This is a genomic window from bacterium (assembly GCA_026416715.1).
Classification (GTDB): domain Bacteria; phylum UBP4; class UBA4092; order JAOAEQ01; family JAOAEQ01; genus JAOAEQ01.
In genome coordinates this window covers 1-56,678 of sequence record JAOAEQ010000023.1, presented here as the reverse complement: position 1 = coordinate 56,678, position 56,678 = coordinate 1, and the positions used below count along the sequence as shown (strand labels likewise).

At 41.9% G+C, this 56,678-nt stretch carries 43 protein-coding genes and 2 pseudogenes; 15 read left to right on the top strand and 30 right to left on the bottom strand.

All coding sequences use genetic code 11. The features are described 5' to 3' along the window. The first annotated feature begins 423 nt into the window (after positions 1-423). The 5 genes from N3A72_10100 (at position 424) to N3A72_10080 (ending at position 7,756) form a co-directional block, all read left to right on the top strand. Positions 424-960: a hypothetical protein gene (locus N3A72_10100; protein ID MCX7919933.1), complete on the top strand. Its 537-nt coding sequence runs from the start codon at positions 424-426 to the stop codon at positions 958-960. Positions 961-1,205: 245 nt separating this feature from the next. Continuing rightward, the gene (gene secD / locus N3A72_10095; GenBank protein ID MCX7919932.1) at positions 1,206-2,852 is read left to right on the top strand and encodes a protein translocase subunit SecD; all 1,647 of its coding nucleotides are present in this window, start codon (positions 1,206-1,208) and stop codon (positions 2,850-2,852) included. A gap of 88 nt (positions 2,853-2,940) precedes the next feature. Next, entirely contained in the window at positions 2,941-3,849 is a 909-nt protein-coding gene (secF, locus tag N3A72_10090; GenBank protein MCX7919931.1) for a protein translocase subunit SecF, read from the top strand. 187 nt (positions 3,850-4,036) lie between these two features. Further along, the gene (gene fusA, locus N3A72_10085; protein ID MCX7919930.1) at positions 4,037-6,130 is read left to right on the top strand and encodes an elongation factor G; all 2,094 of its coding nucleotides are present in this window, start codon (positions 4,037-4,039) and stop codon (positions 6,128-6,130) included. 213 nt (positions 6,131-6,343) lie between these two features. Further along, complete coding sequence (locus tag N3A72_10080; protein ID MCX7919929.1) at positions 6,344-7,756, top strand: cation-efflux pump; 1,413 nt, start codon at positions 6,344-6,346, stop codon at positions 7,754-7,756. Positions 7,757-7,819: 63 nt separating this feature from the next. Here N3A72_10080 and N3A72_10075 read toward each other — a convergent pair whose 3' ends face one another. The 15 genes and pseudogenes from N3A72_10075 to N3A72_10005 all read right to left on the bottom strand — a co-directional run bounded on the left by N3A72_10075 (position 7,820) and on the right by N3A72_10005 (position 31,806). Then, on the bottom strand, positions 7,820-8,230 hold the full coding sequence (locus tag N3A72_10075) for a tetratricopeptide repeat protein (protein ID MCX7919928.1): 411 nt from the start codon (positions 8,228-8,230) through the stop codon (positions 7,820-7,822). A gap of 541 nt (positions 8,231-8,771) precedes the next feature. Beyond that, the gene (locus N3A72_10070; protein MCX7919927.1) at positions 8,772-9,371 is read right to left on the bottom strand and encodes an L-2-amino-thiazoline-4-carboxylic acid hydrolase; all 600 of its coding nucleotides are present in this window, start codon (positions 9,369-9,371) and stop codon (positions 8,772-8,774) included. 1,044 nt (positions 9,372-10,415) lie between these two features. Further along, positions 10,416-10,553 (bottom strand): annotated as a pseudogene (locus N3A72_10065) (prepilin-type N-terminal cleavage/methylation domain-containing protein). 76 nt (positions 10,554-10,629) lie between these two features. Beyond that, positions 10,630-13,260 carry a hypothetical protein gene (locus tag N3A72_10060; protein ID MCX7919926.1) on the bottom strand — a complete coding sequence of 877 codons (2,631 nt, stop codon included), beginning with the start codon at positions 13,258-13,260 and terminating at the stop codon, positions 10,630-10,632. Between the two features lie 268 nt (positions 13,261-13,528). Further along, a complete protein-coding gene (locus N3A72_10055) occupies positions 13,529-16,120 on the bottom strand; it encodes a glycosyl transferase family 36 (protein ID MCX7919925.1) in 2,592 nt (863 codons plus the stop codon). A 91-nt stretch (positions 16,121-16,211) separates the two neighbouring features. After that, positions 16,212-17,612 (bottom strand): phosphoglucomutase/phosphomannomutase family protein, encoded by a 1,401-nt coding sequence (locus N3A72_10050; GenBank protein MCX7919924.1) that lies wholly within the window; start codon positions 17,610-17,612, stop codon positions 16,212-16,214. A gap of 131 nt (positions 17,613-17,743) precedes the next feature. Next, complete coding sequence (locus N3A72_10045) at positions 17,744-19,417, bottom strand: glycosyl hydrolase (GenBank protein MCX7919923.1); 1,674 nt, start codon at positions 19,415-19,417, stop codon at positions 17,744-17,746. Positions 19,418-19,427: 10 nt separating this feature from the next. Beyond that, the gene (locus N3A72_10040; GenBank protein ID MCX7919922.1) at positions 19,428-22,163 is read right to left on the bottom strand and encodes a hypothetical protein; all 2,736 of its coding nucleotides are present in this window, start codon (positions 22,161-22,163) and stop codon (positions 19,428-19,430) included. 128 nt (positions 22,164-22,291) lie between these two features. Then, positions 22,292-24,445 (bottom strand): hydantoinase/oxoprolinase family protein, encoded by a 2,154-nt coding sequence (locus tag N3A72_10035; protein MCX7919921.1) that lies wholly within the window; start codon positions 24,443-24,445, stop codon positions 22,292-22,294. Positions 24,446-24,528: 83 nt separating this feature from the next. After that, positions 24,529-25,410, bottom strand: a complete 882-nt coding sequence (locus tag N3A72_10030) for a phosphodiester glycosidase family protein (GenBank protein MCX7919920.1) — start codon at positions 25,408-25,410, stop codon at positions 24,529-24,531. A gap of 2 nt (positions 25,411-25,412) precedes the next feature. Further along, a complete protein-coding gene (locus tag N3A72_10025) occupies positions 25,413-27,602 on the bottom strand; it encodes a polysaccharide deacetylase family protein (GenBank protein MCX7919919.1) in 2,190 nt (729 codons plus the stop codon). Between the two features lie 250 nt (positions 27,603-27,852). Beyond that, a complete protein-coding gene (locus N3A72_10020) occupies positions 27,853-28,350 on the bottom strand; it encodes a type II secretion system protein GspG (protein MCX7919918.1) in 498 nt (165 codons plus the stop codon). Continuing rightward, a pseudogene (locus N3A72_10015) lies at positions 28,339-28,431 on the bottom strand (prepilin-type N-terminal cleavage/methylation domain-containing protein). Before N3A72_10015 ends, N3A72_10020 begins: the two are co-directional and overlap by 12 nt. 346 nt (positions 28,432-28,777) lie before the next feature. Then, positions 28,778-29,647 carry a serine protease gene (locus N3A72_10010; GenBank protein ID MCX7919917.1) on the bottom strand — a complete coding sequence of 290 codons (870 nt, stop codon included), beginning with the start codon at positions 29,645-29,647 and terminating at the stop codon, positions 28,778-28,780. 104 nt (positions 29,648-29,751) lie between these two features. Further along, entirely contained in the window at positions 29,752-31,806 is a 2,055-nt protein-coding gene (locus N3A72_10005) for a PDZ domain-containing protein (GenBank protein MCX7919916.1), read from the bottom strand. Positions 31,807-32,108: 302 nt separating this feature from the next. Between N3A72_10005 and N3A72_10000 the strand changes: the two genes are divergently transcribed. Next, positions 32,109-33,194, top strand: a complete 1,086-nt coding sequence (locus N3A72_10000) for a hypothetical protein (protein MCX7919915.1) — start codon at positions 32,109-32,111, stop codon at positions 33,192-33,194. 60 nt (positions 33,195-33,254) lie between these two features. Here the strand turns inward: N3A72_10000 and N3A72_09995 are convergent, their stop codons facing one another. Together N3A72_09995 and N3A72_09990 are read right to left on the bottom strand one after the other, a co-directional pair. Continuing rightward, positions 33,255-34,106 (bottom strand): Gfo/Idh/MocA family oxidoreductase, encoded by an 852-nt coding sequence (locus N3A72_09995; protein MCX7919914.1) that lies wholly within the window; start codon positions 34,104-34,106, stop codon positions 33,255-33,257. A 135-nt stretch (positions 34,107-34,241) separates the two neighbouring features. Continuing rightward, positions 34,242-34,631, bottom strand: a complete 390-nt coding sequence (locus N3A72_09990; GenBank protein ID MCX7919913.1) for a c-type cytochrome — start codon at positions 34,629-34,631, stop codon at positions 34,242-34,244. Between the two features lie 276 nt (positions 34,632-34,907). Here N3A72_09990 and N3A72_09985 point away from each other — a divergent pair, with 276 nt between their 5' ends. Beyond that, positions 34,908-35,165, top strand: a complete 258-nt coding sequence (locus tag N3A72_09985; GenBank protein ID MCX7919912.1) for a hypothetical protein — start codon at positions 34,908-34,910, stop codon at positions 35,163-35,165. A gap of 64 nt (positions 35,166-35,229) precedes the next feature. On the opposite strand, the gene N3A72_09980 is transcribed toward N3A72_09985, so the two are convergent. After that, positions 35,230-36,555, bottom strand: a complete 1,326-nt coding sequence (locus N3A72_09980; GenBank protein MCX7919911.1) for a hemolysin family protein — start codon at positions 36,553-36,555, stop codon at positions 35,230-35,232. 172 nt (positions 36,556-36,727) lie between these two features. On the opposite strand from N3A72_09980, the gene N3A72_09975 reads away from it, so the two are divergent. Further along, positions 36,728-38,083, top strand: a complete 1,356-nt coding sequence (locus N3A72_09975) for a sodium:alanine symporter family protein (GenBank protein ID MCX7919910.1) — start codon at positions 36,728-36,730, stop codon at positions 38,081-38,083. Between the two features lie 116 nt (positions 38,084-38,199). On the opposite strand, the gene N3A72_09970 is transcribed toward N3A72_09975, so the two are convergent. The 7 genes from N3A72_09970 to N3A72_09940 form a co-directional block, all read right to left on the bottom strand. After that, positions 38,200-38,739, bottom strand: coding sequence for a hypothetical protein (locus N3A72_09970; GenBank protein MCX7919909.1), 540 nt, complete (start codon positions 38,737-38,739; stop codon positions 38,200-38,202). Positions 38,740-38,879: 140 nt separating this feature from the next. Continuing rightward, entirely contained in the window at positions 38,880-39,803 is a 924-nt protein-coding gene (locus tag N3A72_09965) for a hypothetical protein (protein MCX7919908.1), read from the bottom strand. A 98-nt stretch (positions 39,804-39,901) separates the two neighbouring features. Continuing rightward, the gene (locus tag N3A72_09960; protein ID MCX7919907.1) at positions 39,902-40,510 is read right to left on the bottom strand and encodes a methylated-DNA--[protein]-cysteine S-methyltransferase; all 609 of its coding nucleotides are present in this window, start codon (positions 40,508-40,510) and stop codon (positions 39,902-39,904) included. 247 nt (positions 40,511-40,757) lie between these two features. After that, positions 40,758-41,354 carry an orotate phosphoribosyltransferase gene (pyrE, locus tag N3A72_09955; GenBank protein ID MCX7919906.1) on the bottom strand — a complete coding sequence of 199 codons (597 nt, stop codon included), beginning with the start codon at positions 41,352-41,354 and terminating at the stop codon, positions 40,758-40,760. A 232-nt stretch (positions 41,355-41,586) separates the two neighbouring features. Next, positions 41,587-42,294: an orotidine-5'-phosphate decarboxylase gene (gene pyrF / locus N3A72_09950; protein ID MCX7919905.1), complete on the bottom strand. Its 708-nt coding sequence runs from the start codon at positions 42,292-42,294 to the stop codon at positions 41,587-41,589. An 83-nt stretch (positions 42,295-42,377) separates the two neighbouring features. After that, on the bottom strand, positions 42,378-43,250 hold the full coding sequence (locus N3A72_09945) for a dihydroorotate dehydrogenase (protein MCX7919904.1): 873 nt from the start codon (positions 43,248-43,250) through the stop codon (positions 42,378-42,380). A gap of 77 nt (positions 43,251-43,327) precedes the next feature. Continuing rightward, on the bottom strand, positions 43,328-44,116 hold the full coding sequence (locus tag N3A72_09940) for a dihydroorotate dehydrogenase electron transfer subunit (protein ID MCX7919903.1): 789 nt from the start codon (positions 44,114-44,116) through the stop codon (positions 43,328-43,330). Positions 44,117-44,241: 125 nt separating this feature from the next. On the opposite strand from N3A72_09940, the gene N3A72_09935 reads away from it, so the two are divergent. Both N3A72_09935 and N3A72_09930 read left to right on the top strand, forming a co-directional pair. Beyond that, positions 44,242-46,443 carry a PQQ-binding-like beta-propeller repeat protein gene (locus N3A72_09935; GenBank protein MCX7919902.1) on the top strand — a complete coding sequence of 734 codons (2,202 nt, stop codon included), beginning with the start codon at positions 44,242-44,244 and terminating at the stop codon, positions 46,441-46,443. Positions 46,444-46,615: 172 nt separating this feature from the next. After that, positions 46,616-46,867, top strand: coding sequence for a hypothetical protein (locus tag N3A72_09930; protein ID MCX7919901.1), 252 nt, complete (start codon positions 46,616-46,618; stop codon positions 46,865-46,867). A gap of 71 nt (positions 46,868-46,938) precedes the next feature. On the opposite strand, the gene cas4 is transcribed toward N3A72_09930, so the two are convergent. Then, complete coding sequence (gene cas4, locus N3A72_09925; GenBank protein ID MCX7919900.1) at positions 46,939-47,544, bottom strand: CRISPR-associated protein Cas4; 606 nt, start codon at positions 47,542-47,544, stop codon at positions 46,939-46,941. Between the two features lie 385 nt (positions 47,545-47,929). Here cas4 and N3A72_09920 point away from each other — a divergent pair, with 385 nt between their 5' ends. The 4 genes from N3A72_09920 (at position 47,930) to N3A72_09905 (ending at position 51,809) form a co-directional block, all read left to right on the top strand. After that, positions 47,930-49,096 (top strand): Gfo/Idh/MocA family oxidoreductase, encoded by a 1,167-nt coding sequence (locus tag N3A72_09920; protein MCX7919899.1) that lies wholly within the window; start codon positions 47,930-47,932, stop codon positions 49,094-49,096. Positions 49,097-49,118: 22 nt separating this feature from the next. Beyond that, the gene (locus tag N3A72_09915; GenBank protein ID MCX7919898.1) at positions 49,119-50,018 is read left to right on the top strand and encodes a sugar phosphate isomerase/epimerase; all 900 of its coding nucleotides are present in this window, start codon (positions 49,119-49,121) and stop codon (positions 50,016-50,018) included. Positions 50,019-50,088: 70 nt separating this feature from the next. After that, a complete protein-coding gene (locus N3A72_09910; GenBank protein ID MCX7919897.1) occupies positions 50,089-50,280 on the top strand; it encodes a hypothetical protein in 192 nt (63 codons plus the stop codon). Between the two features lie 146 nt (positions 50,281-50,426). Then, positions 50,427-51,809: a sigma-54 dependent transcriptional regulator gene (locus N3A72_09905; GenBank protein MCX7919896.1), complete on the top strand. Its 1,383-nt coding sequence runs from the start codon at positions 50,427-50,429 to the stop codon at positions 51,807-51,809. 74 nt (positions 51,810-51,883) lie between these two features. Here the strand turns inward: N3A72_09905 and mutL are convergent, their stop codons facing one another. Continuing rightward, complete coding sequence (gene mutL / locus N3A72_09900; GenBank protein ID MCX7919895.1) at positions 51,884-53,737, bottom strand: DNA mismatch repair endonuclease MutL; 1,854 nt, start codon at positions 53,735-53,737, stop codon at positions 51,884-51,886. A gap of 222 nt (positions 53,738-53,959) precedes the next feature. Here mutL and N3A72_09895 point away from each other — a divergent pair, with 222 nt between their 5' ends. Beyond that, a complete protein-coding gene (locus N3A72_09895; protein MCX7919894.1) occupies positions 53,960-54,622 on the top strand; it encodes a helix-hairpin-helix domain-containing protein in 663 nt (220 codons plus the stop codon). Positions 54,623-54,695: 73 nt separating this feature from the next. On the opposite strand, the gene N3A72_09890 is transcribed toward N3A72_09895, so the two are convergent. From N3A72_09890 to N3A72_09880, 3 genes are all read right to left on the bottom strand, one after another. After that, positions 54,696-55,493: a hypothetical protein gene (locus tag N3A72_09890; GenBank protein MCX7919893.1), complete on the bottom strand. Its 798-nt coding sequence runs from the start codon at positions 55,491-55,493 to the stop codon at positions 54,696-54,698. A 79-nt stretch (positions 55,494-55,572) separates the two neighbouring features. Then, positions 55,573-56,277 carry a class I SAM-dependent methyltransferase gene (locus tag N3A72_09885; GenBank protein MCX7919892.1) on the bottom strand — a complete coding sequence of 235 codons (705 nt, stop codon included), beginning with the start codon at positions 56,275-56,277 and terminating at the stop codon, positions 55,573-55,575. Between the two features lie 34 nt (positions 56,278-56,311). Continuing rightward, positions 56,312-56,678, bottom strand: a 367-nt coding sequence (locus tag N3A72_09880) for an N-acetylmuramoyl-L-alanine amidase (GenBank protein ID MCX7919891.1), incomplete at its 5' end; no start/stop codon positions are given.

Genomic DNA, 56,678 nt, shown 5'->3' with positions numbered 1-56,678 from the left:
CGATTATCGGGAATTGGTGCACGAATAATAGCGGTGCTGGACTGTTGAGTGACGGAGCATATATAAATTATTTCGAGCAGAATAAACTTTCCGGGAATACGCCGGATGAAAGTTTAGGTTCGTCGGTAGAAGGAAGCGGTGTATTAGCGAACGTGATTTTTTAGCTTGTTTTTGAATGAGCGCAAAGTTTACCCCGATATCTATTGGGGTAAACTTTGCGAAAACCGCATCAGAGGTATCTCCGGCTATACAGTTATGCGGTAGTATTTCTTATCCTCTATAGACTACCAGCCTGCATTATTCATTATTCCCCAAAATTTATAGGATTAAAGTCTCTGCTCTTTATTTTCCTCTTGACATCATCCAGATTTTATAATACTATTTATTTTTATGGTAACTAAATATTAAAATAGGTGGTATCGTATGAAAAATCAATATCCAACGTTTATTTATATAACTAAAAAGTTTAATTTTGTTTTAGACGATTTCTCAAAACAATTATTCAACGCGTTAACCGAATCTATCCCTACGTCGGAACCAGAACTACGAAAGTTAATCACTCAAATACTTGAATCGATTCTATTTCCTGCAGAATTATCTACCGCAACTATAAGATATCTCGAACCGAAACTGCAACTTACCAAATCCGGTCCGCTCGGAAAAAATTCCTATGTAAGAACGAACGCGCGACAGGATTATGCTCGCCGATTACCGGAAAAACCTTATCAACCCACCCCTGCTCGGATACAACAGCAAACCCGCATGAAATTAGCAGTTGCCGCATGGCAATCTACTGGTGACTCTATCCGTAACCAATGGAATAAAGCCGCAACCGAATTCCAATTGGCTGGTGTTCATCTCTACCGTGGAGTATATATTTGCTTGCTCATCGATAACCTCCCTATCCCAGACCCATTTATCCCAACGCCGGAGTTGTTGCAATATTACCGCTCCCGATAATCGAGTCCTTTCCTAGTTAAACCTAGTTTTATTGTCCGGTAAGGATGAACGAGCTCGAGCTCGTTCATCCTTACCCGTCCAAGAAACCGTAATGAAAAAACATACACTTTTTTTTGACAGAATGGGTCTAAATTAAGTATAATATTTACTCTGTTTATAAACCACGATTCAATCGGCAGGAATCCGCTGTAGGCGGAGCATTAGCGTTGGCATCCGTTTGAATCGTATTTTTTTGAGGAGAACCTATGGGACGGTTAGGGAAATGGAAACTTATTTTAATTGCTGTGGTGTTAATCGCTTCAGCGTGGTATATTTATCCGACGATTCGTTGGTATTCATTATCCAAAGAGCAGCAATCGAAATTAAGCAAATCGGAATATGAATTCTTAAATAAACGGAAACTGAAACTCGGGCTGGATTTGCAAGGTGGCGTCCATATGTTGCTTAAGGTGGATATGGATAAAGTTAAAGAGATGGAGGTTGCGAAAGAAATTGAACGGCTTAATCTCGATTTCGCTAACGCCCGGCTTGATGCAAAAGCTATCTACGGCGGTGGTACCGTAGCGAACATCATTCAATATACCAATAAAGCAAATGAACCCGCAATTAAAGCTATTCTTGATAAATCTCTGCTCCTAAAAATAGATAGTGCTGCGCCGGTTAAAGAGAATCAAATCGCGCTAACCGTTGATGACCGAATTATCCATGAGAAAACCACGGATATTATGGATCGCGCCCGGAAAGTTATCGAGACCCGGGTTAATCAACTCGGACTATCTGAAACGAACGTTGCATTCCAAGGAACTGACCGTATTGTCGTTCAGCTTCCTGGAGAAGAAGATCCGGTTCGTGCTTCTCAAATTATCCAGAAACAAGCGTTCTTAGAATTTAAAATTGTTGCCGACCCGGAATTAGTTGACCAGATTATTGATTATCAAACGATGCAACTGAAACCCGGTGCCGTAATTCCGGAAGGATATGAACTGAAATATCTCCGTGAAACGAAAGATGGTCAACCGGTAACCGAACCGATTCTGCTCCGGACGAAAGCAGAATTAACCGGAGAACATATTGCGCAAGCGTCAGTAAAATTCAATACGATGAAATTCGGTGCGCCGTATGTCGAGCTGAAACTCGATCGGCAAGGAGCGCTGATTTTCGAACGGGTGACTGCGGCGAATGTAAAAAAACGGTTAGCGATTGTGCTCGACGGCGAAGTGAAAAGTGCGCCAGTAATTCGAGAACGTATCAGTGGCGGAAGTGCGATGATTGAAGGACGATTCACGATGGAAGAAGCGAAAGATTTAGCGATCGTGCTAAAAGCCGGAGCGTTACCAGCGCCGCTATTGGTTGAAGAAAGTCGGGCGATTGGACCGAGCCTTGGACTCGATTCGATTCAGAAAGGAATTTTTTCCGCGATACTTGGCGGATTGCTCGTTGCCGGGTTTATGTTTTTCTACTATCGCGGGTCGGGACTCATTGCGGATATTGCGTTAGTGTTAAATCTCATCATATTAATTGCAGCGTTATCTGCGTTGGATGCGGTGTTAACCGTTCCCGGTATTGCTGGGATTGTATTAACCATTGGTATGGCAGTAGATGCGAACGTGCTGATTTTCGAACGGATTCGAGAAGAGCTACGCGCCGGAAAAACTGTTCGGTCAGCAATCGATGCGGGATACAACCGTGCGTTTAATGCGATTCTCGATTCCAATGTTACTACGATTATTGCGGCAGTAATGTTATTCCAATTCGGAACCGGACCGGTTCGCGGATTTGCGGTTACGTTAAGTATCGGGTTGGTTATCAGTATGTTTACGGCAATTTTAGTTACTCGGGTTATTTTCGATTGGCTAACCTTACGCCGTAGTTTTACGAAACTTAGTATTTAAATGAAGGGCTAATGCAAACCGATTTAAACAGATACAAATCGCATGTTCAGTTTATATCTGCGAATATCCGTTTGCATTGGAATACAGAATGATTCAATTTATAAAACAACCGAATATTGATTTTATCGGAAAACGGTATTATGCGTATGGCATAACCGCATTTTTTGTTCTTATTGGGATCATTTCCTTAAGCGTTTGGGGACTGCGTGGAAATATTGATTTTGAAGGTGGAACTCTAGTCGAAGTCAAATTTAGCCAACCAATTCAAACCGATGCCATTCGAGCTGCCCTAGCCAAAATTCGGCTCGGCGAAAGTACTATCCAAGAAGTAGGATTTACAGGAACGGATTATATTATCCGGGCAGGTACCGCTGAAAAAGCTACTGAACAGACCGCAAATATCATTGTCGAAACATTAACCACGAGTTTTCCCGAGCAGAAAATAGAAGTGCTTCGTCGGGAAACCGTCGGGGCGAGCGTAAGTCGCGATTTCGTTCGGAGCGCATTTCTTGCGGTGCTTTGGGCATCGGGTGGAATGATTGTCTATATGGCGTGGCGGTTCCAATTCAAATATGCAGTTGCTGGGATTTTCGCCATGCTCCATGATGTTATCATCGTTGTTGGTATGCTTTCTCTATTCCATAAAGAAATCTCATTAGTAGTTATTGCAGCGATTCTAACCATTATGGGATATTCGATTAATGATACGATTATCATCTACGACCGGATTCGAGAGAATTTGCGGCTCCATCGCAAACTGTCGTTCGCTGAAATTATCAATTTAAGCACCAATCAGACATTGAGTCGAACTATTTTAACGGTCTTGACCGTATTTATCGTCGTTCTCTGTCTCTTTTTCTTTGGCGGGCAAGTTATTCACGATTTTGCGTTCACGATGATTATTGGCGTTATTTCCGGAACCTTCTCATCAATCTATGTTGCCAGTCCGATAGTTCTTGAATGGGTTAATTGGGAACGAAGACACTTAAAAAGATAAATACCCAATGTCAAAATTCTGAAGTCAAATCAATGCCGCATACCTTAATGTTGAAGCATACATTACTTCAGTGCGCTTCTCATGCGACACTTGGAAGAGGACATATGTAGAGTTTACATGAATAAAACTAACAACTTTTATCAAACTCAATAAAAAACTTTATTTGGTCTAATACAGGAGTTTTAGAATGAATGTAAAAGAATATGCTACGGAACAGATACGTAATATCGTTGTTGTTGGACATAACGGGACAGGTAAAACTTCGCTTACGGAAGCAATGCTGTTCGTTTCTGGTGCGATAACCCGCTTGGGTAAAGTTGATGAAGGAACCACCACGACCGATTTCGACCCGGATGAAATTAAACGGAAAATAACCATTAATGCGACGTTAGCGCCGTGTGATTGGAAAAAAACCAAAATAAATATTATTGATACTCCGGGATATGCGGATTTTATTGGCGAGGTGAAAGGCAGTATGCGGGTCGCGGATACTGCGCTCGTGGTGATCAATGCATCGTCCGGAGTTGAAGTTGAGACGGAAAAAGTTTGGGCGTATGCGGATGAATATGCGATTCCACGAATAGCGTTTATCACGAAAATGGACCGCGAACGCGCAGATTTTTTCAGTGCAATTCATTCGATTAGTGAAACGTTTAAAATGAACACGGTGCCGATCTCTTTGCCAATCGGAAAAGAACAAGGGTTCCGTGGTGTAATAAATTTGCTGAAAATGAAAGCGGAGTTGAACGAGAATGGAAAAATAAAAGAAGCAGAGATTCCCGCTGACCTGATGGTACAAGCGCAAGAATATAAAGAGAAGTTAATCGAAGCAGCAGCGGAAGCTGATGATGAGTTAACTATGAAATATCTTGATGGACAAGCACTAACGCCAGAAGAAATTCAAAAAGGATTGGTTATCGGGATTCGACAACGGAAATTCATTCCAGTCTTATGTGGTGCTGCGGTGCAGACAACGGGCGTCGCTACCCTATTAGATTTTATTGTTGATTATCTTCCTTCACCGGCGGAAATGCCGCCAGTAAAAGGAATTAACCCCGAGAGTAAAAAAGAAGAGGAACGACCTTGCAAATCCGACGCGCCGTTATGTGCGTTTGTCTATAAAACCATCGTTGACCCTTTTGCTGGGCGGTTAAGTTTTATTCGAGTATATTCCGGTATCTTGAAATCAGATTCAATCGTGTATAATGTTAATAAAGGAAAAGATGAGAAAATAGCGAATTTATTCTGGGTTATGGGGAAGCAGCATGCGGTGGTGCATAAAGTGGTTGCCGGTGATATTGCTGCCTGTTCGAAACTTGCCGTAACGACAACTTCGGATACGTTCGCTGACCGGGAACATCCGATAATGTTGCCAGCAACGAAGTTTCCAGACCCGGTAATTATGATGGCCATTGAAGCGAAAACGCAGGGCGATGAAGAGAAAATCAGCAATGCGATTCATCGGTTGACGGAAGAAGACCAGACCTTATCAGTTCGGCGAGATACGGAAACCCGACAGACGATTATTTCTGGCATGGGCGATTTACATTTAAATATTGTTCTAGACCGAATGAAAACAAAGTTTGGCGTTGATGCAGAATTAACTCCGCCAAAAATTGCATATCGAGAAACGATTCGGACTAAAGCAGAAGCGCAAGGGAAATATAAACGGCAATCCGGCGGTCGCGGTCAATATGGCGATGTCTGGCTACGGCTTGAACCGCTCCCACGTGGTAAAGGATACGAGTTCGTGAACGAGATTTTCGGCGGTGTCGTCCCGTCAAAATATATTCCGAGCGTGGAAAAAGGATTGCAAGAAGCTCTCCAGAAAGGTGTTCTTTCTGGTTCTCCGGTAACCGACTTGAGAATTACGCTCTACGATGGTTCTTATCACGAAGTTGATTCTTCGGATATGGCGTTCAAAATTGCAGCGTCAATCGGGTTTAAAAAAGCAATGGAATTAGCTAAACCGGTCATTCTCGAGCCGATTGTCGAAGTTGAAGTGACGGTACCTGAACAATATATGGGGGATATTATAGGCGATATCAATGCGAAACGTGGGCAGATTATGGGTGTAGATTCGAAAAATGGGAAACAGGTGATAAAAGCGTTGGTACCGCTAGCGGAAATGTCACGCTATGCGATTGATTTACGGTCAATTGCTCGGGGTCGTGGCAGTTATACAATGAAATTTTCCCATTATCAGGAAACTCCACCGGAAGTGAGTCAGAAGATTATTGCCGCTCGGAAACCTGAAGCGGCGGAAGAAGAAGAAACATAATCTATCAAAAAGCCGTTAAATGAGTTAAATAGGTTAAATGGTTATATAAGATTGCGATCAATCGGTAGAGGTTTCGGCTTTGTGTCGTCTGGGTTAGCGTTTTGGAGATTCATTTATCACGCTTACAATTTCGATACCCGATACCTTACCAGACCATGAATTTTAACGCTATAGATTTAACTTATTTAACTTATTTAACCTATTTAACCTATTTTGGCTCACCAGCATAACAATCTACATCAGGATCTTAATTCCGATAGCCGAGAGAAGGCGCAGGTTGCTTTATCTTCCGTTTGGGCAGCAGGATTTCTCACAATTCTTAAAATAGTTATCGGGATTATCACCGGCAGTTTAGGTATCATCTCTGAAGCGGCACATTCTGCGCTTGACCTTGGTGCAGCACTGATCACCTATTTTGCGGTTCGCTTCTCCGATAAACCTGCTGACCGTCGACATCTTTATGGCCATCATAAAATCGAAAGTTTCTCCGCATTAATCGAAACCGCACTCTTGCTTATCACCTGCTTCTGGATTATTTCTGAAGCTATCCAGCGGTTGATTAAACCGACGCAGATTGATGTAGGTTGGGTCGCGTTAAGTACGATGCTGGTTTCTTTAGCAATAACAATATCACGGGCGGTAGCATTATCTCGTGCAGCGAAAAAATATGATAGTCAAGCATTGGAAGCAGACGCATTGCATTTCCTAAGTGATATTTGGAGTACGGTGGTAGTTATCGTCGGTCTCATATTCGTTTTTGCTTTCGATTGGCACTGGGCTGACCCAATAGCAGCACTTATCGTTGCTCTCTGGGTGTTGATTGTTAGTGTCCGCCTAGGAAAACGGACGATTGACGTTCTCCTCGATACCGCACCAGGTGAAGCGACGATGTTACAGATAGAAGATGTGATTCGGTCGGTTTCCGGCGTGGAGTCGTTCAGTGATTTGCGAGTTCGGAAAGCTGGCGCACAAACGTTTATCGATATGCGGCTAGCAATTAATCGCACAGTTCCGTTCGAACAGGCGCATACTGTGGTTAATGAAGTTGAACAGAAACTCGCGAAACTCATTCCGAATGCGGATATCGTTATCCACGCTGATCCGCAAGCTACCAGCCAGGAACAAACCATAGATAAAATCCGATTGATTGCGAATTCCCTATCATTGACTATCCATAATGTTCAAATAAGCGAAATCGGACGGAAGTTATCGATTAACCTCCATTTAGAATTAGCGCCAGAAACTAAATTTGAGCATGCCCACGAGTTATCTCATCAGCTTGAAGATAGAATTAAACAGGAGATACCGAATGTTGCACAGGTTACGACACATCTTGAAATCGCAAACCATAATTCTGTCCCGGCAAAAGATGTTACCGGTCAAACCCAACGGTTAGTAGGAAAGATAAAAGCTACTGCAGAAATGATCCCTGGTGTGCTTGATTGCCATGAAGTCAATGTTCAGACTTCTGAAGGGAAGTATAAGGTATCGCTGCATTGTTGCTTGCAACCGGAACTATCCTTACCCGAAGTCCATGATATTTCAACCGCTATCGAACAGAGGATAAAATCTGAGTTCCCTCAAATAGCACAGATTACCGTCCATACCGAACCGGCAGATAGATAATTATGTATCAGATTATTCGAACGCCATAAACTGAAATTCCGGCATTACCATTTTATCATTCTCTTACTGCTTGAGTTCTTTTTCTAAATCTGCGATATGCTGTTTCGCTCGGTCGAGGATAAACGGATTCTGTTTAGCTCCGAATTCAATTGCTTTTTTATATCCTTCAATTGCATCTAACGTTCGGCCAGCTTTCTCGCAGGTTAGCGCTTTATTATAATACGTTTCGCCTAACCGCGGATTGATTTCTAGCGCTTTGTTAAAATCTGCAATTGCGCGGTCATATTCATTCTTTTGCGCATATGCTAACCCGCGATTGTTATACGCATCGGTATATCCCGCATCAAGTGCTATCGCTTCATTGCACATACTAATCGCTTCATCGAACCTACCCTTTTGAATCAATTTAATTGCTTGTTTATTATAGTATTTAGCAGTTTTAGGTTTGCCGAATAGCGTATTCCAAAAACTCATAATGTTCCCTCCTGAAATTAAAAAAGTAAGAATTTAGTGCATCACCTGCTAATAAAAGGTGTTTATAAAAAACGAATTGGAGCTGTTGATTTCAGAATGTAAAATGAAAGACAGAAAAACGGATGAACAAATTAGGAAGGTCTTGTCTCTTAAAAATTCTCGAGTAAGTGGTCGGTTATTTTTCGCACCCATTATACATCCGTCCTTTGCTATTCAACCTACTCCGATAGAATTAGATATATATGGGATGGCGGCCCGACCATCCGAACGTTCAACCTATCCGGTTATTTACCACCAGACACCCTTAACTATTGATAGAATTTGGAAATAATTGCTGATAGGAGTTTACTCTATTATAAAGGTAACAAAATGGAGTGTCAAGCTTTTGTCGGGGCTGAATATAGAGGAAACGCAATGTTTTTATCCATGCGATTTCTCATCCCCACGTTCTATGCGATCGTGCCTAGTTTGGTTTGCGTAGCGCGAATTCTCCTTGTTTTATACCGTGCCGATGAGCCAACCGGTTCTGTGGATGGTTATTTTAATTGAGTTCTTCTTCTTTCCACAGAAACGTTTCATGACAACAAGCGTCACCGCTTCCAATCATTTTATCTTTTAGATATTTTATATTCGGATGATATGATTGGAAATAGGTGAATGCGAACTGACAGAGATGTGGAATCAAATCACCCATTCCTAGATCTTTCATCGCTTCATATATCAGGCACCGACGAACGATAACGTCGAGTTTGGTATCTGTTTCTTCAATAACGTCGAACACCAGATTATGGCTTTCGAAATCTTTATAGATTTTCGCAAACGCTGGGAATTTATCGTCGGGTCCGATTGGCTTGAATCCTTGAAAGAATTCAGTAGCGACTTTAACTAAGACTTTCCCCATAATATCATCTGCAACTTGCTTTCCATACTTTTTCTGCAGACGAGGATATATCTGCGCTACCAGTTTAAACGCATTTTTTAATGCGGTTTTATTCTGCTCCGCTTGGTCAGCATCTGCTGATACGCAGAAGTTCAGTTTGTTCGCCGCTATCGTTGCTGGAATACCGATCATATACGCTGAAACTAATCCTATTTCATCTTTTAATAATTCCACCGCTTCCATAAAATAAATTCGATCCATTTTTATGAAATATCAAGGGCTATTAATCGTTCCTAAAAAAATCGGTTTCCCTTGTATCCATTATGCATCCGTTCTTTACCGAATAACTTAATCCGGGAAAATTAGATATATACGGAATGGCGATTTAACCATCTGAACGTTCAGCCTATCCAGTTATTTACCACCAGACACCCTTAACTATTGACAGAGTTGGAAATAATTGCTAATAGGAGTTTACTCTATTATAAAGGTAACAAAACGGAGTGTCAAGCTTTTATTCGGGTCGGTGACTTAATTGAAAAATCCAAATGCTGATTACGTTTTAGAAGATTTAGAAAAATCACGAAGGCTTTCAAGATTAAACCAAAAAAGAAACGCCAACATATTATGACTACGGTTAGTTGCGTCCTATATGTGACCCTATAAAAACCATTTTTCCTATAATTGTTTTTGTGTTCCTGCGCGTAATTAACATTTGCCGCACAGTATAGTGTTGTTCTGATAGTATCATCCCGAAAGCCTTCGGGGGTAAACATTAATGAGTGTATAACCGCTTATTTTTATCCATCATTTTGATGCACGCCAGATATCACCGAAACTCATCAAACCATTCGTAGGGTCATAGTTATAACTCCCGCCTTGATACCGCCACCAAGTCGGTGCTGGTAACGGAACTAGATTCGGGTTATTTAAATCATTTTCTAATTGATATCTGTCCCGATATGCTGGTATCTGGTGTACTAAATCTGGCGCAATTGACCAAATCGTATATGCACTAGGTTCTTTTTTCGGGTCAGTACTAACTCCGTTCGTATATGCCCAATACCATCCTTCACTACCGCCCATACCACTATACCAAGAACCACGCCATTTAAATTCATCATTAGGTATTTTGGTAATATACGCTATCGGAGTAGTTAATTTAGCCCAACCGATAATGTGCCACCGAGTATTATCATAGATTGGATAAGCGTTATAATCGGTAGCGTAAGCTTCTAATGCGGTTGATAATGTTTGCATTTCTTTTTTGACCCGACTTATTTTCGCTCGGGTTTGCGCTGCTAGATAGTTTGGAATAGCAATAGCAGCTAAAATGGCGATAATTGCAACGACAATAAGCAATTCTATAAGCGTAAATCCTTTATTTGTCTTGTTATACAATATACAATCACCTTCTTTCCTGAAAAAATGAAATATTAACATATTTGTTAATATATCGATAATAAAAAATAGGGGTTGATTTTTCAAATTCAACCCCTATGAATGCTACATAATCTTATTAATCAATAACCGATTCAAACCGCGATAGTTCTACCGGTACAAACCATCCATCGAGATACCAGTAAGTGATAAATTGCGGAGTAGCAGTTGTGCTCGACCAGTTGACCGAGTATACCCGTTTTCGGTCAGCAGTAATCGCTGCGCCACGCGGACCGATACCGGTTCCCGTAGCTTGCGGTGAAACTAAATCCTGCACTAGTACACCTCGTGCACCGGGTTCATCAACGAATACTTTTACCGGTCCTTTAGCATCTCGACCAACAGGAGCGCTAACATATACTGCAGCCGAATACGATTTCAACCCTTTTGGTAACGGAACAACATCGACATCAATCGCTGCACCGTTGGTATCATCTAATCCACGGGCGTTTGAGAAGTAGAACGGTTCAGGGTCTTGTTTATAACTAGTTACATCACTACCGGTCCGTGTAAATTTCCATACTCGACCGAATTGACTCGCAACATATATATCACCATTCTCCGGATTTACGCCTATTCCACGAACTACGCCGGATAGTTCTCCGAAAATATAATATTGGGCTTTCAGATTCCAGCTTGAATCATATACATACAACCGCCGAGCGACTTTATCTGCCATAAACGCATTGCCAAGATTATCGAACTCTAATGCACCGGGACCAGATAGAACTCGGTTATGTTTTGTTCCTGGTCCGAAACGGTTATAAGCAGAATCACCGCCATGCGCTAATATCGTAACGTAAACAGTATCGCCCATATATATATTCTTACTTCCTGCAACTAGAGACGATGCACCGTAGAGATAGTTTCTCGGTAAAATGGTGATTGCATTGGTAACCGGGTCAATCCAACCTGTAATGATACCTACATACGCTGTTGATGTTCCTACCGGTAATGGATGTGCTAAGTTAAGGATACCGCTGGTATCAAGATCCCACCATGAACCAGGAGTAAATGCTTGTCCAGGATGTGACCAGAATAGTACGAGAACGGAATCGCCAGCTACCGTAGTATCAACTGGTACTGTGAGATAAATGGTTGGAGAATCTACGCTGACATTATACCACCCTGTTCCGGTGCTATTATTCGCGTGACCTGTTCTTGCCAACGATGGACTTGAAGTAAAGAAATTCATTCCGTTGGTAGTTTGTGCTAATGTCGGGAATGCAGTATATACACCTTGGACAGAATATATCGGTCCTTTCGGAACATTATATACTCTATCTGATAACGCTGAACCGAGCCAGAGCGAGGTATCAATAGCGATTTTCGTTGGGTCGGTTATCTTATACCAGTCAAACCAATAGTTTCCGGAAGCATTCCCCTGCGGATAGAAGTTTAATCCAAGACCGGAAGCATTTGTCCATACACCGGTGATATCATAATATGGTTTTCCACCTAAAACACTGCTGATGTTAACTTGGTTTAAACTACTCACCGCTACAGCCGTAGTTACTCTTACCGGATTCCAAACCGGAATACTATCACCTTCAACATCCCAACTACGGGTTATCTGAAGAATACCACCCATACTAACAACGCCGGGGAACGGTTTTGCTGGTGTAATGACGCAGGTGGTACAGCTACTACCGGCATAGCTATCTAGGAACGTTGAGGAAACAACAAATGGGAAGTTATCTATTGCACGTCCGACAACATCAATACCGGGTTGTGCAGGGAAATATGTTCCAGTCCAAGCTGCATATGAACCTAACGGACCTACTGGCGAATTCGCGTCATAGACAAGTACACCTCGTCCAGCACCTGGCATCCTTCCCAACCATTGGACAAACACCGGTTTTGTCGTATCAGGTAACGGTGTGGTTAAGTATATTGTTCCATCATACGGTTTTAATTTCCCTTGAGTCCACGTTACCCAAACAGTGGTTGGGAACGAGCTTGCAGGATAGGGAATACCAGTTGTGTCACATAGGAATAGCAATCCACGCGATTGCGAATATCCACGACCTTGAGAAGCGGACCAGAAATTACGGCCAAGACCATTAGCGTTTGTATACACTCCGGTGATAGTATTCACGGCTCCATCAGGTAAAACGATATCTGTAGAATTCAGAGCAATCGCCGCTTCAGTCGACCTAGTTAACGTCGCAAAAAAGTTAGTTCCGATTCCGGATGATTGAGCTGCATTTGCATCCGTATAGACACCACCTACTTGCAGGATGAAATTGGTCGAGCTAATTCCGGGAATAACTATCGTTGTATCATTCGATGGCATAACCCAGATTGACCCAGCTCGAGTATAAGTGCCGCCATCTATTGTAATATAGAATTTTCCATTGTTATATGCTGCACCTGATGCTGCCCAAAGTCCGTAAAATTTATTACCTGCCCCGTCAATTCGGTCACGGATGAATCCACCGACACTAGCAGTACTAAATAGCGGGTCGCTTGGATCTGCTGGAAATACGTAACTTAAATTGCCATAAGTTGCAGCGTAATAATAATTTGCTAACAACCGATTATTCACCGAATCTAATGCGATTCCATATCCAGCACTCAAATATGGACCAGAAGCCGTAACAAACGCATAGGTCGTTGATATATACCAAGCAAACGATATGCTGGTACTAAGAAACATTATTACTACAACGAAAAAGCACAACCGGAACAAATTCATTTTTTTAGCCATAAAATTTTCTCCCTCCTTTCGTATCAAAGATGTTTTACCCAAATTTGTTAATTTCTTCAAAAACATCCCTCCTATCTTTAACAAAAATTTAATGCACACGCTACACTAAGTGTTATATAATATATCACATTATTTAAATTTGTCAAGTATTTCTGGTGTTTAATACGGGTCTTAAAATAAGAGGAATTTTAAAAAGAACGCAATAACAATCAATACTTGTCATGAACAAATAGCAATTTAGATTTTAATGAATTATCCCTAACCTATACTAGCCAAGGATTACGGTGATATAATGCGATTCGCCCTTTGGAAAAATAGGTAGCAGATTCGATACAATTTTTTTACCGTCAATCCAGATTTCTTTCACCCCGCAATTAATCCCGCTAGGGTTTTTTACCGTAATATGATAAGTTGCGTCGCGATATTTTCGGGTGACCGAGTATTCTTTCCAATGTTTCGGTATACACGGGTCAACCAGTAGACCATTATAAGTCGGCTTAACACCAAGAATATGGTCAAGACCATCACGAAGCATCCACGCAGCGGTGCCAGTTAACCAAGAATGTGATGCTTGTCCAAAGGTCGGATGTTCCGGGCTGGTAACATATTCCGCATAAACATACGGTTCGACTTCGTAGATATCCTCATCAGCCGGGTCATAAATAATTTCAGATTGTAGCTTGGAGATTTTCGATTGAGGAAATAATGGTTTAACTTTAACCTTAATCTTTTTTGAGGTCTGAAATGCTGGTGGTAACGCTTTTTTATAATATTCATACGCTATATCTCCGCGCCCGAGTAAACATTCCGCATAAATTGCCCAAGTTACCGGATGATTGAATACCGCACCATTTTCTTTTTTGCCCGGAACGCACCGGGTTGCTAGCCCGATCCGCGGATTGACTTCAGTATATGCTGGCGCAACGAGTTGAGGTCCTTTCGGGGTATCAAGATATTTTCTAACCGAATCGAGTGCTTTAATTGCGCGGTTTTTTGGGGCAATTCCGCTGATTACCGCCCAGGTCTGCGTATTGATAAATATTTTCCCTTCTTTACATTTCTTCGAGCCGATAATTTCACCCCAATCATTCGTTCCGCGGATATACCAATTTCCATCCCAACAAAGGCGGTTGATGGTATTAGCAAGTTTAAAATATGCTTGTTCATACTTTTGACGTAACGAACGTATCGAGCGAGTTTGATACATCAGCCCCTTACTCTGTAGTTTTTTTTCCGATTCTAAATATTTCAGCAATTGCACAGTTTCCTTAATTGCAAGCGCTAGACACATCGCTACCCAAACGCTTTCCCCTTTGCCCTGCCGCCCGAGATAATCGAGTGTATCGTTCCAATCGCCAGGACCAAATTTCGGTAACCCACGGTTCGTCGTATCGTTTAAGACATAATTGATATTATTGAGTAGATGCTGTAAAATAGTTCCCTTTCCCCCATCAAGATATTCAACGGATTGTTCAAGAATCGCAAAATCACCGGTCTCTTTCAGATAATTAGTTACCGCTAGTGGAAACCAAAGCGGGGTATCCGAATGTCCGGTTCGTTCACCACCACCGGTTATCGGAAAATAACAATGCATAACCGATCCATTTTTAAATTGATTCTGCGCCATTTCAAGAATCCGCTGTTTAACCGCATCTGGTTCAACCATAACCGGACCGAGTGCATCCTGACAGGCATCGCGGTATCCCCTACCGAAAAGAAGTCCGCCATGGTAATACGACGCATTCCGTGAAAACAAAAACGTAATTTTGTTCTGATATTGATTCCAGATATTCAGGGCAAGGTTCATTTGTGGGTCTGGGGTTGCGACCTGCGCATGGCTTAAATACCAATCCCAATATTTCCGGAGTTGATTAAATTCTTTATCTATGTTCAAAGAATCAGCGTATTTTTTTATGAACGGTTTAGCTAATTTCCGTGCTGGTTCAACTGGGGTGCGTAAACCGCGATCGTGCGGTTTATCAACCACGCCTAAGATAATTGTAAACTCAAGCTCTTCTTTTGGAGCGAGTGAAATATTGTTCTGAAGCGCAGCAACCGCATCTCCTGCAGTAATCATGGTATTCGAACATTTACCTTGTTCAATAGCGAGCGGATTCGATTCGCTACGCCATGGTCCGATAAACTTATTTCTGCTTCCATCGAAACCAATTACCGGTAGACTGCTCGAAAAATAAACCCATTTATTCCATGCCTGGTTTGCCTGCTTAACTGTCGGTCCGGAATAGGTTACCCAGTATCGTTTCGTTGCATAAATCGCATTATCTTCCTGCACAAATCGGACATCATTAAAATGCTGGTCGTTTGGCTGGTTGATGAGATCAACGAGTGCATGACCCAAACAGAGTTCAACAAAAGAAAAGATACTTAAATTGCGAGGTTTATTTCCGCGATTAATCAAACGAATATGCCAGACCTCTAATTCATCTTCCAGTGGAACAAAATAGCAAACAGTTGAGCGGATATGTGCATATTCCTGCTCGATAATAGTGTATCCCAATCCATGCCGACATTGATAGAACACGGGCGGTTTGCAGACCGGCTGCCAGGATAATGACCAATATTCTCCGTTCTCATTATCGCGAAGATAAACATATTTCCCTGGTCGATCCCAAGGAAGAGCGTTATATCGCCATCGGGTGATTCGACTATCTTTCGGTGAAATATAGAAACTATATCCCCCGCCAACATGCGTGATTAATACGTGATAGGTTTTATTGGTTAAATAGTTTACCCACGGTGCCGGAGTATCCGGCCGGATGATAATAAACTCTTTTCCATCTTTTGAAAAATGACCATATTTGCCCATACCTAATAGTTCTCCATCAAACCTTTCAAACAAAAGACGCAACGATAATCCTGTTTACCCTGCCAGGATAAAATAAAGATTTCTTTGCGTCCTTGCTAAATATAGTGTCCTATACGACTCTCTTTTATTTAATTCCGCAGAGTATCTTTCCTGCATTAAGGATACTTGCGGTTTTTCGTTCTGAATCTGAACCGACATAGATGCGAACGACCGGTTCAGTATCCGACGCCCGAATTAATAGCCAACTTCCATCAACCAGATAGAATTTAATTCCATCGAAACTGCTGATGTTATCTACGGTAATATTCGCGATTTTATCCGGCGGCTGCGATTTCAGCCGATTGATTAACCCGATTCTTATTTCATCCGGACAATGCGCATCAATCCGGTCGTAAACGAGCTTCCCAAATCGGCTTTCTAAATCAGCTACCAAATTACTCGGTTTTTTTCCCGTTGTTACTAAACATTCTAATGTAAGAAGTCCGAGCAATAGTCCGTCGCGTTCCGGAATATGATTTTTAATCCCGATTCCGCCGCTTTCTTCGCCGCCAATGAGGATATCCTTCTGCACCATCAACTCAGCAACGTTCTTGAATCCGACCGGCACTTCTGTCACAGTCGCGCCATATTCTGCAGCGAGTTTATCTATTATTGATGCCATAGAAATGGTGCGAACGACATCGCCAGACCATTTCCTAGTCTTTTTTAGATGCTCAAATAATATCGGTGCTAAATGATGTGGGGTGACAAACCGTCCTTGTTCATCAACAACTCCGATACGGTCACTATCTCCATCAGTAGCTAGGCCAACGGTTGCACCGAATCGTTGGACTTCTTCAAACAGCATCCCCAGATTTTTTGGTATTGGTTCCGGAAGAATTCCGCCGAATAGCGCGTCTCGATTCCCGCGTATCGTTTTAACCTGAATTTTCCCCCCTTGCAGGAGTTGTTCTAGATAATTTTTGCCGACCCCATGCATCGAATCCGCAACAACCTTGATAGGATACTCTATTATTTTTTCTAACACAACAAATGATTGTAATTGGGTTAAATACGGTGTAACCAAATCCGTTTTCTGAATATACCTTTGCGCAATTTTAGGTTCACGTCTTGGAAGTGTTTGATATAGTTTTTTTTCAATCGCTTGGGTAATCTCTTTAGTTGCGGAACCGCCATACGGCGCTTTAAACTTTATCCCATTATATAATGGTGGATTATGCGATGCGGTTATCATAATTCCGCCAGCGCATTGCCGTTGTTTGGTTGCTAGCGAAAGTGCCGGGGTCGGCAACGCGGTATCGCTCAAATATACCGGAATATGATTACTTGCGACGACTTCAGCTACCCGTAGAGCGTAGTTTTCTGAATGAAAACGGTAGTCATACCCGATAACAATACCACGAGATGCGTTTCCGGTTGAAAAAATATAATCGGCCAACGCCTGCGCGATAATTTCAACATTCGCAAAAGTAAATTCATCGGCGATAATCGCTCGCCATCCATCAGTTCCGAATCGTATTTGCATATTCTTAATTAAATGAGTTAAATGGGTTAAATCAGTTAAATTATTGAGGGTTCAAAACCGTGTCTTATGAACCCCAAACACTCATAACACGTTTAACTATTAACCTATTTATCCTTATTAGCTGATTTATGTTATTCGTATAATATCCATTTATCTTTTTCAAGAGCAGTAGAACTATTCGCATTCTTCATGAACCGTACGGCATCAGCGATAACAATATCATTCGCATCATCGGAAAGCGTTACCGTTCCCGTTGTCCCAGCGGAAAAGTAAAATTTACCTAAAAGATTCCACTGCCCGCCATTAACCTCTTGATTGACCCTGATAGTGGTTATCCCACCGAAATAATTTATGGTATATGGTGCATTCGTTGCGCGATTAGAATGAATACTCCACCACGCATAGACATCATAGAATCCGGGATTCGGGATAGTCGGTCGCCAGATAGCTTTTGCGGTTCCCGACCCTGGATTATGACAATAATAATTTGCGCCGTATCGGTCTCCTTGGGAACTCGATAACCACCAGCCACCTCCGGTAGTAGTAAACCCTGGTGAATTATTATCCAAAATTAAATTCACGTAATCCCCGCTCTTATCAAGAACCACATCAATTTGGTCATAGTCATAACTACTATTCGCTGCATAAACCTGCACCTTCAGTTGATACTCTCCATCTATAAAGGGTTCGGTAGACCAATAATATTGATAGGGAGTTGTAGTTAATCGCGAAACCTGCGTGGTATTAATCCAAAAAACAATCGAATTTATCGATACCGGAAACGAAGTGGTTGCGGTAATATATCTGTTTCCAGAAATAACCTGATTTGCAGTTATATTGCTAAAATGTATCTGGACTAGCGCCGTATCGAGCGAAATACTAGTTAAATAATATTGACTTGAAATCGCGCGGCGATAATTGGTTAACACCGCATAATTATTAGTTAACGAAAAATCTGCATTGTTGATAGACCGGGTATCCCAATCGAACCAGGTGACTAATTTCAGATTTGGGAATTCCGCTTGGAGATGGTCATAAATCAGATTCATTTTCTCAATTCCATACGCGGTGCAATCATAAGCGATAGAATCCTTAGAATAAGCATGGCAGGCAGCCCATTCAGGCAGCATAATCGGTTTACGATGCGAGGTTGCAAAATTATAAACATACTGGATTTTGGTTCTTGGGTCAGTTTGGTCAGTCGTCCCCGTACCTAATCCCATATACATATCTACTCCTATCCAGTCAACATATTCATCTCCAGGATAATATCCGGGGATATTGCTTGTCGGTGACCAGTTCGGCGCCCAAACCATAGCGATATTCGGCGCTTCCTCTTTAAAAATGTTATAGAGCAACCGCCATTTATTGACATATTTTGCGGTATCACCCGACCAATTAAATTCGCTTAAATTCATTTCTGACGCCCAGCGAACAAAAACTGGCATCCGTAACGTATGCGCAGCTTGCGCCCATTTCCGGATATACGGGCCATCAACCACCGAGTCCAACCCAAAATTATTCGGCGCAAATGCTATCTGCACCGCTGCACCGTATATTTTTGCATTCTGCGCCCATGCGGTTGGGAACCCTGAACCCCAACCGGCATAAATCATATAACAAGCATGTTTTTTTTGCGTTGCGGTTTCGAATGCATAAATGTTACCCGGAGCGACCGGATCCGCCTCAATATATGCACCGAGATAACAACCAGAACTCGGTTCGTATTTTGCTAATCCGAATACAATTGTTGATATAGATAAAGAGATTATTACTAATAAAAATAATCTAAAATAAATCTGCATTCGAAAAAAATTATTTCATACCAGTTAATTCAATATATTTTGCGAACCCAGGATAAATAAACGTTCGGTCAACCTTTTGCGGGTCATCTGGTTCAACGGCATCATGGAATCGAATCAACCGCAGTCGGTCAGACCGTGAGTTGATGGTAAACTGGATATTCGGAGTATCACAGTAAAGATAATATCGGTCTTGCGCTAAATCGCAGAGCAGTTCCCAAGTACCGTTCTGCATACATACCTCGACCAATTGTTTGCCATTCAACCTGATTTTCGTTGGCGTTTCTATCGGTTGTCCAAGGGTTACTATCGGACTTCTCCCAGCTGATAATAATGGATAAAATTTTCCTTCCTTAACCACGTGAGGGATAGAACTGAGTTTCTGACCAGTATTTTCCGCTACTGTAACCATTTTAACTAGTATCCGTTTACTTACAGTAATCGGCTGGGTATCAAGCGATGTAGCAATTATCACCGCAAACGGAGATTGCGATACAATCTCCATTTTTGTCGTCGTATATGGTTGGTTGGAATTAAACGCTCCCGCAATTACCTGCGTGTTCTCAGTATCAACATATAAAATACCAGCGTTCGTATCCCTGATAATTTCACCCGTTTCGGAAGGGAAAATGCCGGACGTTAAGGTATGATGGGTTATCGGCAGGTGATACCATCGTGCCATTAAATCAACGGCAAATTTGGGTATATCACGATATTTCGCTTCTGCAATTAGCAGGTTTTCCCGTTTCGGGTCGTAAAAACCATACGCATATTTGCGGGTTATATCTATCCCCATCGGTTGATAACCAAGTAGAATCGCATTTTCGGTAGTAAAAGCGGTTTGGGTATCCAGTTTTGTTGCTTGCACACTTTCAAATCCTATCCCTGCAAAACTGAATTCCATCGGTGATATCGGAACGCGAGATACCCGATACTTGGATAGCGCATAAATCGTTTCTTCGTTACCAACAAATTTATTCTGTGCCGCATTTGCAAACTCGGTATTTGCATAAATGATACTTTTGCTGCCAGGATATTTTGCCGCATGACTTCGTCCGGAGGCAATAACCAAATCCGCTTTTCCATCATATTCTCGGTCAATAAATCGATTTTGTATTCGATAGAACCAAGCGAGTACGTGCAGTTCGTTTAGATAGTTTGCATAGGTACACATATCTTCCAAAGAGTATCCGATATCAATCATTCGTTGTGTCGGTCGAATTTCTCGAGCTAAAAACAATTTCGCACCAAGCCCGAATAACCCCCATCGGGTCGGGTCGGATTGCATTCCATATGAAGTTAACGTCGCAATGTCGTCTGTGGTATGATACGCTGAAAATAATACGGCATCGATATCCTGCAACCCACAATATACGGCGGTTTCTACCATACTTCCTGCGCGATAATGATTTGGCCAACAAGTAGCGGTTTTCCGAAGCACGAGCGGTTTCCCAGCCCATTTCGCGCGAGTTACCCACGGCATCAACGACCATTCATCAGTTGATTTTAGTTCATTTTTATTCTCATATCCAAATTCAGCGAGCGTTTCTTGTGGTAAATACGCAATCAATTTTCCAACAGGCATTTTCTGTTCTTCCGGATTATCTACCACCATATTGGTTACGGTGAAATCTAACTCTTGAATAACTGACCAGGTGTCTGGAATAACCGCGCAGTTCACCGATGCGGTCAGAGGGATTTTCAACCCTTTTTCGCGCAGAAAATCACGTAGTTCAGCGAAATATTGCCGTTGGAGTTCAACAAGAAATCGAACTGCATCCGCACGTCGTCCAGGCGATTTCATCGGGTCTGTAGTTTCGCCTTTAATTACAGATTCGAAATGATCCAGCGTCATATTCGGTATTAATACTGTTTGTTGTTCGAGATTTTCTTGCTTAGTTAATCCGCTTAAGGCGAACTGCCGACGAGTTGCTACCGTCCAAGCACGGTTAAGGTTAGCAGTGGTTCCATATTTCTTTAAAAGCCATTGATTCCATTTCTGCTGTAACTCGGTTTTATATGGTTCAACTAGCATATTTAATCGTTCCGGACGCGTAAAGAAACTATCTTCAGCAACCAACTCAAGCATCGCTACTGCTGGATCCGCCGCAAATGATAACCCCGTATATGGATTAATATACGAGCATAAAAATTTTTCTGCGTATTGGTTTTGTAGCTCAATCAGTTTCTGGTTGAAATATGCATATGGTCGGGCTCCAGCTCCGAGCTGATCAGCGTTAACCACCGAATCGCCAGGTTTAAAAACTCTTTCTGCGCGCAAAGTTAAATAGGTATAAATTCCACGCTGTTTCAGTTTATATATCCAATATGCTAACCGGTCACGATAATTCCGGTCGAAATAACGAGTTTCAGCGTTTCGTGGATATGATTCATCAAAAATATTCCGTCGAATAATTCCGCCAGGTCTATCCAGTGAATCAAACCGAACCAGATTAACGCCGGCGCGCGCGAGTGTTTCTACTACTCGGTCAATCCGTTCTTTCGGGATATCAACATGTTCTTGGGGAATGACTACGCCCCAGAATCGTGCTCGGGTTCCATCAGCGAAATAGAAATGACCATCAGGTCTTACCGAGAGAAAACCATGTTTACCGGCTGGTGCATCAAGGAGAACGCTAAAATCATATAACGAAGACTCCGGAAAAAAATCAAAATTCGGATTTAATGTTCGAAGATTAATCGGTTCACTCTCAACAGCAAAACAAACTGGTTGGATTAAACAAACCACAATGTTGAGAATTATAAAAATATAAATGAAATTCGAGTACATACCATCTACTTTACCGATTCAGTTTTAAAATGAACAACGTTAGGATTTGGTATAACTTTTTCATTGAGAATAAATTATAGCTCGAATTATCTTAAGTTAACCAAACAAACTACCGGTTCATTCGAATCCATCGTTGCTAATTCCGCATTTGCTAACGAGATAATTTGTGATATCTCAAGCAAACCAGATAAATCTAAGATTCTACTACGATATAAAATGAAGGTATCAGGAAGTGTTCTTCCCGCATCGCCGTAACTAGTATGTTCCTGAATGAACTTTTCTAATGTTTCCGTTAAGTTTCCTTTAGTTGTTTGAGCTATAGCACTATCATTGAATTGAAGACGAATGATTCCTTCTTTATCCAGGATACGGACCGGGTGAAGCGCTTGCCGATAGAGTCCGAAAAGCCGTTTTTTCAATACTGTTGCCATATAGATATCTAAATATGGTGTCCCCCCGAGATGTTTAACTTGTTCGGGTTCCACCTGAAGCGATTGCGCTGCAATTTGTTTCCGTGCTTCTTCCGATACCATTCGATCACGCAAATCCCGAGTGCGAAGTTCTGTTGTGCCGGTAGCCGTTGCCCGCAGAATATTTTTTTGTGCGTCAACTTCAACCTGGATTTCGATACTTTCCGCTGCTGCGCCCATTGCTAATACCGCAGATTCAACTTCTTGCCGTATTTTAAGAATATCGTTACTCGTTGGATTGATAACCGTTCGTTCAATCGTATCCCGTACCATCGCTAGTGCTACACCAATAGCGGAAATCACGGCTGCATTTTTCGCTATTTGATACCGCATTTGCATCTGCTTAGCTAAATAGGGAACAATCGCTGCAGCACCGCCACCGCCGCCAATTAATGAAACCAACTGTTTATCTAACTTATAATCCTGTAATAATTGTCCAACAACACGGAGACATTTGGTAGCGGATTTGCTTAAAATATCTTCCGCGACCTGCGTTTCGTTTATTTTTAATTCCTTTGCAAGCAGAGAAATTGCCTGTTTTATCGCCGAAAGGTTTCCTGCAGCATAGTCTCCCGAAGGAACATATCCAGCAAAATTTGCCGCACACGTCGGGGTAATTGCTACTTTCGCCCCGCAAGTTGATTCAATATAAACATAATCTGCTGGATCGCCCGGTTTCGGCTGGATATATTTCAACGTTGCATTCGCGAGCAGTTCCGGCTGAGTAAATGCCGCGTATCCCAGCCCAGCAATATGCGCACTCCGCGGTCCAACATCCGCAATTCGATTATGTTTGACTCGACACATTGACCCGCCAGCAATCCCGAGCGTTCGAACATCAAGCGTTCGAAGATATACCCGGTGTCCGCCAACCTCAGCAGTTTTAACGAGCGCCCGGCCGTTTCTAATAGCGGAGATATCGGTACTAGTTCCGCCAACTTCCAGAAAAATACCGTCGGAGATTTTCGCATACATCAGCGCTGCAGCTACTCCCGCAGCCGGTCCGGATAACATGGTTAAAATCGGCCGTTTCCGCATCTGGACGATATCCATCACTCCGCCATCAGACCGCATAATCATCAACGGTGCGGTTATACCAGCTTTCCGTACACTCGATTCCGTCATGTTCGCAGTTTCGAGCATTTTCGGCAACATACTCGCATTAATCACCGCAGTCCGAGTCCGAATTTTTAATCCATAAAGTTGTGAAATTTCAAATGATGCGGTTGCAGGGAGCCCTAACTCTGCGGCTACTTCAAGAACGAGCTCTTCGTTCGTTGTATCATCAACACTAAATGCTTCTGCGGCAACGATAACCTTCGCACCTTCGGTAAGAAGTTCGTAAATTAGATTTTTTATGGTCTCTCGGCTAGGAGCTTCCGTAGTATCTAGGAACCGATGATAGGTTTTCAGCAATCTACCCGGTGCTAACGTAATATCACCAATCTGCGTTTCTGATTTTGCCCGCAGTTTTTCCATTCCTTTTCCCATACCGAGTATACCTACCGGCGCTACATCTCCTTCGAGTAACGCATTCGTCGCTTGGGTCGTACTATGGGCAATAAACGCTACTTCTTCAGGGGCGATCTGCGATTCAGCTAGTAGCTGATGCAAAGATTCAATGATACCTTTAGCGACACCTTCCTCCGCAGTATGAGTCGTCGGAACTTTCGCCTGGCCGATTAATTCGAATGTGGCAGAATCTATCGCAACCGCGTGAGTGAATGTCCCCCCAACGTCGATACCGATTCTAATCCTACGTTTATCCATAAATTACACAAAACCAAAATTCGATTGTCAAATATCAGATTAAAGTACTGTGTCGAACCTAGGTTTTAGATTTAGAAATATTTTTATGGCTCGGATTTCGGATTTGATTGTATAACGATTCCATTTGCTACAGCTCGTTCGCGACCAGGATTACCAGCACTATCTTTATCTGACGGAAAATTCACAATCGTATCGTAGATGACCATAGTTGTTGACCCGCCACCGTCAAGGTTCATAGCATCAGTTGCTCCGAGCGAAATCATTAGGTTGGCTAAAGAATCAAGACTAATCCCGTTACTTACCTCAGGTTGTCGACCGTCAACAGTTACCAGAAGCAGCTTATTTTCTTTCGTGATACCGACCGCAGTGCGCGGATGAGTGGTCGTGCTGAAACCAATATTGCTACCTTCTTCTAAAACCGTTACATACGGTTGACCGTTTCGTACCAACATCGAGACCCCACCTAACGCTTCTGTTACTTCTGACCAATCAGTGGTATTAATACTGTATAATTTTCCGTCTTTATACCCAACCCGGTCGAATATCGCCTTTCGGGTTGAAGTTATCCCGACTGCTGCCCGTGCAGGTTTATCCGATAATGGTGGCGCAACTAATTGCCCATTAGTCATAACCAATCCTACCGGGACTTTTGGATTAAAACTAAAAAATCCGCCGTTAATCCCGGCTATCGCTTGATTCCGTTTAACGATTGAAGTCATTCGTTCAAGTCCATTATACGCTGTCGCAACCGTAACAGTTATATTCGGATTATTTAAGTCAATAGTGAGGACGCTAATATTTAGCAACATACCACTGGTATCTGTTTGCAGATGATAATATTCGACCCCATGAGTTATAGGAAACGAAACTTCTTGATGGATGGCAAACACGACAGAACATAAAATTAAACATAAAAAAATGCTAAGATAGAATTTATCTACATAATATAAATAGGTGCGTTTCATAATTATTTTTTGAGTTTGTTATCCTTGCTGGTGTCCGTAGTTTGAAGGTCACCAACTAGGACAACAAATTCGCTTAATTCTACCGGAATAACAGAATCATGGATAAATTTTATCGCATCGGCAATAACTACGCCGTTAGCGGTATCAGTTAACCGGACATATCCAGTCGTCCCAGCAGAAAATGGATAGGTACCTAACAACCGCCATTGGAATCCGATTTGCCGTTGGTCGACGTAAACGGTGGTCGTACCACCGGCATACCCTATTGTATACGGCGCATTACTCGCCCGATTTATATCAGCAGTACTCGTATCCCACCACGCATACACGCGATATAACCCTGGAATAAGCAAATTCGGAGTCCACATTGCGGTTCGGCCGGCGCCTGGATTTGAATAGTAATAGTTACTTCCGTATGCGCCATAAAATCCTGCACCAGCAGTCTCCGCACTAAACCAACTGCCAGTACTGGTGAAGGTTCCGCGACTATTTGACGCAGAATTATCAATAATATATGGGTCAGTTGAATCCCAGCTACCCGTGAACCCGATTTTATTTATGAAATTATCTAACGTGTCATTATATGCCATTGCTATACGATTTAAGCAGTACATGCATTGAGTTCGATTAGTGCTTCCCGTACCAAAGGTATTGCCAACATAATTAAACGCAGCGATATATCCGGCTTCGTGAACTAATCCAAGAATAGATACAGAATCGAGCGAATAGGCAAACGTGGTATATCCCCCATACGGATACGCGAGATATTTGCATTTCTTAGGTAAATAAGCATTGATCGAATCGCGAGAAACGCCAAGTTCAATTCGAATTGAGTTTGCAGATAGAGTATGAAGATTAGGATGGTTAATGGTATGCGATTGCGTATCGAAATACCCGCTTAATTGTGCAACGCTGTGGTCAGCGAAACTCGGTCGATATCCAACCCAGCCGGATGAAGAACCCATTCTTCCAGTAGTGGTAAAAATTAAACCGTGGTATTGTCGTGTAGTCAGATAGCTTACTCCACGGATCAGTTCTCCTTCATAATTATCATCGAACGTTATCACAATCGGATTCGATGGGAGCGGAGTGCCAAAACGGAGATATGATACGACGGTATCTAAACTAACCGCAGTATAACCATGATTTTTTAGAAAATCAATCTGGTCTCTAAAATTGTCCTGTATCGTCATAACATTTGACCAATATTGTCCACCAGGGAGAATTTCGTGATATCCAACTATTGGAATATTAACCGTTGGTGGAATAACCCATTTCTGCAATGACCGTGCATTTATCCCTTGAGCGATATATACCGTCTGAATGTTCGGGTGGAACCCGACTCCAGTAGGTGCAGTTAATCCGGAGCCGAATATCGTATCAATGGCAACACCAGCTGAATTGAAAATCACCACGCGATTTGCTCCGGAATCGGATACGTAAACGTTGCCAAAATTATCTACTTCGCAGGCATACGGAGCAGTCCAAGAACCAGATAATGAACCGGATAAACTGTAACTAGCAGTGGTTCCAGTAATTGTTCCGGTGAACTTCCATACCTTCTGATTCGTTACATCAGCAATATAAACTGTTTTTCCATCTCTTGTCACTCCTATCCCCGGATGGAGGTTGCCAGTCGTATTGATGGTAATTGGGCTGCCAGTAAGGTTCTGCCCGCTGGTAGTCATAACATAAAACCGTACCGCTGTCAGATTCACTTTTTCAACGATAAACACATGGTTGCTGGTATCAATATCGATATCACCGAGCCGAAACGATGGCTCGAATCCGTTCAGCATAGTTCCGTCAATCGCCCGATATTTGAATACGTTCTGTTTGGTTGTAGTTCCGCCATCGCAAGTTACATAGATGATACCGTTGGTATCAATAGCGATTCCGGATGGATTGTACATCGCTACGGTAGTACCGGTTGAACTTTTGCCATTGCGAATCGGAGAATAGAAGGCTTTTGCTCCATTATACGGATGCCAGATATGCACGCTATTATCGCCATACCCGCAAGTCCAAATCTGTCCACCAAAATCAAGCTGAATAAATTGCGCTTGATTCATATTCGTCCCGAAATTGGAAACATAAGTATATCCGGCAAAACTCAAGGAAGTTGAAATGAAAACCAATAGAACCTGTAAACCCCATACTGGACGCAATAGACGAAAAGAACTTGGTTTCATTTGTATATCAAAAAATAAGATAAAAATAGACCGAAAATATAATAAATAATTTTGGGTGAGCCAAACAACTCAAGCTCACCCAAAAGATAGCCGAATATCAACGTTCATCTCAACCTATTTTATTTGGCTTATGTAACACTTCGGTGTTAACAAGGGCTACTTATATTTCGAAGTCGCTCAGCTAGCACCACTTGCCGAAATTGATATCCCTGCATAGATACATCGCAAAATATCGCAACACAATCGTTTTCTACGGTCCCCAACGCATAATATCGCCGTTCGAAACCGTGCCATTTGTTGGGTCATATAGTTGTACTTGGTATGGTGGTACTGCAGCTTCAAAATTCTGGTCGGGTCCGTATGACATCAGCATCCAGGTTTTCATCCGCGAATAGACCCGATCATAGAGTTCAGGTACTAGAACAAATCGGGTGTTCGGAGTTCCAGAACCATCTGTTGGATTCAACCCACCTAAACTCCATACATACGGCGGATCCCAGAATGGATATATCTTATTTATCGGAATATCGTTTGAAGCGTTGAATGCATCTATCGGCAACGAAGATAAATAAGCGACCGGAGTGGTGATAGCTTTCAGTCGGTCAAGTCGGCTATATAATCCCAAATTTGTCCACGGATAAGCGTTCTGGTCAACGTAGTAGCTTTCGATACCGGTAGCGATTGCCCGCATATCTGATTTCGTTCGAGATACTTTCGATCGGGTTTGTGCGGCGAGAAAGTTCGGAATCGCTATTGCTGCGAGTATCGCAATAATCGCAACTACGATGAGCAATTCGATTAGCGTAAACCCTTTTGGTGATTTAAGCATAATACTAATCCCTCCTTTGCTAGGAAATCCTGTGCAACATGCACACGTTAATCTCGCTTATAATGTAGCCCAATTTGAGCTAATTTGTCAAGTAATTATACAAGTTTATACTAAATTCATTCTGAGGAGTAAGCGGTGGAGAATGAGAATTGAACGGTTCAATTCTCATTCTCTACCCAACAGGGCAAAAAAGAATGGTTTGAAGTAGAAAGCAAAAAAAGATTGGTTGAATGATCGGTAAAGAAAATAATTGCAATGTTAATAGTCTAGGGTAAGTTTACATATCGTTTTGTTATAACTTTAACGGAAGTAGGGGCTGAACCTATTCAGCCCCTATCGGAGACAACTATTTTGGTGTTTCAGTTGGTTTTTTCTCTTCGGTTTTCTTCTCTTCTGCGGGAACGGTTGCTGGGACCTGGTTAACAACTTCAAGAATATCTGATGCCGGAAGGATAACCGGCAGCATCCCGAGTCCGCTCATACCGCCAAATACCGAGCGACTACTCCGTTCGAGCGGAATCGAACGGAGTAACACTATGCCGACAACTTTCCCATTTAGCGCAAACACTGGCGAACCGAAATCGCCAGCTTCAGATTTCGCTCCAGGGATAAAAAACGTTCGCGGTTTTTCAATCACCGCTTGTATCATATCGATTGAAATTGATGGAACTCGATTCGCTACTTTTCCCAACCGACTTAAGATGATTATCGAATCTAATACTCCAACCGTAGTATTGTTAGTTAAATCTATTGCCGTGAACGGTTTCGCTGGTTTCTGGGTTGGCCGAACGAACGCTAAATCTAAATCTTTATCGCGTAGCACGATTTTCGCTGGGATTTCCGTTGCGTCTGGCATGAGGATTTTAACGTCGGTTATTTCTGTTTCCCGCTTGAACTGGGATTCGATATCGCCGGAATCGCTGAGCATTTCGAACATCCGCGCGTTCGGGTCAGTAGCAAAAAGTGACATCACAATAAGTCCGCTCGGGTCAATAACCGTTCCGGTTGCTTCCGATTTCGATTCGTCTCCGCTTGATTCCCGACCGCCATAAGAAATCCGTTGTTTACTCACGATTTGCAGGGTCACTACCGCTTTTTGCCATTTCGTAAGAATCTCTTTTCCGGCAGCGACTTCTTCCGTAGCCGCAGAAACCGGAACCCCGTGTATGATGATAAATACTACAAACAAAACCACCAACCAGCTTAATTTCTTCATATATTGCTCCTTTCTAGCATATTTTTACCGCAGAACACGCAGAGACACCGCTAAGATAAAACAGTAATCTCTACACCCTCCGCATTCTCTACGGTGTAGATTATTTATTTACTTGGCCAACTCGGTTTCAGTTCAACAAACATTGTACTTATCCCACGTTGTACCTGCAGAACCACACTTTTCGGTTTCTTCTCCGCAACTTCTTTCATCAACCGTTCGACATCTGCGATATCATTAATTGTTTGTCCATCTATCTTCAGGAGTAAATCTGATACGGCAAGATGCGATAACGCTGCCCAACCTCCTTCCCCAACACTTTCTACTAATACACCGGTTTGTTGTTCACCCCATTTTTCTTTCGCTCTGTCGAGGAATCCGATTTCGCGCACCGTGAAATCGAAAATATCATCGCGATACTTTTTCATCTCCCGTGGCAATTTTGGCGATGCCGCAAGGGTAATCGGAATCGTTATTTCTTTTTTATTTCGGATAACAGTCAATTCAGCGGTTGCCCCAATCTTATATTGCCGAACCATAGTCGGGAAGACTTCGAAATCCTCCGGTTGTGATGCCGCGATTTTCTCACCATCGATAGCGATAATGATATCGCCAACTTTCAATCCTGCTTGTTCTGCGGTCGTATTCGGATAAACCTGCGTGATACGAACGCCGGTTTTCCCTTCGAGTCCCAATCCTTCAGCTAAATCTTTAGTCAACACCTGAGTTGCTACCGGCACCCAGGCTTTTCGCACTTCTAGTCCTGGGTCTTCCAGTTTTTTGATTCCAACTTTTACCACGGTTAGATACCGTTCTGTCTTCCGGTCAAATGCAACTACCACTGGGACCGGCTCTTGTTTCCCTTCAATAATTTTTTCAGTTATCGCCATTAATTCTTGCACAGTATTAACCGGCTGGTCATTCACTGCAACAATAACATCCTGTTCGTTCAGTTTTGGTTTCGCTTCATCGCAAGGACCGCCAGCACGAAGCGAGGTGATACATACCCCATTGCGCGAATCCCGTTTGAGTTGTTTTTGCATCAAGAGCGATATATTCCGAACCGTTATGCCCCATTCTTTCAATTCTTGTTGTTTCGGTTGAGCTGCTTCTCGCTCTTGAGTGGTCACTTGTACCACTTGCTCTTTCCCATCACGTAGAATAAGTATTTCTGCATCTTTTCCCACGGGTAAGCTCGCTATAAACTGATTGAATATCGGTATTTCTTCCGCAAACCGAACCGTTACCGGTTGGCCATTAACTTTCAGAATAATATCACCGGATTTCAATCCAGCTTTTTCTGCCGGAGAACCTTCGATAGTTCCGCTAACCAAAACTCCGCGTTTATATTCTGAAAATTTTAGCAATGGTTGAATCCCGATTCCAATCCAAGAGCGGGAAATCTTTTTATTTTTAATCAATTCTTCTGCGACCGATTTTGCTAAATTCCCAGGAATAGCGCTCCCTATGCCCATTTTCATTTCATTAACCCCGATAACTTCGCCATTAAGGTTAACTAAGGGCCCGCCGGAATTCCCACCGAATATCGGTGCATCATGACCTATCCAACGAACGATAGCACCGATATCTTCGCCATCCATCGTGAACTTCTCCGACCAGTATAAATCCGGCATAACTAATGCAGTGTTACTAACAATCCCCATCGTTACCGATTGCGATAACGCATACGGACTTCCCATGGCGAGCACATAGTCTCCGACCCGAACTTTATCAGAGTCACCGAACTGGACGTATGGAAATCGCCGTTTCCCATCCGATTTCAGTTTAATTACCGCAATATCCGCAAGCGCATCGGTTCCAACTAATTCCGCATCGAGTTCTTCTTTATTTGCCAGCGTACACATAATCTGTTTCGTTTTTCCGGCAACGTGATGGTTCGTGATAACATACCCTTCCGGTGAAATAATAAACCCACTACCCGCAGATTCATATTTCTGCTCTTTTCCCGACCAATAATCTACTTCAACGACATGAATACGTACCAGTGCCGGATAAACTTTTTTCACTGCTCGGTCAACCGCTTTTCTAACATCATTGACAGTAACAGAGTTACTCCAACTCGGGAAAAATAACATGAACGTAACGATTACTAAAATTGAATCTACCGTTATTTTACGAAATAGATGGTTTTGAGCTATCATAGTGTTCTCCTAATTTACCAAAATTATAATTAGTTACATCGTGAATGTCGCGAATTGAAAACAGGAAAACTTAGATTCATTCTAATGGAATTCGATACCTAGCCGATTGAATAATGTAAATAAGTATAAATCCAATTGTAACTTTATGCAAGGTGGATTATTCTTTCGTTTCCGATTCACGCAGAAGCATTATTTTTCGCAGATAATAAAAAATAGATGAGTATCCCTGAGTTTAAACCCGAAATATAGTTATGGGCTAAATCCCGTGTAAATCAATCGAATATGTTTTCCTCTCTTAGATTATGACACCAAAAGAACGACTCAAAAGAATTCTCGCCCATCAGATAGCTGACCGACTGCCATGGGATTACTGGGCAGACCCGACAGTAACCGACCGGCTTGTATCGCATTTCGGATTCAGTGATACCGAACAATTACTCCGCTATTTCGACGTTGATTTCCGGTATCTTGCAGGACCGAGTTATGCAGGGCAGAAATTAAAAAAATATGACGACGGGTCAGTAGCTGACCTTTGGGGAGTTCGTCGGAAAACTATAACCGTTGAACAGGGAACATTCAGATGGAGTTATCAACACGTGGTAGAATCGCCGTTAGCTTCTGCAACGAGTGTTCAGGAAATCGAGCAGTATCCGAACTGGCCTAAAGCAGATTGGTGGGATTATTCAACGCTCGTTCATGATTGTGCAAAATATCGGGAGCATGTCATCGTTAACGCTGGCGACCGACTAGACCGCACGGCGCAACTTAAACCGCTCTTCTATCTGCGCGGAATGGAACAGAGTTATATCGATTTGGTTCAGAATCCTAAAATCGCAGAAGCGATTATCGCGCATATTCGCGAGTATTTTTTAGATTATAACCGTCGCGTATTCGAATCTGCCCAAGGGAAACTTGATATTTTCATGATGGGAGATGATTTCGGGACTCAGACCGGATTGATGTTTGATATCACTACCTGGCGGAGATTTTTTAAACCGGGATTTAAAGCATATATTGAACTTGCACATCAGTTCGGGTTGAAAGTTATGCATCATACCTGCGGTGCGGTGCGCGAGCTAATCCCAGAGTTTATCGACTGCGGATTAGATATCCTGCAATCAATTCAGCCGCAAGCGAAAGGAATGGATTTAGCGGAGTTAAAAAAAGAGTTCGGTCACGACCTTTGTTTCCATGGCGGAATTGATATCCAGCATACGGTTCCGCACGGCACACCGGATGAAATCCGGCAGGAAGTTAAACAGCGCTGCGAAATCGGAAAAGAAAACGGCGGATATATTATATGCACCGCACATAATATCCCGCCCGATACGCCGACCCAAAATATTCTAGCTTTATTTACCGCCTACCAGGAATTTGGGAAATACTAAAATACTATCTTAAATTTACATTTAGCATTATACATTTTACATTTTGAAATGGAAAAAGGTTTACCGGTTCACCCATACTCCGCCGTGCTGCTGCGATCGAACAGCGAGTTCCAATACTGCGACGGTACCGAGTGCTGCGTCAATTGAATATTCTGGTTCAGCTCCTTTAAAAAAAGCTACTACATATTTCATCAGGTTCAGATAAAATCCGTCATAATTTTTAATCGTTCCACAGACGAACTTTTTCCCTACCCGGAATCCGAACTGCCAGGGACAAGCATCATGCTGATTTTCTGCTTCTCGAACTTCGACCGTCGCTCGTTTCCCCGAACCGTAATCAAGCGTAACGAAATGACTTAAAGCGGTTCCGGTATCAATCAGTCGTTGGAACTGGCCGCCGAGAATCCGCATTGCCATTGCAATCGTATGGACACCATATCCTTCCCATTTTCCGAACCCGCGAACAAAAACTTCGGTTATCCCTTCTTTAAATATCGGCAGATGCTGTTCTAATTCGACGGAGAACGCTAGCGCTGAACTCGACATAATCCGCGTTCCCGATTGTCTGGCTAGGTCAACGATAAACTGTGCATCCGCGAGATTCGGTGCCAGGAATTTATCGATAAACGTCGGTTTCCCAAATGGCAAGACGGATTCGCAGAATCGACGGTGGAACTCGATATCATCCGGTGCCATAACCATAACCGCATCGACCTGACGGGCGACTTCTTCAGCTGATGCGACCCGAAGTACGCCGTTTTTCGAACACCAATCCGCTTCGCCTTTTGGATGCGATTCCCAAGCAGCAACAATCCGGCATTCTTCAGCTGCTAGCGGTCCGTGGAGCAACTGCAGGAATTTATCGCTATGATAATTATTTAAATGATGGTCAACAAGTCCTATTTTAAACATATCTTTTCCTCATAATGTTGGATAATTAAGATAAAATATATTCCTAAATAGACGAATCGCGAAATCTTAACCGTTAGTCATCCCATGTCGTATTTAACGCATAATGGGAGCTTTTAACTTCTTACTATTTATTGTTTATCTTCTCCGGTTGTTTTCTTCCGCAGCAGATGTTGCCGGTTTTTTTTGTCCCCGATGGCACATATAGCAGGTAGCTTGTTTAATCTTTTTCCCAGGAACGGTTAGATATTTTTTATTCACCTCTTGCACCATGGTTAACATTATCCGTGAAATAACCTTTTCCCTTTTCGCATCAGATGAGAAATCTTTGGTATCATGGCAGAACGTGCAGTTAACCCCTAATCCCGGATTAATATCCGATGCCATATATTTCGTCACCTCAGCATACGATTTATATTTCAACACCTGGACATTTTTTAGCTGTTGGCTTGACTGCTGTGCGATAGCTAGGTAAACGATACTCCCGGCAATAATTATTGCAAGGACTACTCCTAAAACTTTTTTCATAGACGTCACCTCTCTTGATTAAAATAAGTCGATTTCTTAATACCAGCATAGCATTATATCCATTATTGAGCAAGTAAATGTTTATTTGATTCTCCCGAATCAGCTTGGATTCAAAACGGAGAAAGAATGGAGAGAAACCCGAATTGATCGGATCAATTCGGGTTTTTCTCTTCTCTCTCATCTCTCATAGATGCTATAGACACTTCTAAAAGAATCATTTGCGGTACGCTAGATGTATTAAAGTAACTTCAATAAATTTTATTTCAGGAGGGCGCTATGCCAAATCTATCTATCTCACAAATTAACGTTGGGAACCGGATACGATTCGAGGTTGGGAACATTGAAGAGCTGGCGGAAGATATCCGCCAGTATGGATTATTACATCCGCTGGTAGTCACTGCAGAACTGGTTATTTTCGTTCAACAGCTAGGAGTGATTATATCCTATTATCAGGAATTAGCGCTGCAACTAAACCAAACACAGGAAAGTGAAATGAACGAGTTGGCTATGGAAGGAAATGGTTGTCTTGCCTAGCCGGCGAGACAACCTGATGTAGCGAACCCAGAAATAGGCAAAAAGGATTCACCACGATTTAGGTTTATCCGTTCTCTTCTGACTTCAGGCGAGTATATTTCACGCGAATAATCCGCCGTCCTTCAACTTTAGTTACGGTGAACAGTTGGTTTTCGTAGGTTACCGTTTCTCCGCCGACTGGGATACGGGCAAGTTCATCAAGAATAAATCCGGCTAACGTATCATACGGCATATTTTCCGGTAACCGGATGTTGTAATCTTCCCGCAAATCATGTATCGTCATGGTCGCATCTAACGATAACGACCCGTCTTTTAATTTAATCACGCGTTCTTCTTCAGTATCGTATTCATCTTGGATTTCGCCAACAATCTCTTCAATTAAATCTTCGAGAGTAACTAAACCAGTAACTGCACCATATTCATCGACGACAATCGCCATATGTATTTTCTGTTTCTGCAACTCGCGCAATAGTTCACTGATCAACTTAGTTTCTGGAACGAAATATGCCGGACGTAGTAGGTCAGAGAGAATAATTAAATCCCGGTTTTCTTCCAGTGCAAGGACGTCTTTAATATAGACGATGCCGACGATATGGTCTAAATCAGACTTATATACTGGCATACGGGAGTAACCGGTATCAACTGCTGCGCGAATAATCTGAGTCGCTGAGGTATTAATTTCTAACCCAACAATGTTCGTTCGCGGAACCATAACTTCTTTCACTTGCCGGTGGGTAAACGTGAGAACATTTTCCATAATCTGCTTGCCGGTAGCAGAAAGTTTCCCTACCCGATGTGATTCCGCAAAAACTAATCGGAGTTCTTCTTCGGTATGAGCAAGTTCTGTTTCGCTAATAGCTCTAATTCCAAATAATTTCAACAATTGGTTAGCAGATTCGTTAAGTAACCATATCGCTGGATAAAAAACTTTATAAAACCATTTCAATGGATAAGCTATCCATAACGAAGTCGTCTCTTCCCGCTGGATAGCTAACTGTTTCGGGGCAAGTTCACCTAAAACAATATGCAGAAAAGTGATAAAAATGAACGCTAACGGGGTGGCAATAACATGTGATACTGTTTCCGAAGATGTTATTCCCCAGAAGGTAAATACCGGGGCGATCAGGCGAGCGACAAATGGTTCACCTATCCAACCAAGTCCAAGACTAGCGATTGTTATTCCGAGCTGGCATGCGGATAAATATGCGTTTAAATGCTGAATGATGTGTCGGACGACTTTTGCCGGAGCAATCCCTTTTTCAACTAGGGTTTCTATTCTCGTAGCTCGGACTTTAACAATTGCAAATTCAGCTGCAACAAAAAAACCATTTAGGAAAACTAAAAAGAATACCGCTCCGAGTTTGAATATAATATCGTAGATAAATTCCATGGTAATATAGAAACCTAAATTGTATCAAGTATTGATAAATCCACTAGGGTTATGTTAGCAAAAAACGGGAGAGTGGGCAAACTCGGTTTATTAAATTCGCCGAGATGCGATATGATTCCTTTTTAAGGTTATGCTATAATTTTCGTCAAATTTTTAGGCAGGAGGAAACGATATGCTTGAATTCATCAACCAACTTAATTCCTCTTTGAATAATTTTATTTGGGGGCCGCCAGCATTAGTGCTATTAGTGTTAACCGGGATATTCTTAACCCTACGAACGAAATTTATTCAATTCACAGCATTTCGTCGAATGATAAAAGAAACCGTAGGGAAAATAACGGAAAAAACTGACCATCGGGAAGGCGATATTTCTCCGTTTCAAGCGATATCAGTAGCGATGGGCGGAACGGTAGGTGTCGGCAATATTGCTGGCGTCGCAACGGCAATCGCGCTCGGTGGACCGGGTGCCGTGTTCTGGATGTGGGTTTCCGGTGTATTAGGAATGTGTACCAAATTCTGTGAAGTGGTATTAGCGGTGCATTTTCGGAAGAAAGAAGCAGATGGACCATATATCGGCGGGCCGATGATGTATATGACAGAAGGATTGGGTAAGAACTTTAAAATATTAGCCATATTATTTTCTATATTTGGTGCGTTCGCCGCGTTCGGAATTGGAAATATGGTGCAAGCGAATTCAGTTGCGCTCGGCGCGCAACAATTCGGCATTTCACCATGGATAACTGGGATAGTGTTATTGTTTGCGGTAGGAATTGTTACCATCGGTGGACTTAAATGGATTGCAAATGTTGCAGTTATCGTAGCGCCGTTTATGTGTATCCTTTATTTTCTTGGTGCAGCAGTTGTTATCCTGTTTAATATCACGCAACTCCCAGCGGTAATCGGGTTGATATTCCAATCCGCATTCAGTTCATCTGCAGTCGCTGGCGGTGCGGTAGGCACTTCGGTTTGGCTCGCTATGCGGTACGGTCTTGCGCGAGGAGTATTCAGTAACGAAGCTGGACTTGGCAGTGCGCCGATAGCTCACGCAACCGCGAGAACTGACCATCCCGTTCGGCAGGGGATGTGGGGGATTTTTGAAGTGTTCGTTGATACGCTTGTTATTTGTAGCGCAACCGCGTTTGCAATCCTGATGACAGGGGTGTGGAGTTCGGGGAAAACCGGGTCGGAACTAACCATGCTCGCATTCGATACGTTCTATGGAAAAACTATCGGCGGGCCGCTGGTGGTTCTCTCAATGATATTAACCGCTTACGATACTAACCTGGCTTGGTGTTTTTATGGAGAAACCTGCGCTGCATATTTATTTACTAATAAAGCGAGGATAGTATACCGAATTATCTGGTTACCGCTAATCGTAGTGGGTGCAGTCGGCGGATTAGAAATGGTATGGAGTTATGCCGATACGTTCAATGGATTAATGATGATTCCAAACATTATTGCGTTGATTGCTCTTTCCGGAGTTGTGGTTAAATTGGTTAAAGAGTTTTTTATCAAATTTCCAAAATAATAACCAGGGCTGGAACTCAATGATAAAAAAACCGCAGAAACACTTTACGGTACCATGCTATTCTTCAAAGTTCTTTGCGTTCGCTGCGGTTAAAAGATTTGTTAGGCATTTATTGTTTATCGCCGTTTTCGCGGTCGACCCCGTGGTCGTCTTTTCTTCGGGCGCCCCCGTTTCCGTTTTAGCACTGGTTCAGCAGGTTCTGCTGGTCCAGTTACCCCAAGTACAGGAGCGGTCGGTATAGTACGTTTCCGTTTAATTGCATATTTTGCATTCATTTTTTCTAACCATTCGGTATAATCAGCGACCACCGATTCTAACGTCTGCAAATAACTCGGCCGTATTTCCATTCGCGCACCCTCAATCCACGGTTTTACCTTCTCCCAGACCTGTAACATTTCAGCGTTGTTCTGAAAAAACAATTGTTGATCAATCGCTCCAGCGCGAACGATACTCGCGGCCATATTCCAATAACTAGTTACCATCCGAATCATTCGTTCCTCTTCACTACCGGGCAGATATTTCCGTTGATACTCTTCCCAGTTATATGCGCTGAACTGGGTTAAAAACCATTGCCGTGCCCGACGAAGTAACGCTTCGCGACGTAAATCGTATAACTGCAACAGTAATCGTGCGTCTTCGTATTTCGCTTTAGCCATACGTTTTGTAAACCTCCTATATTTATTTTTTTAATGCAAACCTATACTGCTAACACTGTTGAGCTTGTGAGCTTGCTGAGATACTAACAATAATAATTTTGTTTCCTAAGCAGTTTTAAGGGCTAAACGATAATTGATTATTAATAATTAATTAGCGTTTTTCTGATTTCGCTGATATTTGCCGGTGGTGTATTCGTTGGAATCGCACAGCCAGGTCCAAGAATCACCCCTTTCTTCCCGAGGTCTTTGATCGTCTGAAATACCTGTTCTCTAATTTCGGGCGGGCGGACTGAATCCGTATTTAATTCATCTATTCCACCAAGGATACAACCAGAATATTTGTTCCGCGCTTCTTTCAGGCTCGGAGCAGTATGTCGATGCGACCAGTTCAATGCATGAACCGGGTATTCTTTCACTAAGTCGAACATAATATTCTTTCCATGAATATGAAGCACATTGAACGGTGCGGAACTTGCAGCATTTAATACTTCTAAATCATACGGTTTACCGAAGACACAGTATTCCTTTTCAGACATCAGGTCGAAACTTGCTCCACCAATTGATAAAAATATCCCGCTTAAACCACTGTTGATTGCAACAGAAATATAATTATAAAAACTTTCCGTAATAACTTCTAATCCGTATTTAAGTTTTTTCGGGGCGGTCCGCTGGTGCTCGAATATCCGGTCACGTGCTAACTTCCGTGCAGTACTCCACGGACTGAATATGGTATCGATATAATAGGCTTCGCCGTTTAATTGTTTTCCGATAAGTTTTAACGCAACCAATTGCTGTTTAAACCCACCTTGGTTAATATTTACCGGTTTCAGTTTCAACCAGTCATTTGGTTGCTTAATTTCCTGCATTCCTTCCGGTAATGGATAGGGATAGTCGTGCATGACCTTGATAAAATCTAAATTGAATTTCCGATAAAAGGTTAATTCCGCTTCTGCAAGTGCTTGTCCCGGTAGATACTGCAGTCCAAAATGATACCAAACACTATACGGAATTCGGTCAACTGTTTTCCCATTAATAGCCTTATGTATTCGTTCAATTTTGTTCATATCATTAGCGTTAAATGCTCAGGGTCAAATGTCTCGCATCACTATTCTCGGTCAGAACTCAAATGTCATAATTAACTTCAAAGATTTAATAATGACCTTTATTTACCATTAAGATTTTGACATTTGGCATTAAGGGATATCCCTTCAATTTCTAACAATTTTCTTTTAATATTTATTCCGCCACTATAACCACCGAGGGTTCCATTTTTATTAATTACCCGATGACAAGGGACTAATATTGGTATCGGATTTTTTCCTGTTGCTTGGCCAACAGCACGAGCTGCATTCGGATTGTTGATTTGTTCAGCGATCCATTGATACGACCTCAGTTGACCATAAGGTATCTGACATAAAATTTTCCAGATCGATTGTTGCAACGGTGTACCTAAACTAAAATCAAAAGATAATCGCGATATATTAATTTTTTTACCAGAAAAATATTGATTTAATAATTGTATGATTTTACGAAACGGAACTGAATTTTCTTCTATTGAACAAGAGGGGTATAAAGCATATAACTCTTTCAAAAATAAAGACTTATCATTATTTTTTCCAATTCTTATCCGAGCCAACCCCCGTTCTGTTGCTGCAAGATATAGTTTACCAATGGTAGAGCTGATAGCAGTATAGTAGATTATATTTTTAGTTTTTTTACGAGCTACATAACAACTGCTATGTTTTTGAGCGGGAATTGTTGAAATAACCATTTTGCCCTTATATACTACACCAGCTAGAATAAATTCGCAAGTAAAATCTGCACTAATTCAATAATCCTGCACAAAAACTATAAATATATTTAGTAATAATCGAGGGTTAATTTAAAACCATGGAAGCATGTAGCATTATCACCGCATCTCTGCAAGAAAGAAAGTATGTATAGACTTAATCAAGAGATTCAATTTGTAGAATCAAAAATGATTTTTATTAGGGGAGAATGAGAAACGGTATTTTTTATTATTTCCGACTACCTGGTTTCACAGCAGGGATTCCCGCTTTACATAAAGGACAAGATTCAGGTGGATAGGTTTCAACTTGGATTTGAACTAACGAATGGACAGGAATATCCGGTTTAAAATTTCCACCGCTTCGGTCAACTAACGCAGCGACACCAACAACTTTTCCACCTTGTTCAGTTGCAGCGCGGATAACTTCTAGCGTTGACCCGCCAGTGGTAATGACATCTTCTACGGCAAGAACATGTTCGTTCGGTTGGATGGTAAATCCACGACGAAGTGTCATTTTCCCTTCAACACGTTCGGTGAACAATGCGCGAACGCCAAGCGCACGCGCTACTTCATGCGCAACAATAACTCCACCTAATGCCGGACCGATAACCACATCAACCTTTAATTCTTTAACTTTTTCTGCAAGTTGCTTTCCAAATTTTTCAGCGAGTTTCGGATACTGGAGAACCAGAGCACATTGCAAATATTTACCGCTATGCAACCCAGAAGATAATAAGAAATGCCCTTCTAGAAAACCGCCGCATTCTTTAAGTGTATCTAATACTTTTTGTTGCTCTTTATCGTTATGATTATTTTTCTCATTCATTTATTAGAAACCTAAGTTTAACACAGTGATAATTGATGTCCTGAACACAAGAATTATATTGCCGCATTAATTAATCCTTTGAATATTGTAACTTTTGATTATTAAGTGTATACAAAAAAAAATAAAATTGCAAGTAGAAATTTAACAATTTAATATGTTACAAAGAAATTATCACGGATTCATATGAATGCAATCAGTGTAAATCTGTATTTTTATCTATCAGCGTCAGGAGTTAGGAGATTTCTTCTATGATCCGTTGTGCAGCGTCAACAGGATTTGGTGCAAGGGTTATTGGCCGACCGACTACAATATAATTTGCACCGGCAGCAATCGCTTCCTGCGGTGTCATAATCCGTTTCTGGTCTTGCGCGTCCGATGCCCAGCTCGGGCGAATCCCCGGCGTTAGAATAATAAATTCCTTTCCAAGTTTCTCCCGAATCGGAACAATTTCTCTCGGTGAAGCTACCACACCATTTAATCCCGCTTCATGCGCTAATAGCGCAAAATGGACCACCTGATTCGTCAACCCTTTTTCGATTCTGATCTCCTGCTTTAATATCATTTCATTAATACTGGTTAAAATCGTTACCCCTAAAATAATGGGCATCGGTAGATTTAATGCTGTTGCGGTATCTTTTGCTGATTGAACTGCAGCATGCATCATAGCCAACCCGCCTGAACAATGAACATTAAACATCCAGACTTTATGTCGCGTCGCCGCTGCGGCAGCACCGGCAACCGTATTCGGAATATCATGAAATTTTATATCTAAAAAAACTTTTCCACCGAGATTTTGAATATAACGGATGATTGTCGGACCGAGTGCAGTATATAACTCTAGCCCGATTTTAAACGCACCGACATAGAGCGCTAACTGGTCAATCAACCGTTTAACCTTCTGTTCATCCGGAGTATCAAGCGCAACAATTAAAGGATTCATACGAAAAACCTATAACTGAAGAACGAAAGCACATAGAAACGGAACAACGCAACATTCGCAATTTTTTCGGTTTTTAAGTTATTTCATTTATGACTATGATGCAATTTGGTTAAACCGTCAATAATTTTTATCGGGATCTGCGGGTCAACGAATATTCCGGTTCCAATTGAGACCGCTTTTGCGCCAGCATAGAAGAATTCTAGCGCGTCGTCAGTATTCATGATTCCGCCAGTTCCAATAATCGGAACGGTTACTGTTTTCGCTAATTCGTAAACCATGCGGACTGCAATCGGTCGAATCGCCGGTCCAGATAATCCACCAACTAGATTACCTAATTTTGGCTTGCCGGTTTTGGTATCAAACACCATCCCGAGCAGAGTATTGATAGCAACTAACGCATCGGCACCGGCATCAACCGCACTTCTTCCAATGAGGGTTATGTCCGTTACATTTGGTGTAAGTTTGACTAATAGCGGGAGTTTAGTTGATTTTCGAACTGCAGAAACCACTTCTCTAGTCAACTCTGGGTCAATCCCAAAGAGCATCCCGCCGGATTTAACGTTCGGACAGGAGATGTTCATTTCTAGTCCTGCGATACCGGATTCTGCGGATAACATTTCAGCTAATTGAACGAATTCAGCAACTGATTCTCCAGCGATGCTAACGATAATAGGGGTGATAAATTTTTTTAGGATAGGTAGTTTATCAGAAATAAATTTATGTATCCCAATATTCTGCAGCCCAATCGAATTCAACATACCTGCAGGAGTTTCAACCAACCGTGGCGGCGGATTGCCAAACCGCGGAGCAACGGTGATGGTTTTGGTAACCAATGCGCCAAGTCGATTGATATCAACCAACTTTGCATATTCATCGCCGTAACCGAACGTGCCAGAAGCAACCATCACCGGATTTTTCATTCGGATACCTGCTAAGTTTATTGAAAGGTCTGACATAATACCGAGTTAGATAAAAATGTCAAATACAGAAAAACCTCACTGAAAAACTAAAATTGGGATTTTAGCATTTGGCATTATTTATTGAATACGAATGAAATTTCGTTCGCATTAAAGACCGGTCCATCTTTACAAACCAATTTATATTTTTCCGGACCAACCACCGGAACTACACAACCCTGACATGCGCCAAGTCCACACGCCATATTTTCTTCTAATGATATCTGACATTGGAATTTACGCTCGTGAGCGAGTTCCGCGAGTCGCTTGAGCATCGGCATTGGACCACAGCCGAAAACTGTTGCGGATTGCACATAAGCAATTTCCGAGTTAAACAAATCCAGAACCGTGCCTTTAAACCCGAACGAACCATCATCGGTAGCAACGTTAATTTCGCAACCGAGTTCCATAAAATTTTCTTTATACCATAATTCCGATTGAGTTTTTGCGCCGAGAAAAATTAACGGTTTCAAATTGATATTTACCAGCTGCTCAGCAAGCGCGAATAACGGCGCGACGCCCATTCCCCCAGCGAGAAGAACAGGGTAGGTAACGGTTTTATCAAACTGAAATCCTTTCCCTAACGGACCGAGAATGTCGCAGGTATCTCCGATATTTTTCTCTGCAAGTAGTGCGGTTCCTTTACCCAGAATCCGGAAGAGAATATCAAGGGTTCCTTGCTTTTTATCGAGACGAAAGAAAGTTAACGGGCGACGTAATAACGGGTCATAACTTTCACCGCATCGGATGAGGGCAAATTGTCCGGGTTGCGCTTCTGTAGCAATGTCCGGCGCAATGAGACGGAATAGAGCACCAGCTGAACCGTAGAGTTTCTTATCAATAATCTGAGCTTTTATCGAAATCATTTAGTGTACCTGAGAATTATTTAGCTATATATAATGATAAAGAATCGATAGAAAATTTTACACTTTATTGAATAAAAATAGCAAATAGATTTATGGTAAATAGAATGATATAATAACTATATATTATGAGAATGTTTATAATATTTTCTATATTATTATATTTTATTTTAACGATATCCGGATTCGCACATTTAATCGAAGGGTTTGTTTTTCAAGATGAAAATGGAAATGGCGTTCGAGATATTGGCGAAGTAGGGTTAGCGAATATCGGCGTTTCAAATGGATTAGAAATCGTGATAACCGATGCGAATGGGAAATATAGATTAACGATTGATACTGCAGCGCAGTTCGTGTTTATCACTGTTCCGAGCGGATACATAAGCTCGAGTTCATTTTACTATGTATTTGCGGAAGACAACTTACGAACCGAATATAATTTCGGATTACAAAAGATGGTTGGTAAACCATCGGATTATTTCATTCAGGTAACGGATATTCATATCGATACTACGCTTGCGACTGGAGCAGATTTTAAATCGGTAATCCACGAGCTGAATCAACTCAATCCACCGCCAGCATTCATCATTGCGACCGGCGATTTGGTAAGTAGAGGCAGTTATACCACGCAATATGAATTGTATATAGATGGTGTTAAACAAAGTAGAGCGAAATGGTACCATGTTTTCGGGAACCATGATGCAAATGACGGCGATAATCGGGTATTTAATTATCATCATTATCTCGGTCCGGATTATTATTCATTCGATTATAACGGATATCATTGTATTGTACTGAATAGCGTTTTAACGACGTTTCGGCAGCAGCGTTGGTTCGATAAGGATGTCAAAATATTGGGGACGAATAAACCGATACTCGTTTTTCAGCATTATCCGCCACAACCAGACTTACGGCATAATCCGATAGCGAAATATCCGGAAGTGACCGCGTTATTCACCGGTCATTGGCATTCGGACAAAATCTGGTTCGAAAACAATCAACTCTATATCAGCACTCCGCCATTACGGTTCGGTGGAATTGATGCCAGCCCGGCAGGATACCGAATTATAAAAATCCAAAATCAAAAATCTAAAATCCTAAACAAAAAGGATAGACCATGGTTGACCACTGAATATCGATTCATTGGCCAGCGACGTTCGATCGTTTCTCCGGTGTTAATAGAAGATATTGGTGCTGTTTCCCAGCCGACCACTGATTGGCTAACATTCAAAAAGGATAATGTAAGGATAGGCACAAGTGAAAATGTTTTAACAACACCGCCACTAGCGCTTTGCTGGAAAACCGAGTTAAAGAACAGTCAAGTTATGCTTTCTTCTCCTGTGATTAAAGATAAAATGTTATATCTCGCCGTGAAGAATAAATCCGGAACCGGAGGCAGAATTATCGCAATTAATGCAATTTCGGGAAAGCAAATCCGTTCCGCGCCAACACGATTACCAGTTAACCATACTCCGGCGATATCAAACGATATGCTCTATGCAACGGATATGGGCGGACGAATATATGCATTCTCGCTACCGAACCTTCAGCTGCAATGGAGCTACGATTTAGATGACGGGTTTTCGCACTGGATATATTCTGCACCGGTTGTCGCTGGTAATAGGCTATATACTGGAAACGCTGGTAAATTCGTATGTTTAGATGCGATTGCCGGTAGTTTGATTTGGGAAAAGAAATATGGTTCGGATTGGGTTTCCTCCTGGACAACGCCATCAGTAGCGAATGATACGCTTTATTTCGGTGCGATTTGGAATGAAAAGAATTGTTGTGCAATAGACGCACAAACCGGTGAAATAATCTGGAGTTATAAATGTAGCGGATTACATACCGCACCGGTTGTATATAACGGCAAAATATATATTGCGGATATTGACGGAAACCTAACCGCAATAGATAGTAATTCTGGGCAAAAGCGCTGGTCGTTTGCAATGGATAAATCGTGGTCGTTAACTACACCGAGCATAGCGTATGGTTTAGTTGTTTCAGCGTCAGGCAAAGGAACAGTTTATGCGTTAGATGCTGAAACCGGTCAATTACATTGGCAATTTCGTACAAACGATTCGCTCCTCCGAATGAGTCCATATCAGCCGAATTATGCGACTATTTTTTCGTCTCCGGTCATTTCCGGGAAAACAGTATATATTGGAGCGAGTGACGGAAATTTCTATGCACTAGATATCAATTCTGGTAATCTGGTCTGGAAACAGGATTTTGATATTCCGATTCTATCTACGCCAGCGATTTCTGGAAATACACTCTATCTCGCATCAATGGATGGCGTACTGTATGCCTTTTGTAGTAGACAGTAACTTGAAGTGTAGCGTATAATATTACCTTAAAATTTCAAAATGTTTTATGAATGTCAACAAGAGAACGGAAAAACTAAAGAACCAATAAACGGCTATACTCAACATTATGGTTTTTTCGTTTTTCTGTTCTTAAGTTAGCTTTGAGATTTGACATTAAGTCGGAGGTTGTATCATGGGTCGAGATAATCGAAACGAAATGAGAAAAAAACATCGAAAGAAAAAACGCGCTTTGAAGATGAAACTAAAATTGATTCGAGAGAAACTTGGGATTAACCTTTATCCACATCAATGGGAACAAGTTCCTTTACCGCAACGGGAACATTTACTTCGTCAGGTTTTTCCAGAGAGATATACAAAACCGCAATCTATCTCAACGCATGCTACGATACCATCAGCACCGTCCGCTAGTCAAGCAAAAGAATAAATAACGTATCGGGGTAACAGCGGCGTGAACTCCCATACTCCGATACTCCGCATAATTAACACACAGCAACCTTACCGAGTAGGTAGTTCATTACAGAATAGCCGATATTTACATCCTAAGCATTTCCGCGGGTTATAATGGAGTGTATCCGGAAGGATCCCGCACGAAACAATATTCCGAGCGGATTCCGCAGTTGCTTCAGCCACAGCTAGTTCTGCTTGTCCGATATATACTGATTCCAGCTCCTGCCGGCTCGGATAATAAATAAACCCTTTCTCACATACGGTTCCGTAAGTATCATTGATTAACCAAGCATACGCATATACCGGCAGAAAATAGGATAATGATTTACATTCTTTAGCATTTTTAATATATATTGGATATTGTTTACTTCCATCTTTAACAAGCACATCGATTTTACCGTGAATAATTTTGTTGCGGAGTTCTACTCCAACATAGCGCTCAATATGCTGAATCCCGTTCTGTATCAAAAGGTCAGTTAAAATCGGGTCGTATTGGTCTTTATATAATAACGCTGTTTCATGAGATAGCGGGTCTTTTCTTTGGTCGGATAAATTCGGACGAAGATATGACCAATATAGTATTCTAGGGCATTCAACGAAATCAACTAAATCTTTAATTGTTAATAATAATTCCGAACCTGTTAATGTTATCATAAACCCGCCTCCCTTCTTTTCGAATACATTTTTGTAATCAAACTATCTGATGGATAACTTTTTAGTTATATTATGCACATGTGTGTAATTTTATAACTCAAATCATTTCAAATATTTATTAAGTTTATTCCAAAGTCACTTTTCACCATAATTAATAATGAGCAAATCGTATGCCTAAATATAGGATGGGGTAAAAATAAATCAGTTAAATGGTAAATGATACATAAGTATCTTTTTTCACTTTTACCATTTTGTCCACTTTCCAAGTGGAATTTAGTAACTTTCATTCTTGTTAGTTGCTATTGCAGATCGTCTTTTTTTCTGATACTATTAAAAATATAAGTTTCGTATACTTAATTTTACGATAGCGGAGGTGAATAGAAAAATGAAAACGATTAAAGCGGGAATTATCGGCACGGGATTTATCGGTCCAGCACATATTGAAGCTTTACGTCGGCTCGGATATGTCGAGGTTATAGCGCTGGCGGAAGAATCGCAAGCTCGAGCTGAAGAGAAAGCGCGTCAGTTGCATATTCCATTGGCATATGGTGATTATCGCGATATGCTGCGTAATCCAGAAATTCAGGCTATCCATAACTGTACCCCGAATTATTTGCATTTTCAGATAACCCTAGATGCGATTCATGCCGGGAAACATATTATTTCCGAAAAACCTTTATCTATGAACGAATCTGAATCCGCAAAATTAGTCGCTGCGGTAAATAAAACCAAACTGGTTAATGCGATTGATTTTAATTATCGGGGATATCCGCTGGTTCAGCAAGCGAAACAGTTAATTGCGCTAGGTGAACTTGGGAAAATCTATCTGGTTCACGGATCGTATCTGCAGGATTGGTTACTGTATCCGACCGACTACAACTGGCGGTTAGAATCCAATCTAAGTGGAAACTTGCGTGCTATAGCGGATATCGGGTCGCATTGGTGTGATTTAATCCAATATGTTAGTGGACTTAAAATCGTTGAAGTATTTGCTGACCTGAAAACAGTTATTCCCACGAGGATTCGTCCAAAAGGTATTATAGAAACATTCAAGGGTTCCGACAGAAATATTTCCACACGCAAACTAACGCAAACAATGCAGGTTGATACCGAAGATTACGGCGCGGTATTATTGCGGTTTGATGGCGGACAACATGGAGTGTTTCTCGTTAGTCAGGTTAGTGCTGGGCGGAAAAACCGGCTTTGGTTTGAAATCGACGGAAGTAAATCGTCACTCGCTTGGGACCAAGAGAATCCAAATGAATTATGGTTAGGTCATCGGGATAAACCAAATGAAATACTACCTAAAGACCCGAGCTTATTAGAGAAAAAAGCGAAACCGTTAGCGCATTATCCTGGAGGACATCCGGAAGGGTATCCTGACGGATTGAAGAATGTGCTTGAAAACGTATATCAGGATATACGAAATGGTACACGCAATGGCGAATATCCGAAATTTATTGATGGACATCGCGCTATGCTCCTCAATGCTGCAATTTTAAAAAGCTATCAAACCAAAAAATGGGTAAAGGTACGTAATGTCAAATATTAAAGTTAAAGGAAGGAAGGTATTTATGAAACTAGGATTTCTGACGGTATGTTTAGGGAAAATGGAGTTACCGAAGTTGGTACAATGGTCGAGTGAAAATGGGTTTCAAGCATTAGAGGTTGCTGCCTGGCCAGTTGATAGCGACCGAGATTATGCGGGTAGTACACTGAATGTTACCACGCTAACTGCGGCTAAAGCGAAAGAAATCAAGAAACTTTTTTCCGACCATAATATGGAGATATCTTCGTTAGCTTATTACGATAACAACCTGCATCCGGATCCGAAAAAAAGGAAAGCAATCCATCAGCATTTATATAAGGTTATCAATGCTGCGGAATTGCTGGAGGTTGAACTGGTTGGTACGTTTATCGGCCGCGATCCGAACCTAACGATTGAAGATAACTTTAAAGAGTTCAAAAAGATTTTTAAAGAGCACTTAGTATACGCAAAGAAGCATAATGTTAAATTGATGATTGAAAATTGTCCGATGGAAGGATGGCAGAAACCGGAATTGGTTGGGAATATCGCCTTTTCTCCCGATAACTGGAAGAAGATGTTTGAACTACGACCGGAAGAAAATTTCGGGTTGAACCTTGATCCATCACATCTTTACTGGTTAGGGGTAGATTATATCGAAGCGACAAAAGAATTTGCCTCCCGTATATTCCATACTCATGCAAAAGATACCGAGATTCTCTCTAAAAAACTTAGTACTGGTTCGATTTATAGTCGTGGTTGGTGGCGATATCGGATGCCAGGATTAGGAGAAATCAATTGGGGCAAATGGATATCCGTTTTAAGCGAATCGGGGTATGACGGGGTTATTTCGATAGAACACGAAGACCCGGTCTGGGAACATTCGGAAGAAAAAGTTAAAAAAGGATTGTTTATTGCGAAACGGCATTTAACCCAATTTTTGGTATAAAATATGCTTCTTTTAAAGACTGAGAATGCGGTTGAACACTTTTTATCCAAAATTGAAAGGAGGGCGTTCTATGCAATGGTTAAAAATACTTGCTATACTTATGCTTGTTCTTCTTGCGGTATTAACTATGGCATCATGTAGAGGAACGGTGGTGTATCATGAAGGACCGCCAGGACCACCTCCGGGTCCACGTTGGGTTCCTGGGCACTGGAGTTGGAACGGGAGCGATTGGATTTGGATTCCTGGTCACTGGAGACCGTAGCAAAAGGAAAACCTTAGATGCAAACACTCACAAGCCAAAACAAAATCCAACGGAAGAACGAAAGAGCAAAAGAACGGAGAAACAAACCAAGCCGCTAGCTTATATAATATTTCAGTTTCTCCGTTTTTTCGTTTTTAACTTGGTTTATGTCAGTTAGTGATAATGAGATAACCATTCTCGTCGTTGATGATGAACCGAAACAAGCGGAAATATTTCGACAAGCGCTTGAAAAAGATGGATATACGGTTTATTCAGCACATAGTGGCGAATCAGCGATTCGGATTATGAAACAGGAACTGATTGATATCGTTATCACCGATTTGCGGATGCCACATATCGATGGATTAGAGTTATTCCGCTGGATTAAACGGAATAATCCGGAAACCGCAGTTCTATTCGTAACCGCATATGCTACGGTTGAAACGGCAGTAGACGCGCTTAAATCCGGCGCAAAAGATTATCTTATCAAACCGGTTAAACTTGATGAATTGCGATTGAAAGTTAAAAACCTTATTTCGCAGATCCAGTTGCAGTGGGAAAATATTCGATTAAAACAAGAGGTCGGTAAAAAATATTCACTTGAAAATATTATTGGAACCAGTAAACCAATGCAAGAAGTGTTTGCAAAAATCCGAAAAGTTGCACCGACTTCAACCACAGTTCTCCTTCGCGGGGAAAGTGGGACAGGAAAAGAATTGGTTGCGCAGGCGATCCATGCTCTTTCTCCCCGGAGCCAAGGACCGTTTGTTAAAGCGACCTGTGCGGCGTTGCCAGAAGGATTATTGGAATCAGAGTTATTCGGTCATGTGAAAGGCGCGTTTACTGGTGCGATTCGTGACCGCGAAGGACGGTTCGAATTAGCTAATACCGGGACGATTTTTCTCGATGAAATTGGTGATATTCCGTTATCTACCCAGGTGAAACTGCTCCGCGTTCTCCAAGAGCGGCAATTTGAACGCGTTGGAGATACACAAACGATTACCGTTGATGTTCGAGTTATCGCTGCCACGAATAAAAATCTTGAAGAAGCGCTGCGGAAAAAAGAGTTTCGCGAAGATTTATATTATCGGCTGAATGTGGTAAGTATTTATCTCCCGCCATTGCGGGAACGCAAAGAAGATATTCCGGCATTAATCGACCATTTTTTAACCCGGTTTAGTTCAGCTAGTGAATCCGCTACTAAAAAGAAACCGAAACTGCATCCGACAACCTTATCTTTGATTATGCAATACCATTGGCCGGGCAATATTCGTGAACTCGAAAATGCTATTGAACATGCGCTGGTTATGGGCAATGGCGAGGTTATCCTTCCGGAAGATTTACCTATCCCAATTCAGAGTAGTCAGGAACAACTGGCAACCAAAGCGGATGCGGTTCTTGAAGAAGGGATAACTTTAGAAGAAATGGAACGTCGACTGATTCAAAGTGCACTCCTGAAGACCCAGCATAATCAGAGTAAAGCGGCTAAATTACTTGGAATAACCCGACGTACTCTCGGCTACCGGATGAAAAAATATAAAATCGAATAATGTATTTTCAAATGCATAATTAGCATTGCAAAATTTAAATTTAAAAAGGTTGAATTTGAATTGAATCTTTTAGATTAGGTTCTTTTAAATCGTTTTTCCAGTTCTTCTTTCGAAAGACGTATAGCTGTTGGTCGTCCATGCGGGCAGGTGTAAGGTGAAGTGGTATTCTGTAAATCGTATATGAGTTTCTTCCATTCCGGCATCTGCTGGATATCACCGGATTTAACTGCAGCACGACAAACGAGGAACGTTACCATCCGCTCCTGTATTTCCTCAGTCGGCAATTTCTTCCCAATAGTTGTTAAATTATCAATAATGTCGAGAATGAGTTGACGATAGTCAGTATCAACCACTATTTCCGGTACGGCACGAAGCGTATAAGTGTTCCCACCAAGATGGTCGAGTTCAAATCCATACTTCTGCAATTCATCTTTATATTCGGCGAGAACCGTTGCTTCTTTTGCCGGAAGTTCAATGGTTTGCGGGAATAACAGCAGTTGGGTGATTGATTCTTGGTTCTTAATTTTCGGCATTAGCCGGTCGTAAAGAATCCGTTCATGCGCCGCATGCTGGTCGATAATCAGTAAATCTTCACCCGACCGGCAGAGGATGTAAGTTTCATCTAGTTGCGCTAACGGTTCCATTTGCGGAAACTCTGAAGGTTTAGTCTCAGATTGCAGAATGCGGAGGGTAGATTGTGATACCGGTGAAGCATGAATATTCAGCTCTCTAGGTTTTTCTTGCGGCGAAGGAACTGTATCCTGGCTAGTGGATATAACCGATTCTGGAATGGTCGGTGTAATCGCAAACTGGGTTTGAATTTTCGGTTCCGGTTCTTTCGGTTTGGATTTTGGTATGTGGAGTGTATGTGGAATTTGGGGTTTGGAACTTGGCATTTCTTTTTCTATTGGTTCTTTAATATCTGGAATCAACATTACTTGATGTAACGCAAATCGGATAGTTTCAAGTATCGTTTCATAAATTTCTTTCTCGTGAACGAATCGGACTTCGCGTTTCGTCGGATGTACATTCACATCTACCAATTTCGGGTCGATTGATATAAAAAGGACGCCAACCGGATATCGCTGTACCGGTAGTAATGTATGATATCCATCGAACACCGCACGGGTTATTGTCCGATTGGAAACAAACCTGCGGTTAACATAACTCATAAACCCAGACCAGTTATTCCGGGACAAACTTGGTTTAGCAATATAGCCGGACACCACACAAGCTGACACCATATTCGGGCTGGGAAGCGGAATTAATTCCGATTCAGTTTCTTTCCCGAAGATAGCAATGATTCGACCCAGAATTTCAGATACAGGTGGCAGATTATAGATTTCTTTTCCGTCAATTAAGAGTTTAAAGTATATTTGCGGGTATCCGAGAGCGAGATGACTGACTGTGGCGATGATTTGTGCGGTTTCGGTAGTATCAGATTTTAGAAATTTTAATCGTGCGGGTGTATTATAAAATAGGTTCTGGACTTTAACCGTGGTGCCGACTGGCGCACCAATTTCAGTTATCTCTTTTTTCATTCCACCTTCAATAATAATTTTCGTTCCGCTAATACTCTCTTCCGACCGGGTGACCAACTCAAACTTTGAAACAGACGCAATGCTCGGGAGCGCTTCTCCGCGAAAACCAAGCGTTTTAATCGCCGTTAAATCGGATACTGATTCGAGTTTACTGGTGGCGAACCGTTCGACTGCAAGTTCCGCATCGGCGCGAGTCATTCCAGAACCATTATCTGCAACGCGGATATATTTTTTCCCAGCCCCTTTAATTTCAATAGTTATCTGGCTTGCATTCGCATCAATCGCATTTTCTACCAGCTCTTTCACCACCGATGCCGGGCGCTCAACCACCTCTCCAGCTGCGATTTGGTTTGCCACATGTTCTGGCAGTATTTTAATTCTATTCATAGAATAAATTAACTGAAAAACTAAGCATCCGAAAAACGGAGAAACAGTGAGATAGTAATTACACTATCATTAATTTGCTTTTTCGTCCATTAAAAGTATATATTATTTTTAGCAGAGTTGACAAATTGAAATAGATTACGCTATTTTAATAGAAAAAGGTAATATTAGTAACGGATTAATCTGTCTTATAATCCCATGCAATCGCTATAATTTTTATATACTATGTTTAATCTGACAAAGCAGGAGCAGTTAGTAATCTTATTCCTACTCGGAGTCATCTTAGTTGGATTTGGCGTAAAACAATATTTAAATAGTCGCGAGACGGTAACCGTTACCCCTGCTCTTGCAAATATTCAATCCACACTAGCTGGTTCAGCACCGAACGCTTATTCCGGGCAAACGGTTATCGTCCATATAACCGGTGCGGTAAATAACCCGGGAATATATCATCTTCCATTCGGCAGCCGACTCTATGATGCAATAACCACTGCAGGCGATACCACGAAACAAGCGGATATCAATCAACTAAATTTAGCGGAATTCATTCAAGATGGTGAAAAAATCGTTGTTCCGTTCATAGGACAAGCAGGAGAAAGTAAATCAGATTTAACGCAAACGCAACAGTGGCAGGTTTATGCTCCACCTGCTGGTGGAGCGCTAGCATTGCCTTCTTCAAAATCCCGTCAATCTGGGAAGATAAATGTTAATACCGCTTCACAATCGGAATTAGAAACTCTGCCTGGCATAGGACCAAAACTTGCGCAACGAATTATTCAATATCGGCAAGAGCATGGAGCGTTTCAGCGGGTAGAAGATTTGATTTTAGTTAGCGGTATCGGACCGAAAAAGATGGAACAGATTAAAGATTCAATTACCGTTAGATAACAACCCTACCACAAAGAATGCAGCGAAATCCTCCGCTCAGCGCACAACATTAACATTGATACATCATGTAAAGTCATTGCTTAAGATACTTTTCAAGCAACTGCAAGTCTTCCGCAAGCATGGTTGGATTATCTTTGGTATAGATACCAATACATACCGCATCTTGCGGGCGTAAATGCTGGGCAACGAACTTAAACGCTTCTTCCGGATTATTTCTGCCTGCCGCCAGAACTTTATAATGAATCACCGGTTTTGATAATTGCTGGATTAACTTAACCATTTTCTCACGGTCAGTATCAGCAAACCATTCCGGCATACCGGAAATATGCTCTTTATGCTGGTCGCGATGTGCTGAGTTATAATAAGAACACATATAGAAATCAACGTCGAGATTCTCTTCCGCCCACTCGAATACCGCCGGATTATGCCCGGCAATACCTGCGGGCATTCCTGCATCGCGGATTTTCTGAATTGCGACCGGCACATCATCAAGCTGGTTGTTCGCAAACCGATAATCCATTTCTCCGCCGTGGATAAAACATGCGTTCGCTTTTCCAGCGATAGCATTCTGAATGCCCCGGTCAATAGTCCCAACTTCTGGACAGGTCTGCGCAATCCATTGAATCGTTCCACCTTCATTCCAGTATTCGAGGAGAACCCGCATAACGTGGTGGTCAGCGCGGCCAAGATGAGTATTAATGCCGAGCGATTCCGCTTGCCGGAAGACTTCTTTAATCCGCGCAGTGGTATAATATGATTTCATTTCCCAATCTTTTTCCGGGGTCTGATGCGAAAATCCACTGAACGGATTCCCGCCAAGAATTAATTTACTGACCGAAAGATGCCCGAGTTTGATTTTCGAGATAGGCATAATTACGAAATAAACTGCAGAAACTCAGCGTACTCCCGAGAGATGGTAAAGACAATGCTTAACTGTAGAATTATCTAAATTAAACTTGTGAACAAATATATGTCGCTTGAAATCCAGTGTTGTATTGAGCGGAATCAATTTTAAATCCGCTTTTCGATAAGATACCTTCCATAATCCAATCGTAGGTGCTATATTCCTCTTTAATATGGATAATTGCTTCTTTCGCCATCTGCGCTCCAGCTTGCTGTTCAAAAGCGGTAATCAACCGGGCAATTTCATCAGGTAAATTAGCCAATTTCGAAGAAAATACAATATCGAATAGAAATAATTTTCCGTTCGGTTTAATCATCCGGTTCGCCCGCTGTAATCCGATTTGTTTCCAGAAATCCGGAAGATGATGTACTACCGCAACACAAACCATCGCATCGACCGGTTCTCCTTGATGTTCATAGGTAAGTAGCCCGCCATGATGAAATGTTATATTGGAAACCCCCGATTCTTTCGCCTTCTGCTGACAATACTCTAGCATTGGCTTGGAGATATCTACCGCAAAAATTTTTTTGCATTGTTTCGCCGCATGAAGTGTAAACGCACCGGTACCCGAACCCATATCGATGACCGTACTTTCTGCATTCAGCCCTAGCGCTTGAACTATTATTTCCGTTGATTGAACATAATCCCGAAACTTTTGATGCATGGTATCATAATTCCGGACTTCTTCAACGGAAGTAAAATCTACGCCCGGCGGTAAGAATTCATCATATTGCCATTTCGGGATTGGCATACATAATAAACTACAGAAATCAGAGTATTTGCATCTAAGATATCTCTGTGTTATTTCTGTGTCTCGGTGTCTCAGTGGTTTGATGGTATCGCTGCTTGACCAAGAAATCCTCAATACCGTGGAAGATAGCGGTAGCGAGTTTCTTTTGCATTTCCGGCGTTGCGAGCGCTGCTTCTTCTTCCGGATTCGACATAAAGAGCCCTTCAATCAGCGCGGTTATCGCCTGATGCGTTCGAACCGCTGCAGCATCAAAATAAACGAATCCAAATCCGGGATAGCCAAGTTCATCCAATAAACGGCGATATATCGCATGACCGAGTGCCATCGCTTGTGGCTGATGATAATATGCGCTAGTCCCGCGAATAGTTTCCGGATCAGCGTTTCCGCCAACCGCATTATTA

Coding starts and splice junctions, on each gene's coding strand:
- N3A72_10100 (MCX7919933.1), top strand. CDS start 424: ATGAAAAATCAATATCCAACGTTTATTTATATAACTAAAAAGTTTAAT.
- secD (MCX7919932.1), top strand. CDS start 1,206: ATGGGACGGTTAGGGAAATGGAAACTTATTTTAATTGCTGTGGTGTTA.
- secF (MCX7919931.1), top strand. CDS start 2,941: ATGATTCAATTTATAAAACAACCGAATATTGATTTTATCGGAAAACGG.
- fusA (MCX7919930.1), top strand. CDS start 4,037: ATGAATGTAAAAGAATATGCTACGGAACAGATACGTAATATCGTTGTT.
- N3A72_10075 (MCX7919928.1), bottom strand. CDS start 8,230: ATGAGTTTTTGGAATACGCTATTCGGCAAACCTAAAACTGCTAAATAC.
- N3A72_10070 (MCX7919927.1), bottom strand. CDS start 9,371: ATGGATCGAATTTATTTTATGGAAGCGGTGGAATTATTAAAAGATGAA.
- N3A72_10060 (MCX7919926.1), bottom strand. CDS start 13,260: ATGGCTAAAAAAATGAATTTGTTCCGGTTGTGCTTTTTCGTTGTAGTA.
- N3A72_10050 (MCX7919924.1), bottom strand. CDS start 17,612: ATGCAAATACGATTCGGAACTGATGGATGGCGAGCGATTATCGCCGAT.
- N3A72_10045 (MCX7919923.1), bottom strand. CDS start 19,417: ATGCAGATTTATTTTAGATTATTTTTATTAGTAATAATCTCTTTATCT.
- N3A72_10035 (MCX7919921.1), bottom strand. CDS start 24,445: ATGGATAAACGTAGGATTAGAATCGGTATCGACGTTGGGGGGACATTC.
- N3A72_10030 (MCX7919920.1), bottom strand. CDS start 25,410: ATGAAACGCACCTATTTATATTATGTAGATAAATTCTATCTTAGCATT.
- N3A72_10025 (MCX7919919.1), bottom strand. CDS start 27,602: ATGAAACCAAGTTCTTTTCGTCTATTGCGTCCAGTATGGGGTTTACAG.
- N3A72_10010 (MCX7919917.1), bottom strand. CDS start 29,647: ATGAAGAAATTAAGCTGGTTGGTGGTTTTGTTTGTAGTATTTATCATC.
- N3A72_10005 (MCX7919916.1), bottom strand. CDS start 31,806: ATGATAGCTCAAAACCATCTATTTCGTAAAATAACGGTAGATTCAATT.
- N3A72_10000 (MCX7919915.1), top strand. CDS start 32,109: ATGACACCAAAAGAACGACTCAAAAGAATTCTCGCCCATCAGATAGCT.
- N3A72_09995 (MCX7919914.1), bottom strand. CDS start 34,106: ATGTTTAAAATAGGACTTGTTGACCATCATTTAAATAATTATCATAGC.
- N3A72_09990 (MCX7919913.1), bottom strand. CDS start 34,631: ATGAAAAAAGTTTTAGGAGTAGTCCTTGCAATAATTATTGCCGGGAGT.
- N3A72_09985 (MCX7919912.1), top strand. CDS start 34,908: ATGCCAAATCTATCTATCTCACAAATTAACGTTGGGAACCGGATACGA.
- N3A72_09980 (MCX7919911.1), bottom strand. CDS start 36,555: ATGGAATTTATCTACGATATTATATTCAAACTCGGAGCGGTATTCTTT.
- N3A72_09975 (MCX7919910.1), top strand. CDS start 36,728: ATGCTTGAATTCATCAACCAACTTAATTCCTCTTTGAATAATTTTATT.
- N3A72_09970 (MCX7919909.1), bottom strand. CDS start 38,739: ATGGCTAAAGCGAAATACGAAGACGCACGATTACTGTTGCAGTTATAC.
- N3A72_09965 (MCX7919908.1), bottom strand. CDS start 39,803: ATGAACAAAATTGAACGAATACATAAGGCTATTAATGGGAAAACAGTT.
- N3A72_09960 (MCX7919907.1), bottom strand. CDS start 40,510: ATGGTTATTTCAACAATTCCCGCTCAAAAACATAGCAGTTGTTATGTA.
- pyrE (MCX7919906.1), bottom strand. CDS start 41,354: ATGAATGAGAAAAATAATCATAACGATAAAGAGCAACAAAAAGTATTA.
- pyrF (MCX7919905.1), bottom strand. CDS start 42,294: ATGAATCCTTTAATTGTTGCGCTTGATACTCCGGATGAACAGAAGGTT.
- N3A72_09945 (MCX7919904.1), bottom strand. CDS start 43,250: ATGTCAGACCTTTCAATAAACTTAGCAGGTATCCGAATGAAAAATCCG.
- N3A72_09940 (MCX7919903.1), bottom strand. CDS start 44,116: ATGATTTCGATAAAAGCTCAGATTATTGATAAGAAACTCTACGGTTCA.
- N3A72_09935 (MCX7919902.1), top strand. CDS start 44,242: ATGAGAATGTTTATAATATTTTCTATATTATTATATTTTATTTTAACG.
- N3A72_09930 (MCX7919901.1), top strand. CDS start 46,616: ATGGGTCGAGATAATCGAAACGAAATGAGAAAAAAACATCGAAAGAAA.
- cas4 (MCX7919900.1), bottom strand. CDS start 47,544: ATGATAACATTAACAGGTTCGGAATTATTATTAACAATTAAAGATTTA.
- N3A72_09920 (MCX7919899.1), top strand. CDS start 47,930: ATGAAAACGATTAAAGCGGGAATTATCGGCACGGGATTTATCGGTCCA.
- N3A72_09915 (MCX7919898.1), top strand. CDS start 49,119: ATGAAACTAGGATTTCTGACGGTATGTTTAGGGAAAATGGAGTTACCG.
- N3A72_09910 (MCX7919897.1), top strand. CDS start 50,089: ATGCAATGGTTAAAAATACTTGCTATACTTATGCTTGTTCTTCTTGCG.
- N3A72_09905 (MCX7919896.1), top strand. CDS start 50,427: ATGTCAGTTAGTGATAATGAGATAACCATTCTCGTCGTTGATGATGAA.
- mutL (MCX7919895.1), bottom strand. CDS start 53,737: ATGAATAGAATTAAAATACTGCCAGAACATGTGGCAAACCAAATCGCA.
- N3A72_09895 (MCX7919894.1), top strand. CDS start 53,960: ATGTTTAATCTGACAAAGCAGGAGCAGTTAGTAATCTTATTCCTACTC.
- N3A72_09890 (MCX7919893.1), bottom strand. CDS start 55,493: ATGCCTATCTCGAAAATCAAACTCGGGCATCTTTCGGTCAGTAAATTA.
- N3A72_09885 (MCX7919892.1), bottom strand. CDS start 56,277: ATGCCAATCCCGAAATGGCAATATGATGAATTCTTACCGCCGGGCGTA.